60 protein-coding genes, 1 tRNA gene and 2 pseudogenes are annotated in these 57,671 nt (G+C 36.9%); 10 read left to right on the top strand and 53 right to left on the bottom strand.

Annotation, left to right across the window (positions count from 1 at the left end):
- Window positions 1-374: 374 nt before the first annotated feature.
- The 9 genes from K9L86_06770 to K9L86_06730 all read right to left on the bottom strand — a co-directional run bounded on the left by K9L86_06770 (window position 375) and on the right by K9L86_06730 (window position 8,460).
- The gene (locus K9L86_06770; protein MCF7908552.1) at window positions 375-1,076 is read right to left on the bottom strand and encodes a hypothetical protein; all 702 of its coding nucleotides are present in this window, start codon (window positions 1,074-1,076) and stop codon (window positions 375-377) included.
- A gap of 419 nt (window positions 1,077-1,495) precedes the next feature.
- Complete coding sequence (locus tag K9L86_06765) at window positions 1,496-2,065, bottom strand: type II secretion system protein GspG (protein ID MCF7908551.1); 570 nt, start codon at window positions 2,063-2,065, stop codon at window positions 1,496-1,498.
- 19 nt (window positions 2,066-2,084) lie between these two features.
- On the bottom strand, window positions 2,085-2,744 hold the full coding sequence (locus tag K9L86_06760; GenBank protein MCF7908550.1) for a hypothetical protein: 660 nt from the start codon (window positions 2,742-2,744) through the stop codon (window positions 2,085-2,087).
- Window positions 2,741-3,199: a tRNA adenosine(34) deaminase TadA gene (tadA, locus tag K9L86_06755; GenBank protein MCF7908549.1), complete on the bottom strand. Its 459-nt coding sequence runs from the start codon at window positions 3,197-3,199 to the stop codon at window positions 2,741-2,743. Before tadA ends, K9L86_06760 begins: the two co-directional genes overlap by 4 nt.
- Entirely contained in the window at window positions 3,183-4,745 is a 1,563-nt protein-coding gene (locus tag K9L86_06750; protein ID MCF7908548.1) for a diguanylate cyclase, read from the bottom strand. The genes tadA and K9L86_06750 overlap by 17 nt, the downstream gene beginning before the upstream one ends.
- 68 nt (window positions 4,746-4,813) lie before the next feature.
- Window positions 4,814-5,326 carry a hypothetical protein gene (locus K9L86_06745; protein ID MCF7908547.1) on the bottom strand — a complete coding sequence of 171 codons (513 nt, stop codon included), beginning with the start codon at window positions 5,324-5,326 and terminating at the stop codon, window positions 4,814-4,816.
- 156 nt (window positions 5,327-5,482) lie between these two features.
- On the bottom strand, window positions 5,483-6,094 hold the full coding sequence (locus K9L86_06740; protein MCF7908546.1) for a hypothetical protein: 612 nt from the start codon (window positions 6,092-6,094) through the stop codon (window positions 5,483-5,485).
- 264 nt (window positions 6,095-6,358) lie between these two features.
- Window positions 6,359-7,741, bottom strand: a complete 1,383-nt coding sequence (locus K9L86_06735; protein MCF7908545.1) for a trypsin-like peptidase domain-containing protein — start codon at window positions 7,739-7,741, stop codon at window positions 6,359-6,361.
- Between the two features lie 170 nt (window positions 7,742-7,911).
- On the bottom strand, window positions 7,912-8,460 hold the full coding sequence (locus tag K9L86_06730; protein MCF7908544.1) for a type II secretion system protein GspG: 549 nt from the start codon (window positions 8,458-8,460) through the stop codon (window positions 7,912-7,914).
- A gap of 384 nt (window positions 8,461-8,844) precedes the next feature.
- On the opposite strand from K9L86_06730, the gene K9L86_06725 reads away from it, so the two are divergent.
- The 10 genes and pseudogenes from K9L86_06725 (at window position 8,845) to K9L86_06680 (ending at window position 16,528) form a co-directional block, all read left to right on the top strand.
- Window positions 8,845-9,051: a helix-turn-helix domain-containing protein gene (locus tag K9L86_06725; GenBank protein ID MCF7908543.1), complete on the top strand. Its 207-nt coding sequence runs from the start codon at window positions 8,845-8,847 to the stop codon at window positions 9,049-9,051.
- Window positions 9,052-9,098: 47 nt separating this feature from the next.
- Window positions 9,099-9,584, top strand: a complete 486-nt coding sequence (locus K9L86_06720) for a hypothetical protein (protein MCF7908542.1) — start codon at window positions 9,099-9,101, stop codon at window positions 9,582-9,584.
- A gap of 884 nt (window positions 9,585-10,468) precedes the next feature.
- Window positions 10,469-10,969: a restriction endonuclease gene (locus K9L86_06715; GenBank protein MCF7908541.1), complete on the top strand. Its 501-nt coding sequence runs from the start codon at window positions 10,469-10,471 to the stop codon at window positions 10,967-10,969.
- Between the two features lie 173 nt (window positions 10,970-11,142).
- The gene (locus K9L86_06710) at window positions 11,143-11,706 is read left to right on the top strand and encodes a hypothetical protein (protein MCF7908540.1); all 564 of its coding nucleotides are present in this window, start codon (window positions 11,143-11,145) and stop codon (window positions 11,704-11,706) included.
- Window positions 11,707-12,059: 353 nt separating this feature from the next.
- Window positions 12,060-12,248, top strand: a complete 189-nt coding sequence (locus K9L86_06705) for a hypothetical protein (protein MCF7908539.1) — start codon at window positions 12,060-12,062, stop codon at window positions 12,246-12,248.
- A 62-nt stretch (window positions 12,249-12,310) separates the two neighbouring features.
- Window positions 12,311-13,096, top strand: coding sequence for a hypothetical protein (locus K9L86_06700; protein MCF7908538.1), 786 nt, complete (start codon window positions 12,311-12,313; stop codon window positions 13,094-13,096).
- 291 nt (window positions 13,097-13,387) lie between these two features.
- Complete coding sequence (locus K9L86_06695; protein MCF7908537.1) at window positions 13,388-14,569, top strand: ATP-dependent Clp protease proteolytic subunit; 1,182 nt, start codon at window positions 13,388-13,390, stop codon at window positions 14,567-14,569.
- Between the two features lie 50 nt (window positions 14,570-14,619).
- Complete coding sequence (locus tag K9L86_06690) at window positions 14,620-14,805, top strand: hypothetical protein (protein ID MCF7908536.1); 186 nt, start codon at window positions 14,620-14,622, stop codon at window positions 14,803-14,805.
- Window positions 14,806-15,562: 757 nt separating this feature from the next.
- Window positions 15,563-16,015 (top strand): annotated as a pseudogene (locus tag K9L86_06685) (recombinase family protein).
- Between the two features lie 252 nt (window positions 16,016-16,267).
- Window positions 16,268-16,528, top strand: a pseudogene (locus tag K9L86_06680) (recombinase family protein).
- 468 nt (window positions 16,529-16,996) lie between these two features.
- Here K9L86_06680 and K9L86_06675 read toward each other — a convergent pair.
- From K9L86_06675 to K9L86_06460, 44 genes are all read right to left on the bottom strand, one after another.
- Window positions 16,997-17,087: transfer RNA gene (locus tag K9L86_06675), tRNA-Ser, on the bottom strand.
- A gap of 58 nt (window positions 17,088-17,145) precedes the next feature.
- Window positions 17,146-18,333, bottom strand: a complete 1,188-nt coding sequence (locus tag K9L86_06670; GenBank protein MCF7908535.1) for an HD-GYP domain-containing protein — start codon at window positions 18,331-18,333, stop codon at window positions 17,146-17,148.
- An 11-nt stretch (window positions 18,334-18,344) separates the two neighbouring features.
- Window positions 18,345-18,707 (bottom strand): response regulator, encoded by a 363-nt coding sequence (locus K9L86_06665; GenBank protein ID MCF7908534.1) that lies wholly within the window; start codon window positions 18,705-18,707, stop codon window positions 18,345-18,347.
- Between the two features lie 152 nt (window positions 18,708-18,859).
- The gene (locus K9L86_06660; protein MCF7908533.1) at window positions 18,860-21,052 is read right to left on the bottom strand and encodes a GAF domain-containing protein; all 2,193 of its coding nucleotides are present in this window, start codon (window positions 21,050-21,052) and stop codon (window positions 18,860-18,862) included.
- The gene (locus tag K9L86_06655) at window positions 21,049-22,359 is read right to left on the bottom strand and encodes a hypothetical protein (protein ID MCF7908532.1); all 1,311 of its coding nucleotides are present in this window, start codon (window positions 22,357-22,359) and stop codon (window positions 21,049-21,051) included. Before K9L86_06655 ends, K9L86_06660 begins: the two co-directional genes overlap by 4 nt.
- Window positions 22,346-23,827 carry an NAD(P)/FAD-dependent oxidoreductase gene (locus K9L86_06650; GenBank protein ID MCF7908531.1) on the bottom strand — a complete coding sequence of 494 codons (1,482 nt, stop codon included), beginning with the start codon at window positions 23,825-23,827 and terminating at the stop codon, window positions 22,346-22,348. Before K9L86_06650 ends, K9L86_06655 begins: the two co-directional genes overlap by 14 nt.
- Complete coding sequence (locus K9L86_06645) at window positions 23,820-25,040, bottom strand: beta-ketoacyl-[acyl-carrier-protein] synthase family protein (protein MCF7908530.1); 1,221 nt, start codon at window positions 25,038-25,040, stop codon at window positions 23,820-23,822. The genes K9L86_06650 and K9L86_06645 overlap by 8 nt, the downstream gene beginning before the upstream one ends.
- Window positions 25,033-25,476 carry a 3-hydroxyacyl-ACP dehydratase FabZ gene (gene fabZ / locus K9L86_06640; protein MCF7908529.1) on the bottom strand — a complete coding sequence of 148 codons (444 nt, stop codon included), beginning with the start codon at window positions 25,474-25,476 and terminating at the stop codon, window positions 25,033-25,035. Before fabZ ends, K9L86_06645 begins: the two co-directional genes overlap by 8 nt.
- A gap of 8 nt (window positions 25,477-25,484) precedes the next feature.
- Window positions 25,485-25,736: an acyl carrier protein gene (locus K9L86_06635; GenBank protein ID MCF7908528.1), complete on the bottom strand. Its 252-nt coding sequence runs from the start codon at window positions 25,734-25,736 to the stop codon at window positions 25,485-25,487.
- Window positions 25,736-26,968 carry a beta-ketoacyl-[acyl-carrier-protein] synthase family protein gene (locus tag K9L86_06630; GenBank protein ID MCF7908527.1) on the bottom strand — a complete coding sequence of 411 codons (1,233 nt, stop codon included), beginning with the start codon at window positions 26,966-26,968 and terminating at the stop codon, window positions 25,736-25,738. Before K9L86_06630 ends, K9L86_06635 begins: the two co-directional genes overlap by 1 nt.
- A 3-nt stretch (window positions 26,969-26,971) precedes the next feature.
- Window positions 26,972-27,709 (bottom strand): 3-oxoacyl-[acyl-carrier-protein] reductase, encoded by a 738-nt coding sequence (gene fabG, locus K9L86_06625; protein ID MCF7908526.1) that lies wholly within the window; start codon window positions 27,707-27,709, stop codon window positions 26,972-26,974.
- Window positions 27,702-28,079: a response regulator gene (locus K9L86_06620; protein ID MCF7908525.1), complete on the bottom strand. Its 378-nt coding sequence runs from the start codon at window positions 28,077-28,079 to the stop codon at window positions 27,702-27,704. Before K9L86_06620 ends, fabG begins: the two co-directional genes overlap by 8 nt.
- Window position 28,080: 1 nt before the next feature.
- Window positions 28,081-28,527, bottom strand: coding sequence for a 3-hydroxyacyl-[acyl-carrier-protein] dehydratase FabZ (locus tag K9L86_06615; GenBank protein ID MCF7908524.1), 447 nt, complete (start codon window positions 28,525-28,527; stop codon window positions 28,081-28,083).
- Window positions 28,528-28,588: 61 nt separating this feature from the next.
- Complete coding sequence (locus tag K9L86_06610) at window positions 28,589-30,712, bottom strand: GHKL domain-containing protein (protein MCF7908523.1); 2,124 nt, start codon at window positions 30,710-30,712, stop codon at window positions 28,589-28,591.
- 62 nt (window positions 30,713-30,774) lie between these two features.
- Entirely contained in the window at window positions 30,775-31,773 is a 999-nt protein-coding gene (locus K9L86_06605) for an SDR family oxidoreductase (GenBank protein ID MCF7908522.1), read from the bottom strand.
- 10 nt (window positions 31,774-31,783) lie between these two features.
- A complete protein-coding gene (locus tag K9L86_06600; GenBank protein MCF7908521.1) occupies window positions 31,784-33,370 on the bottom strand; it encodes an NAD(P)-binding domain-containing protein in 1,587 nt (528 codons plus the stop codon).
- The gene (locus K9L86_06595) at window positions 33,360-33,956 is read right to left on the bottom strand and encodes a 1-acyl-sn-glycerol-3-phosphate acyltransferase (GenBank protein ID MCF7908520.1); all 597 of its coding nucleotides are present in this window, start codon (window positions 33,954-33,956) and stop codon (window positions 33,360-33,362) included. The genes K9L86_06600 and K9L86_06595 overlap by 11 nt, the downstream gene beginning before the upstream one ends.
- A gap of 1 nt (window position 33,957) precedes the next feature.
- Window positions 33,958-34,146: a helix-turn-helix domain-containing protein gene (locus K9L86_06590; GenBank protein MCF7908519.1), complete on the bottom strand. Its 189-nt coding sequence runs from the start codon at window positions 34,144-34,146 to the stop codon at window positions 33,958-33,960.
- Between the two features lie 138 nt (window positions 34,147-34,284).
- Window positions 34,285-34,584, bottom strand: coding sequence for a hypothetical protein (locus K9L86_06585; protein MCF7908518.1), 300 nt, complete (start codon window positions 34,582-34,584; stop codon window positions 34,285-34,287).
- A gap of 4 nt (window positions 34,585-34,588) precedes the next feature.
- The gene (locus K9L86_06580; protein MCF7908517.1) at window positions 34,589-35,299 is read right to left on the bottom strand and encodes a TIGR00730 family Rossman fold protein; all 711 of its coding nucleotides are present in this window, start codon (window positions 35,297-35,299) and stop codon (window positions 34,589-34,591) included.
- Window positions 35,300-35,626 (bottom strand): hypothetical protein, encoded by a 327-nt coding sequence (locus tag K9L86_06575; protein MCF7908516.1) that lies wholly within the window; start codon window positions 35,624-35,626, stop codon window positions 35,300-35,302.
- A gap of 125 nt (window positions 35,627-35,751) precedes the next feature.
- Window positions 35,752-36,474 (bottom strand): class I SAM-dependent methyltransferase, encoded by a 723-nt coding sequence (locus K9L86_06570; protein ID MCF7908515.1) that lies wholly within the window; start codon window positions 36,472-36,474, stop codon window positions 35,752-35,754.
- Between the two features lie 28 nt (window positions 36,475-36,502).
- Complete coding sequence (locus K9L86_06565) at window positions 36,503-38,374, bottom strand: polysaccharide biosynthesis/export family protein (GenBank protein MCF7908514.1); 1,872 nt, start codon at window positions 38,372-38,374, stop codon at window positions 36,503-36,505.
- A gap of 153 nt (window positions 38,375-38,527) precedes the next feature.
- Window positions 38,528-39,910, bottom strand: a complete 1,383-nt coding sequence (locus tag K9L86_06560) for a hypothetical protein (GenBank protein ID MCF7908513.1) — start codon at window positions 39,908-39,910, stop codon at window positions 38,528-38,530.
- 397 nt (window positions 39,911-40,307) lie between these two features.
- Window positions 40,308-43,514, bottom strand: a complete 3,207-nt coding sequence (locus tag K9L86_06555) for a hypothetical protein (GenBank protein MCF7908512.1) — start codon at window positions 43,512-43,514, stop codon at window positions 40,308-40,310.
- Between the two features lie 13 nt (window positions 43,515-43,527).
- The gene (locus tag K9L86_06550; protein ID MCF7908511.1) at window positions 43,528-44,169 is read right to left on the bottom strand and encodes an HAD family hydrolase; all 642 of its coding nucleotides are present in this window, start codon (window positions 44,167-44,169) and stop codon (window positions 43,528-43,530) included.
- Window positions 44,169-44,762: a DUF502 domain-containing protein gene (locus K9L86_06545; GenBank protein MCF7908510.1), complete on the bottom strand. Its 594-nt coding sequence runs from the start codon at window positions 44,760-44,762 to the stop codon at window positions 44,169-44,171. Before K9L86_06545 ends, K9L86_06550 begins: the two co-directional genes overlap by 1 nt.
- A gap of 8 nt (window positions 44,763-44,770) precedes the next feature.
- Window positions 44,771-44,971: a hypothetical protein gene (locus tag K9L86_06540; GenBank protein MCF7908509.1), complete on the bottom strand. Its 201-nt coding sequence runs from the start codon at window positions 44,969-44,971 to the stop codon at window positions 44,771-44,773.
- A gap of 66 nt (window positions 44,972-45,037) precedes the next feature.
- Complete coding sequence (locus tag K9L86_06535) at window positions 45,038-45,661, bottom strand: YdbH domain-containing protein (GenBank protein ID MCF7908508.1); 624 nt, start codon at window positions 45,659-45,661, stop codon at window positions 45,038-45,040.
- 23 nt (window positions 45,662-45,684) lie between these two features.
- Entirely contained in the window at window positions 45,685-46,092 is a 408-nt protein-coding gene (locus K9L86_06530) for a hypothetical protein (GenBank protein ID MCF7908507.1), read from the bottom strand.
- Complete coding sequence (locus K9L86_06525) at window positions 46,085-46,891, bottom strand: alpha/beta hydrolase (GenBank protein MCF7908506.1); 807 nt, start codon at window positions 46,889-46,891, stop codon at window positions 46,085-46,087. The genes K9L86_06530 and K9L86_06525 overlap by 8 nt, the downstream gene beginning before the upstream one ends.
- 6 nt (window positions 46,892-46,897) lie before the next feature.
- Window positions 46,898-47,296, bottom strand: a complete 399-nt coding sequence (locus K9L86_06520) for a PilZ domain-containing protein (protein MCF7908505.1) — start codon at window positions 47,294-47,296, stop codon at window positions 46,898-46,900.
- A 5-nt stretch (window positions 47,297-47,301) separates the two neighbouring features.
- Complete coding sequence (locus K9L86_06515; GenBank protein ID MCF7908504.1) at window positions 47,302-48,741, bottom strand: glycosyltransferase; 1,440 nt, start codon at window positions 48,739-48,741, stop codon at window positions 47,302-47,304.
- A gap of 120 nt (window positions 48,742-48,861) precedes the next feature.
- A complete protein-coding gene (locus K9L86_06510) occupies window positions 48,862-49,227 on the bottom strand; it encodes a hypothetical protein (protein MCF7908503.1) in 366 nt (121 codons plus the stop codon).
- 119 nt (window positions 49,228-49,346) lie between these two features.
- Complete coding sequence (locus K9L86_06505; GenBank protein MCF7908502.1) at window positions 49,347-49,811, bottom strand: hypothetical protein; 465 nt, start codon at window positions 49,809-49,811, stop codon at window positions 49,347-49,349.
- Between the two features lie 103 nt (window positions 49,812-49,914).
- The gene (gene rlmB, locus K9L86_06500) at window positions 49,915-50,658 is read right to left on the bottom strand and encodes a 23S rRNA (guanosine(2251)-2'-O)-methyltransferase RlmB (GenBank protein ID MCF7908501.1); all 744 of its coding nucleotides are present in this window, start codon (window positions 50,656-50,658) and stop codon (window positions 49,915-49,917) included.
- Window positions 50,659-50,676: 18 nt separating this feature from the next.
- Window positions 50,677-51,072: a response regulator gene (locus K9L86_06495; protein MCF7908500.1), complete on the bottom strand. Its 396-nt coding sequence runs from the start codon at window positions 51,070-51,072 to the stop codon at window positions 50,677-50,679.
- Between the two features lie 49 nt (window positions 51,073-51,121).
- Window positions 51,122-51,502, bottom strand: a complete 381-nt coding sequence (locus tag K9L86_06490) for a PilZ domain-containing protein (protein ID MCF7908499.1) — start codon at window positions 51,500-51,502, stop codon at window positions 51,122-51,124.
- A gap of 35 nt (window positions 51,503-51,537) precedes the next feature.
- A complete protein-coding gene (locus K9L86_06485; protein ID MCF7908498.1) occupies window positions 51,538-51,942 on the bottom strand; it encodes a hypothetical protein in 405 nt (134 codons plus the stop codon).
- A gap of 16 nt (window positions 51,943-51,958) precedes the next feature.
- Window positions 51,959-53,395, bottom strand: a complete 1,437-nt coding sequence (locus tag K9L86_06480) for a citrate synthase/methylcitrate synthase (protein ID MCF7908497.1) — start codon at window positions 53,393-53,395, stop codon at window positions 51,959-51,961.
- Window positions 53,396-53,434: 39 nt separating this feature from the next.
- Entirely contained in the window at window positions 53,435-55,009 is a 1,575-nt protein-coding gene (locus tag K9L86_06475) for a hypothetical protein (protein MCF7908496.1), read from the bottom strand.
- Window positions 55,010-55,037: 28 nt separating this feature from the next.
- Complete coding sequence (locus K9L86_06470; protein ID MCF7908495.1) at window positions 55,038-55,769, bottom strand: dienelactone hydrolase family protein; 732 nt, start codon at window positions 55,767-55,769, stop codon at window positions 55,038-55,040.
- Window positions 55,747-56,007, bottom strand: a complete 261-nt coding sequence (locus tag K9L86_06465) for a translation elongation factor-like protein (protein ID MCF7908494.1) — start codon at window positions 56,005-56,007, stop codon at window positions 55,747-55,749. The genes K9L86_06470 and K9L86_06465 overlap by 23 nt, the downstream gene beginning before the upstream one ends.
- 305 nt (window positions 56,008-56,312) lie before the next feature.
- On the bottom strand, window positions 56,313-57,398 hold the full coding sequence (locus tag K9L86_06460; GenBank protein ID MCF7908493.1) for a nitronate monooxygenase family protein: 1,086 nt from the start codon (window positions 57,396-57,398) through the stop codon (window positions 56,313-56,315).
- Window positions 57,399-57,671 lie beyond the last annotated feature (273 nt).

Here is a 57,671-nt window from a genome sequence, read left to right as displayed (position 1 = left end):
ACTATACCCATAACCAAGTCAGAAAGAGTAAGGGTCGGTGACCAGAAAATGTCCAAAAAATAGCCAAACAGATACAAACATGCAAGATTCCTACAAACAGCGGTAAGTATAAAAAGTTAATACTTTAGAAGATAAATTAAAAAAGGATTGAATTTATTGGGTTATTGAAAAAGGACTATGGAGGTTTAGCAAACCGCCGCCTTAAACCGAGCTCGGCCACCCCTCATCTATTAATGATTTTTAATTATAGCATTTTTGGTAAGTTTTGAAAAGAAAATAGATACTACTTTGATAGGAATTGGTCGAATAAGAAAAATGTGTCAATTGGGATGAGGGTCAGAAAAAAATAAAGTCAGACTTATTTTACATTACCGCTAATCGACAAAAGGAATGCCAAGCCTTTCATACCTTTCCTTATTATGCGTCCCATCCGCAGCTTTCAGGAAATTTATCCGCAGTTGCATTATCTCACGGTCTTTTTTACTGGCTACTTCTAAGTACGCAGAAAGAATATCTATTTCCTTGCCGATAGCTCGTTTTTCCATAGCTACCGCCACTTTCAGTTTTATGCGTCCCTGTTGATCTAAAACCTCACCTTTTTGAGGATTTAATACGTGATCTAACTCATGCCCCAAAGCTGCAGCAAAAAGGTACTTATTATCTTCCGAAGCGGTTCGGGGTGACACAGCTATTAAATTCTCCGCAGTATAGGCCCGCATAGCTTCGCCAGGCTCTAGTTTCTCACGAAGTATGACAACACCCTTCGCATCGAGCAATTCCGGATGCACTTTAGATACTTTATTAAGCCCTTCCTGAACTGTATGCCTAAAACTAGAACCCCCCAAGCCTCCTTTTACCTTAATTGCTGTTTTTGGACTTTGTGCTTTTGTTGAACTCCTTTCAAGTAAACGATTACTTCTGGCAGGTGGATGTGATGCTTGAGTTGACTTATTTTGGCCTGAGTTAACGGATGGTCTTCCACTACTAGTCAATTTCTCAAAAGGACCAGCATAAACCGTTACCGAAGCCAAAGACAAACAAAGGTAAATTATTAAGGAAAAAATATTTTTCTTCATACAATTAAACCTATCATTAAAGTATAACACCTAAAAAGGACCACTATAACAGCAAAAATGCCTCTTTGTAAAAACGGTTTCAGAACGGGCTTCCCAAAATCTAATTCAGGCACCAAAAACAGTCCTTATAACTATATCTGCGACCAAATTGGAAGGGATGGGGGTCGGTGTCCAAAAAATAGTCAAACAGATATAAGCATACAAAATTCCTACAAACAGCAATAAGTATGAAAAGTTAATATTTTAGAGGATAAATTGAAAAAGGATTAAGTTTATTGAAAAAGAGTCGAAAAGGTTTAGCAAACCGCCGCCTTAAACCGAGCTCGGCACCCCCCTCTATTAATGATTTTTAATCATAGCATTTTTGATAAATTTCGCAAAGAGGTTAGAAAGTAGATTAACCGTTAGGTAGTTACAACTTAGTATGCATCCCAAACTAAAAACCAAGAAAAATCACCGGCTGACCCTCCTAGTCCTTCTTGTACATTTCCGTCCGAGGGATCTCCATCGTCAATGGTAGCATCTATTTTATTTTTGGCTTTATCCGGTATAGGGCAATCAAGGCTGACACTACCCTCTAGCGGATAACAAGCATCTTCAAAATCAAGCCAAATTTCTGATTGTAAACCTCTTGCGACATCATTAGATTGAAAAACATACCAACCCTTCCAGGGATTTTTGGCTTTAATCTTTTGAACATAAGGTCCATCCCAACCAAAATAACCATTAAGATTAGTTATTAAATCATTATTAGCAGAATCTGGATAGATAATGTCACCTAGGGGAGGAACAGCGCCTTCTACTACCCAATGTCCGGTATCAGCATATAAGGTACCAATGGCAGTTTTGTAAGTTTTAACATCGGCTATTGCTTCAGAAATCTTCGCCTTCTCAACAGCTTTAAAAGCATTTGGGGCGATGATTGCGGCAAGAATGGCAATGATTGCAATAACTACAATTAGTTCGATTAGGGTAAATGATTTTTTCATAGGGTACCTCATACACTTACTACTTACTATTAGCTCTAGCTGTATCAATGATAGCCTCAACGTCAGCTATTATTAAGTCTGTGTCTTGCTGATTAAGGTTAGAGGCCTCAGCAACAGCCTCAACATCTTTTTTAAGCGCCCAAACTTCTTCTTCAGATATATTTGCACTCTCTAAAACCCCAGAAACACTTTCAGAAATTTTCATAGCCTCCTTTGGGCCTAGCTTACCGTCTTCTGCTGCCCTGGTAAGATCACCAACCAGATTATTAACTGATTCCTCGCTGGGTTTTTGTGCGCCATCCATAATAGCTGAAAAATCAGACTTTATTTTATCCTTCTGATCTTGGGTTATATTTGATTTATCTTTAATCGCTTTTGCATCTTCTTTAAGCTTTAGTATATTTTCCTTCTGCTGAGGATTTGACTTTACCTTTATCGAATCATCTGACTTTCCCCACTTCAAAGATTCACTCCCCTCTTCTTTATTAACACTTTTGCTCTTATCTTTATTGCTATTCTTTTGTGACGACTGAGAACTCACCTTGGTGCGAGTTCTTGGAGTATAACCTGAGCCTGATGAGCTACCGCCACCCTGACGGTTACGAGCTTGAGCATATTCTAAAGAAAAAACAAAAACTACGATAGTAATAAAAATTACCCTAAGGCTCTTCATACTCATTTTGTCTCCCTCTTAATTTTAAAAAAATCCTGTAAAATCATGGCACATTCATTCTCCAAAATACCATTTTTAACTTTTAACTTATGATTAAGACTTAAGGCATTTACATCTAGCTTTGACCCGAAAGCTCCAGTCTTTGGATCTTTTGCGCCAAAAACAACCTTATCGATGCGACTTAAGACTAAGGCTCCGGCACACATCGAACACGGCTCTATCGTAACATACAAAGAACATTTTTTAAGCCACTTTGATTTTAAAAAACTTGCCGCTTGAGTAATAGCAATCATCTCAGCATGAGCGGTAGGATCTTTTAATTTTTCGACCTGGTTGTAGCTTCTAGCGATTATTCTATCGTTACAAACAATAACTGCCCCCACCGGCACCTCATCTTCATCAAATGCATAGTGAGCCTGTTTGAGAGCTTCATACATGTAGGCTTCATCTTTCTTGCGCATCGATCCTCTTGATAATTCGTAAAAACATTCTTACTATTTTAGGATCAAACTGTTTGCCAGCCTCTGATTTAATAATCTCTAAAGCCTTTTTCTTAACATAAGCTTTACGATACGGCCGATCAGAGATAAGCGCCTGATAGACATCAGCAACGGCAACTATCCGAGCATTTAAAGGTATATCATCGCCCTTTAACCCCAAAGGATAGCCCTTTCCATCATAACGCTCATGATGATAAAGAATCGCCGGGATAGCCCCTCTGAGACCATGTATCTCGCGTAAAATCTCTGCAGCAATAGCCGGATGAGTCCTAATCGACTCCCTTTCTTCGGGACTAAGGCTACCTGCTTTAGAAAGAATGCTTTTATCGATAGCAATCTTTCCTAAATCATGCAAAACCGCAGCATGCCTAACATCTTCCACTTCTTTGGTTGATAACCGTAAGGCTTTTGCAACTTCTTCGGCCAAACCAGCAGTATATTCTACATGTTTTCCGGTGTAAGAATCTTTTGCCTCGATTGTCCTAGCAAACCCATAAATAGTATCAAGCAAATCTCGATTCATCACCTTGTTCATCTTGTCTATTTTACCCTGTAATTCAGACGTATTAGCCTTCTTGTGCTTTTCCGGCGCCAAGGTAGTATCTGCCTGAGAATATAAAACAATCGTGTTGCCCCCCTTCCGTTTAGCCGAAGCTAAACAACCATTCAAAGTATTAACAATATCGCGAACACTAAAGATATGATCTTCAGGAGAAGTGGTAACGCCTAAACTAGCCTTTAGACATATCGCAACTTTATGATATTTAAACTTATGTGTGCTAATTTTCTCGCCTATTCTTTTAGCAACCATATAGCTATCTTTGGCTTCTAAGTGAGGCGCAATAATAAAAAACTCATCCTCTCGCCAGCGGGCCAGAATGTCCTCAGTCCGCAATGCTTTGCCTAAAATACCGACAAATTCCTTAATAATCGTATCGGCTACTTTTACGCCATAGAGTTCATTGATCCTGGTAAAATGATCAATATCGACAGCAATAAAAGAAATGCTGTAGAAATGTCGACGAGCTCGATTAATTTCCTGAGTTATCCGGTTTGAAAGATACCGCCAGTTATAACACCCGGTTATCGGATCGATCAAAGTGATGTTTTCGATTTCAGCATCTTTTTTATTAACTTGTTTCTCTAGGCTATACACCTTTCGATTAAGTTTAATTAGCTTCTCGGCCCTTAGAAACTTGAAAGAAACAAAACTCTTTGAATCTTGATCACTAAAGTAATCAAAAAAACCAAGCTGTTTAACTATTTTTAAATTATCCTTATGCTCTTGGGTAAAATGCACAAAACAAACCTTACTTTTAAGGCGCGAATTATCTAACTTTTTACTTTTTTTGATAAATTTTTCGTCAAAAATGACCAAAGGACAGTCAGAAGCATAGACATCTTGTAATTTAGTGGTGGTTTTGTGGGGAAAGAAGAGCGATTTTGATTTATTTGAAGAAATATCTCGACAATAAAGAATGCCTTTCATGATGGTAAATTTTAACACGACAGGGTTTACTTTACAAGTAAAATGCCGCTTCGAATAAAATAAAAAAAAGAAATTTCTTTTTTTTATTATGCCGCCGCTTGGCCCCTAAAATATTCGCAATTTTCTATCTGCCTCTGACAATCTGGACCAAACTTTAAAAATACCTCATAATTTTCCAATTTAACTTGGATAGCCCTCTCTACTGTGCCTCTGCAGATAATCTTTTCTCCGCTTTTCTGCTCAATCGGCACATAAACATCCATCACACTACCTACCGGTAAGAATTTTCTAGCCCGGCAAGTCAAACCAAAAAAACTAATATTAATGCCTTCGGCTAAAAAAGTAATATTATCTTTCACCAATTTAATAAGCTGAGTTAACCTGAACCGGCGATACTTCCTCTGTTCAATAAAAATACGATTATCCTTACTCTCGTCAGCATGAATTTCTTTCCACTGAGCACCATAGTTGTTAATCCAATCTAAGGCAGCTGTGGCAAAGCTGACTTCCTGATTCTGTTTTTGGCTTTCAATCCATTTATGTTTTCTGATTTCTTCCAAAGCTCGCGGATCCCTGAAATATGGATAGCTATCTTTCATCGTGGCCCCCTTTTTTTTAAAAAAATAATTTATAAATTCCGTAAGATCGAATATTTTAACAATATTAATCTAACTTTGCAAACTTTTTTAATTATAAATTTACAAAATTTATAAGATTTTTCTTGACTAATTATAGAAATTATTTACGGGAAAGAGCTATGTTTTTCTTTTTACAAATAAAAGCGGGAAAACGATATCACTAATGCAACACGGAAGCCACACCGCAAGGAATAAAAACAAAAATATCCCAATATACACCACCCAGCTAATACTCCCGCCAGAAGCCATCATAATATGGAACAAAGATGCCCAAGTACTAATCAATACATGGGCCGCATGAGGAAACTTTGTCGAAGGATTAAAACAAGCGATAATAACACCGACTATTGCTACCGCTGACACTAACCACCATTTCTCAACAAAACCTATATGCATTTCTCGATAAGGCATTTTCAGTAAAAATTCCCCAAAATAAGGCATTAATGAATCACTGAAAGTGGCAACGCCAATGGCACCGAAATAACCAACTACAAGCAAAAGTGGTAAATTGCAAGGGCCTTTACCTTTGGGGCAAGTATGTAATTTATACATTGAAGCTGTAGCTAAAGCACTTAATAATACATGTAGGGGGTGAAAAACATAAAAAAGATCATGTGAAGCTTCCTGAGAAATATTACGAAATAAAAACATAAAAACGATTCCCAAGAAAGCTCCTAAAAAAGTAAACGGAGCATGATGCCTTAACTCTTTAACAATACTCTTAAACATTTTTAAATTATATTCTAATTCTATTGCAACGGTTAGATTGTACCACACTTGGAATAATTTTGGAATAGGGTAGATGGTAGATATAAAACAAAAAAGCAGGGATTCTATTAGATGTAATTTAAATACTCTTTATTTATCAATGATTATGCAGTGTTGACGGTGAGTTTTAGGAAAAAAATGATTCTACCTGTTATCTTCTGCTTTCGTCTATTATCCTGTGGTTTCGCTTTAGATGGGCACGATTGGGGCACACATAATAAATACCTATCGACAGCTCTGAATCGCCTGAATAGTTTCTTCTTTAGTAATCTCACACCCGTAATCTTCCATTTGTTTTCGGTATTTTTTTACTAAAACGCAATCATTTTTTTGCCCATAAATTTCTATTAAAATAGTAAGAGCGGTGCAATTGCTTGGTTTAAAACTTATACACTTTTTAGCCTCAACAATTGCCCTATCAATACTCTTTCCCACTATATAATAATACAGACTAAGCTCTGCATATGCATCACTATACCTAGGATCAACTTCTATAGCTTTGTTAACGGCTATCAAAAAATCATCCCACATAAAATTTTTTCTATAAATTTCAGCAATTGTCATATAATGGTGCACTTCATCAGGAAACCTTTGTATAATTTTGTTTATTTCATTAGCTGCTTTATAAAATTCATGCATTTTAATGTAAACTTGAGCAAGAACCAAACTTGCCAATGAACACTCTGGATTTATACTTAAGGCCTGATAAAAATAATCCAAGGCCTTTTGGTATTCCCCTCTCAACATAAAAACTTTTCCTTTAGTTGATAGGACTACAGCTTGATCCGAAAGGTTCTTAAATTCATGCATAGTTAAATTTTTATCCACATTTAAATATTCTTTTATGTCATTTATAGGTATAATACTTGCTAAATTTGATTCCGGATCTCCTCTTGTGTAAATTCCGATAACCTTTCCGCATTCATTAAAAACTGGTGAACCGCTATTTCCTTCTTCGCCAGTTGGAATTTCGGCCATTAAATAACGACTACCTAAGTCAACTAGTTGATAAAGATACTTTCCTGTCATTATTTTATGCTTATCATTACTGTCAATAGTTATGACGGTTAAGGCTTCACCCTTCTTAAGATTATCGCTATCTCCAAGTTCAACACCCTGCAAATCACTGCCTTTAACTTTTAAAATGCAGAAATCACGTATTGGGTCAAAAGTTGCCACAGATATTGCTTTAGAAATTGAACCATTATCAAAGGCGATCGATACATCATTAGAATCACCTAATACATGATAATTTGTAACAACTAAGCCATCCTGACTAATTACTGAACCGACGCCAATACTAAACCCTGTGTCAAAAAAACCTTTAGCGCCGACCATTACTACAGCACTTGCGTTTTCATTATAAATTTCAGAAGGTGTTTTTTTTGAATAATTATTTTTAAATAAACTTTTATCCTTTCCGACGCTGTCTATTTCATCCATATAATACTTAACCCCAACACCTCCAATGTTAACCTTAATATACTCCTCTGCCCTCTCTAAGATAGGAGCATCAATGGTCTTACCATTTTTTAAAGTAATGATTTCAGAATAGGCTAGCTGGGAAAATACTAACAATAAAGCAAGTAGGAATAATACTTTTCGCATGTAAATAGTTTAACAAACTAAAGGTTCAAAGGCAAGTAATTGCAAGGACTTGAATCGAAACAGGCACAATTTGGGCACAAGGGAAAAATGGGTTGGTGGGGATTAGTGGTCAGCTGAATTGATTTATAGATAGAATTAATTAGCGCTATTCAAATAATCTTCAATAAAAACTATGGTTGCTCAAAAGCATCCCAGACTAAAAGCCACAAGGTATCGCCACCGTGGCGAAATTCGCCCCAGGAAGTATTCCCGTCGTCTACTGCTTCATCAATTCTCTTTGCTGCGCTATCTGGAACAGGACAGCCTGTTGCAGATCCAGAAATACAGTAATCTTCAAAATCAATAAGCGATTCATCAATTCCATTAGCAGGCTCTGTGGGACTTTTAGCCCAGTCATCTTCACTTTCAAATATATACCTTCCTCCCCAAGGATGCGGTTCAGGATTTTTCTCTAAATATGGACCATCCCAACTTGCTCCGTTATCAATAAATAAACCGCTATCTTTAATTCGGGTATCACCCCAATTCGTATCAGGCCATTTTCCGGTATCAGCGTAAAGAGATATTGAGGCTGTTTTTATTGTTTTGAAATCCGAAATTGCTCTAGCGACCTTCGCCTTCTCAATAGCCTTAAAAGCATTAGGGGCAATGATTGCTGCTAAGATAGCAATAATAGCAATGACTACGATTAGTTCGATTAAGGTAAATCCTCTTCTCATAGTTAGATTATATCACTATTGAGTTAGTTTTGGAATAGGTAGGTGGTAGATGTAAAAACGGTGTATAGGGGACGCAGTCCGAACCTTTTACACAGCCGAAGGTGCTCGCTAACGCCTATGAATTCGGCTGCTGTCTTCCTTATCGGCCCACGTGGGCCGATAAGGCATCCCTGCGGCCTCTCCCTCGCAAAAATCTATATATTTTTAATGCGGCGGCGGAAAATTTTTTTATTTTTTGTAAACGAATTTTCAATTTTTCCGCGGTGTTGTCTATATAAAGCATTATCATGCAAAAATCTTGCAAAAGATGTCAAAATTGCTAAAATATAAGTAAGTTTTAGGTAGTATTATCCATAGAATATAATTGTAACAATATAATACCAAATGTCAAGTGCAGCAAAAATTGGGAAAAGAATAAAGAAGTTACGAAAAATACAGGGGCTATCTCAAGATAAGTTATCTAAGCTTGCTGATGTCACTCATACTACCCTTGCGAAAATAGAAGTGGGAAAAAATGATAACCCCACAATTAAAACTCTTTTGAAAATTGCTAAGGTTCTTAACGTTAAGGTGAACGAATTGGTTTATTAATGAATTCATTAATGCTAGTTGAAAAAATAAATTTATAAATAAAAAATATGGTGGAAAAAAGTAACATCATTATAAGTATTTCAATCGGTGCTTTCATTATTTTTTTAGGAAGTTTTATTATTGCCATTCGAAACAAAAAACAAAAACGAAAAGGAGTAAACATGAAATTACAAGATTTTATTTCCGAAACCTTATCGCAAATATTTCACGGGATCAAAAACGCACAAGAAAAAACTAAAGAAACGGGCGGAGAGATAAATCCTGTTTATGGCTTTGTCGGAAATACCTTAAAAGAGAGGAAGCAACAAGATTATAAGCTTCGCTATATGGAAGCAATAGAATTTGATGTAGCTTTAACGATTAATGAAAATCAGAATTCTTCTGCAGAAATCAATGCAACTGCCAAAATTTACACAGTCAAAGCTGGTGGCAAAGCTACTGGTTCTTCAGAGCAAAATACAGGATCAATCCATAGAGTGAAATTTTCTATTCCAGTAACTTTCCCACAATCTGAAATATCGAATAATAATTAGATAAAATGGATAATAAGATAGGCGGGTAGCGAATAGCAACGACTTTTTCCCTTGACACAATCAGAAACCAGAGCTATATTGAAAATGACAATCAGGCAAAAGTCCCGTGTTGGAAGGACTAAATCCAGGACGCTAAAAGAAAGAAAACCTTCGTTAGAAATGGCGAAGGTTTTTTGTATTTTTAGGCGGATTGGTTTAAGCTGCTCGATAAACTAGAAATCTTGCAAAAATTCGCTTAAATTGATAGAATGCAGGTGATTTTGAATATTATTTAGGATAAAAATATGGATTCAATTTCTCAAAATATTTTAGCATATATAGGAATTTTTTCCGGAATTATTGCCAGTGCTATCTTTGTACGAATCAAGTTGTGTGATTTGCCAGGTTCAAACTGGAAGGACGTTTTGAATGTTTTGGATGATAATATAGGAAAGGTAACAGCAATTGCAATTTTGGTTGGAATTTTAGTTATAGCTCTGGTCGGAACATTTCCAATACCTTTCTTTCTACTATTATTTGTTTCATTGGTGTCATGGATTGTATGGCGTATAAATAGACAATTTGCATTACAAGAATTTAAGAAAGAGGGAGAAAGGTTGCTTTCCAGTGAAAGTTACAAATATATAAAAAACTTTTCAGCAAAACACAACTATACTTCTTGCAGCCTTAATATACCCGGTGAAGAACTTAATACCTTGAGAGATTTGATGGCTGAAAAAGGTTTTAATTTTGATATTGAAGAATTAAGGGGTTTAATAGATAGTGAATTAGATAAACAGAATTATATGAATTTCAAAGCTAAGATGATGCATAATAATCCTGATGGAATAGAATCTTTTTTAAAGCGTTTTCTGGAGTTATGTGGTGAAAACTACTTGCTTTATATGGATTCTTTTCAACGTCTATTACAGGAGAAACATTATCCTGTTGATAAAGAAGTGTTGAGGCAGCGAATAGATGAATTAAGGCAAAAGCTAAAGCTTGAACATTTTGAAAAACAACTGAACAATAGCCAGCATCAACCTTTAACGATATACGATTTAGATTCAGCTACAGGATATGAATTTGAAAATTTTCTAAATATACTTTTTAAAAAAATGGGATATAAGGTAGAAAATACAAAGTTGTCTGGCGATCAAGGGGCAGATTTAGTTGTTGAAAAATTCGGAGAAAAAATCGTAGTGCAGGCAAAACGATATAATAATAAAGTAACTAATAGAGGAGTGCAGGAAGTTGTTGCGGCAATTAAGCATTACAAAGCAGATAAAGGTATGGTAATTACAACGAATGAGTTTACTCGTTCGGCTATAAAGTTGGCGAGTTCTAATAATATAAAGTTAATAGATAGGGGTGAATTGTCAAAGTTAATTAGCACTTATTTGTGATTTGGCGTAAACTGATTGAATAGATGGTTAGCTAATTATCAAAATTGCGTAATAAAACTTAACAAATAATATGGTTTTTAAATGAAATGGAATTTCTGGGTGGATTCTAGGTTTAATACTACGCTTTAGCGTTATTTTTACTAAATTTGTAATGACCCGTATCGACTAAAATAATGTGGAACTATTGGCACGAATTATTTTTAAATGACGCTAAATATTTTGCAGAAAGAATGAATGAAGAATTTCAAGGGATGCCTGCACTTGGAACGGAAGAAATTAAACCAGAAGATGGCAGGTTAAAATATAGAAGATTTTCGGCTGCTTCTATTCTTTTTGCTTTTACAGCATTGGAAGCTATTATAAATGAATTTGCTCAAGAATACGTATCAAATAATGAAGTTTTGCCAAAACAAAAGCAGGAATTCCTTACAGGAGAAAGAAAAGAAAGATTTGTTTCATTGGGAAAAAAATTGCAAAGGTGGATTCCAAAAATTTGTAATGGTAAAAATATAAGTAGAAATCTAATGAACGACTTCAAAGAAGCTAGAAATATACGAAATGCCCTTGTTCATTTGAACGTATCAGATGACACTAAACCTATTATGGGATGGCCCGAATCACGGGCGGTATATTGTGTTTTAGAAACAGTTCAAGGATTAATTCTTGAAATATATAGGCTCTATGGGAAAATTCCATCTGACTGGATAAAGAATAAAAAGAGCATCCATACTCAATGAGTTTTATTGACCCTAAATTCATTGGCGGGTTTTTTGGTTTCATGGATTCCGAATTTCTTAAATGCCCTTATTGTGAAGAAATGATTGCCCGAGAGAATTTAAAGAAGCTGTTCAATAGCGACAAAAATTGCATAATATGTCCTTTCTGTAAAGCGCAGGTAGGCGTAAACAAACTAAAAAACTGTTTGGAATAACCTGTAAGGCAATATAAAATGTTAGCATGAAAAGATGATAATATGAGAGAGCAAATGGATATTTCGGAAAGATGGTTTAATATATTTGAATAAGGCTGGTTAGATGAAAGGCCTGATTTTGTCAAAAGCGAAACAGAGAATTTATTGCACTCATTCCTTATGAATCTAGGCTACAACAGCGAAAAGATCAAGAATATTATTGAAGAAGTAAACTCAGATATTGATAATATTTTTCAAGAAATCGCCGATTTAGCTGAAAACTCAAAAGCTAAAATGATGATTATTTTTGACCAAAAGCTAAAGCAATACATAAGTGATAAAATGACGGACTGGAATTATAAAAAATAGAAAGTTAGTTATTAGAAAGTTAAATAGATTATAATTAAATGTAGAAATGTAGGAGTGATTTAATGACAATTAATGTAAGCGCTAAACATATCGTTATTTTTATTCTCTTACTAGCTGTTATATTATTAGGGTATTTTAATAGGGAAACAATAAAAATAGGAATTGATAGTCTCTTTAGTAATAATGGAGAAAAGACTGTCAATCTTGCTTTAAAATATTTAAATGAACAAGATTTAGAACAAATTTCAAAATATTTTGATACGAGTTATTCTATAAATCTATTTTTAGTGGGAAAATATTCTTATTTTAAAATTGAGAAATGGAAATTAAAAACATTAAAAAAAGAAAAGGATAAATATTGGATTCAAGTTTATGGCTCGACAATTAACGCCTTTGGAATGAAGCTCGAACGGAAGCCTATTTTTATCGTCAGAAAAAAATTTTCAGAGTGGCAGATTTCTGACAGTTATGGGTTTGTAGCGGACGCCAAACTTAACAATATATCTGATGATTCAAAGTCTGATATGGAAAAACATGAGTTACTTGAAGAAGCGAAACAGAAAGTTATAATTGAAGATTGGTCGTTTGGTTCAAGTTACTCAAATAGCGTAGAAGGCAAGGCTACAATTTATAATGGTTCGCAAATACCAGTAACAAATGTTAAATTTCATATTACCTATAAAAATGAATATGGTAAAGTAGTTAATACTGATTATACATACGCTATCGGAAGTGAGCCATTAAAACCTGGAGAACGAAAAAATATTGAGTGGTACACTTCTAATTGTAATTGTTATAAATGTGATAAAAAATGTGATAAAGCTTCTGTGAGACTTGAATTTGAATAATTACAAATATGAATGCAAAGCATAATTAATACCGTCATTAATGGGCGGGGTATATATAGGAATATTCCGCTGCTGCGGAATATAAGGTTGACGAAGACGCCTGTCTGATGAGTAGAGACTTTTTTATAACAAAGATATATATCTAAGCTTGTGGGAGTTCCCCACCTGTAAGAGTGGGGGCTCATTTTTAGTATAAATCTTATGTTGAAAAAAAGTAAAGTTGCGATAAAATAAGTCTCCAATGGGAATTTGAAAGGTATAAAAACATAATTGTTTTTAAGGAGATATTTCATGAGTTTAATGACCGAATATATAAACAAAAGGTTAAGCGCGCAAGAATTAGAGAAAGAATTGATGGCTTTAATATCTAAATATAATAAAAAGCGAGATTCCTTTTTATTAGTATTTGCAAGCGCTATCGGTAAACCAATTCCTGATATAGCTCTTTCTCAAGAAGATTATTATATGATAGCTGATGTATTACGAAATAAGGAAAATTCGTCTAAGATTGATATTTATTTAGAAACACCTGGTGGGAGTGGTGAGGCTGCTGAGGAAATAGTAAATTACTTACGGTCTCATTTTGACGGGGTGTCTTTTGTTGTTTCAGGTGAAGCAAAGAGCGCTGGTACTATAATGGTTTTGTCCGGAGATGAAATTCTTATGACTAAAACAGGTAGTTTAGGGCCAATAGATGCCCAAATGAAAATCGGCAGAAGTGCTATGTCGGCTTTTGATTATATTGAGTGGGTAAATGAGAAACAGAAGGAAGCCGAAAATAAAGGGAAACTTAATCCTTTTGATGCCATTATGGTAGCTCAAATAAGCCCTGGTGAGTTAAAAGGAGTCTATCACTCACTTAAGTTTGCTGAAGATTTAGTGGTTGAGTGGCTTAAAAAATATAAATTCAGAAATTGGAAAGAAACAGAAACCAACAAGATTCAAGTAACAGAAGAAATGAAGGCGCAGAGAGCAAAAGAAATAGTAGATGAGTTAATAAATCATGGTAAATGGCGTTCACATGGTAGATCAATAAAGATAGACGATCTTGAAAGCATAAAGCTAAAGATAACTAGAGTAGATGATGATCCTGTGTTAAAAGATATTGTCTGCAGAATTCAGACGGTTTGCAGATTGTTGTTTACTACGAGTTCTACATATAAAATTTTTGCTACTCAAGATGATAAGTTGCTTAAACAAGCTGTCGCAATGAGCGCCCCACTAAAAATACCTAGTTTGCCTAAATTACCTGATGTTGTTGAAATAAATACTAAGTGTCCTAAATGTGGTAAAGTGCATAAAATATATGCTAAGTTCACACACAATCCCAAGATTGATGAAGATTATAAGAAGAAAGGTTGTATCCCATTTCCGAAAGATAATAAACTTAAATGTAGTTGTGGTTATGAAATAAATATGAGTGGGATAAGGAATGATTTAGAGGTAAAAATCGGCAAAAAGGTACTTGAGTAAGTTTACTTGAATAAGTCTATAAGATGTGGTATAATTCGGGCGGTGAGATTATGAGAAATAAGGAAAGATATGCTAAAAAAGATGAAAAAGAGAAGGAATTAATTGAGTTTCTTTGCCTTACTAAAGAAGGTAAATATGCCCCAATAGATGAGAATTCCCTTCCTTATGCTAGAATAAAGGAAGAGACGGAAGAGATAGAGCCTTGCCAAGAGATATATTATTACGGATTAGCATAATTCGAATTAAGCCTACCTATTTTTATTTTACTTTTTTAAATCTTTTATTGATTGTGTCGTATATTTTTTATTCCGCTACTGCGGAATAAAAGACTGACGAAAGCGCCTGCCTGAAGAGCAGGCTTTTCTTATTTTTAGGCTGAAAGCCTAAGCCTGCCGGAAGGCAGGCGTTTGAGGAAGACTTTCCAATAACCACCAAGCCACGCCGTATAGGCGGGGCGGAACAGACCGCCAACCACGCCAGGCTTTCACCACGATGAGGCTGCCCCCTTGCCACTGGCTACCAGAATAAGGAAAACCCTGCCAAGATGGAAATGACTTGCCTTAATCAACACCATATCATATAATTAAATACGCAATGTTAACAAAGGTGGCAAGGGGTGCGGCCGAACCCGAGCAAAAACTCCTTATTTACAAAAAATAAAAAAATTTTCCGCCGCCGCATTAAAAATATATAGATTTTTGCGAGGGAGAGGCCGCAGGGATGCCTTATCGGCCCACGTGGGCCGATAAGGGAGACAGCAGCCGAATTCATAGGCATTAAATACCACCTTCGGCTGCATAAAAGGTTCGGACTGCGTCCCCTATACACCGCCATTTTTGAGAGCGGGCAATTTTGGCAACAAAAAATCAACTTTTTTGCTTCCAGGTTTCCTTTGCTCCACCTGCGGTGTCGCTAATCTAATTTCTGAGATTTGCTTAGAATCTCTGAAATCATCTTTGCCAAGCGACAGAACCTTAGAGGGAGGTTTAAGCCATGCCAAAATATCTTTTATATGCCAGGAAATCTACTGATGCCGAAGATAGGCAGGTCCTTAGTATTGAGTCCCAAATAAACGAGTTGCGCGAATATGCCAAGAAAGAATCCCTCTTTGTGGTTGATGAATTTTCGGAAGCCAAATCAGCCAAGTGTCCCGGACGGCCTATCTTCGAGTTTGTTTTGCAGCAGTTAGAAAGTGGTAATGCCGATGGTATTTTGGCATGGCATCCGGACAGGCTTGCCCGAAACTCTCTTGATGGTGGTAAGATTATCTATTTGGTTGATTTAGGGGTTATAAAAGACTTACGTTTTCCTACTTACCGCTTTGATAACACTGCTCAAGGTAAGTTTATGCTCTCTATCGCTTTTGGACAATCTAAGTATTATATAGATAATCTTTCCGAGAATATTAGGCGTGGTATGCGTGAAAAGCTACGCCGTGGCGTATGGCCTATTTATGCTCCTTTAGGTTATGTTAATGACCGTAAAACCAGAGTTATTATTCCTGATGCTGAACGTTCTCCATATATTAAGAAAATTTTTGAAGTTTACGCCACGGGTAACTTTTCACTTTATGAGCTTATGCAGGAGGTTAAAACCTGGGGTTTAATCGGCAGAAAGGGCAAGCCTGTCCATAAGAGTAAACTTGCAAGGCTGTTGCAAAATCCTTTTTACTATGGGGTTATCAGGTTTAAAGGCGAAATGTATGAAGGCAGCCATCCGCCGCTCATCTCGAAGAAACTTTTTGATAGGTGCCAAGAGGTATTATCCCGAAAAACTCGGCCGCAACAGCGTAACCAAGTTAAATTTGCCTTTCGAGGCTTTATTAAATGCAGTGAGTGCGGTGGCTCAATTACCGCTGAAATGCAAAAAGGCCATATTTATTATCGTTGTACCAAGAAAATCAGGCGTTGTTCGCAAAAGTTTCTTCGAGAAGAGGCTTTGCTTGAGCAAGTTAATAAAGCCTTAATGCAGGTGTTTATCCCTGATAATGGTAAAGATGTTATTTTTAACCGCCTTGATGAATTAGCCGAGATTAATCGCAAAGCCTCTTTTTCTCTATCTCGCCAATTACAAGATAAACTTAGCTCAATTGACGGCAAAATAGAAAGGCTTATTGATTTATATGTTGAGCGTGATATATCGCAGGAAGAATATCAGCATAAGAAGGCTAAATTGCTCAATGAAAAGAAAGATTTACAGGAAAGGCTTGGCGAGATAGAGAAACAAAGCGGCGGCTGGCTCGAACTCTCTAAAAACTTCATTACCTCTTGCAATTTAGCCGGTTCTGTCGCTTGGCAAGGAAACCTGTCGCAAAAAAGGGATTTTTTAAAAACAAACGGCTCGAACCATACTTTGAAAGACAAAAACCTTTCATTTTATTGGTCCGAGCCGTTCAGTATAGTTGCCAAAATTGCCCGCTCTCAAAAATGGCGGAGAGGCAGGGATTCGAACCCTGGAGACCCAAAGGGCCTACGTGTACTCCAAACACGCGCACTCGACCGGGCTATGCGACCTCTCCGAAAAAAATATCCCACTTTAATAAGCGGGATGAATAAAAACTAATCTATACAACGAAACTATATCTTTCCCTCTTTGTAAAGTTTTAAAAAAGCATCGACCACCAAAGGAGAAAATTGCTTAGCCTTGTTCTTGCGAATCTCCTGTATAGCCTGCTTCTTAGACATCCCTCTTCTGTAAGGACGATCGGAAGTCATAGCGTCATAAGTATCAGCAACGGCAATTATCTGAGCTATCAAAGGTATTTTGTTTCCCTTTAAACCCTCAGGATAGCCCTTGCCATCGTATCGCTCATGATGATACTTCACCCCCAAAATAGGATCTTGAAATTCATCAACTTGATTCAATATTGACGACCCAACTAAAGGATGCCGTTGCATCTCGCTTCTTTCCTCGTCAGTTAAAATACCTTCCTTATTGAGTACTCCTTCGCGAAGGCCAATTTTACCAATATCGTGAAGTAATGAGGCTATTCTCAAATCCTCTGAAAATCTATCCCAATCTTTTTGGGCATTACTGCGCACTGCTTTTATCTCTTGAGCTATAAGCAAAGAGTAGTGCGATACCCGCTCGGTATGACCGGAAGTATATTTATCCTTAGCTTCAATCGCTGTGGCTAAAGCCATAACAGTCTGTAAAAATAAATTCTTGTTTTTGTGAAGCTGTTTATCTAAATCCTGAAAGTACCAGGCATTCTGAATAGCCATTACTGCATCTGAACTTAAAACTGATAAAAATCCTAACTCGTCTTGATTAAATCGTTTGAGATTAATCTTTCGACCTAAAAAAAGAATAAATATTAACTCTTCTCTAAAAAACCCGGCAATGCAAGCTCTAGCATTATAAAGTGAGAGCTGAAAGATTACGTCCCTTAAAAAAATTCTTAAATTTTTAGTACCTTTAGGCCTTTCAGAATTAAGATAAGCACTTATTTTTTCCAAAATAAGGGGTTGCTCACCAAAAATTCTTAGTTTTTTATCAGTAAAGTATCTGACCAATGCATTACCTTTGCTTATCTTAGTAAGGCCGGCCGGTATCTTTATTCCGCCCTTCCCCCTAGAAACAGTAACTATATAAGCATCTTTTGACTTATCATACAAAAGAAGGCCAGCATGCTCAACTTTTATATTTTTGATAATGCTTCGTAAAATGAGCTTAATCAGAGTATCCACCCGGCGGATTAGAATCATCTGCTTAGCAGCTTGTTCTAAGCCTTTTCCATAGTCAGGTTTCTTTTTTTTCGGCATCTTATTCTAAATTATTTTTTAAGAATATGAGTTTTAATTTTCTGATGTAATTCATCTAAATCCAAAGGCTTAAAAATGTAATCTAGGGCTCCTAACTTTTTAGCGCGATCTTGCGATTCCTTGTCATCTTTTCCAGTAATCATCATTGCCTTTATGTTTGAGTTTATTTTTTTAAACTCTGCCAACAACTCAAACCCATCCATGCCCGGCATCTTTATGTCCAATAAAACCCAGTTAGGCTTTAATTTGTTAAACTTATCTAAAGCAGTTTTGGCATCAGAAGCTCTTTCATTAACTATATCAAAACGATTCAAAAAATTGCATAGAAACTCGGTAATTTCGACTTCATCATCAACTATTAAAACTTTATTCATATTGTACCTCCTCAATGATAATTCGACTATGTAATTTTTCTCATTGATTGAGAAAAATTACAGTCTCATTAGAATTGATCCCGAAGCGCCTTCGAAAAATATCGTAGAAATTTTTCGAATATTTAGGCGCGAGGGATATACCATTTATCTTATCATTTTTTTGGCAATTCTACAAAAAATTTAGTTCCCTCCATGTAAGTGGAACTAAAGTGAACCTTGCCCTTATGATTCTCTTCAATCATACGCTTAACAACATACACCCCGATTCCAGTTCCTGATTTATAAGACGATTTGGTAGTAAAAAAGGGTGCAAACACTTTCGCTTTATCTTCATCTCTCATCCCAATACCATTGTCGGAAATTTCAAGCAAATTTACGCCTGCCTTATGAGTTAACTTAATCTTAATTAGAGGATTAAAACCATCCCTACCTTCTTTGGTCATGAGAGCTCTCTTCTCCTGAGTAGCTTCATAAGCATTATCTAATAAGTTATAAACCGCCTCGGTAATTTGAGATTTTATACCATAAACAGTATCTGAAGAACCTAGCTTAATATCCAAAGGAGCTTCGAAAATCTCATGTTTTATCTTTAATAGTTCGGCAGACAAATCAATTACCTCTTTTAAAGAAAACTGAGAGAAAAAAGTGCTGGTCTCTTCCACTCGGGCAAAGTTAAGGATTCCCTTAACTATCCCATCAGTACGCTTTACATTATTTATGAGAGAGTCGGCTATTTCAGTAAGATATTTAAGGGTTTTCTTCAAATCCTTATTATTTTTAGTAATCGCCGGATGCTTGGCTAAATAATCTTTTATTTCATACTTTAACTCACCACTAGCTACTGAAAATTGATTAAGACGATTTTTAATCTGATGGGCCACTCCGTCAGCCATGCCACCGATTGAAGCTAGCTTCTCGGCAGCAAATATCTTCTCCTGTGCCTGTTTAGTTTCCTCTAGAAATAAACTATTCTCAATAGCCAAGGCTGCTTGATGCGAAAGAATCTTAAAAACATTTACATCGTCATCACTATAGGGTTGTTTATTAAGCTTTGCCCCTAGAATAACAAAACCTAAAAGCTCATCTTGAACAGCTGAAGGTATAACTAAAGCTGCGCTAGAAAATGCCCCCAAAGAAGCCCTAATCTCTTCTGGTAACTCTTCATAAATGCAAGGTTCGCTATGCTTAGCTAGATATCTAATAAAAGAGTGCTCATAAAGAAAGGTCACATTTGCAAATGGCGCTTCCCGTTGTGTATCCCGAAAAGCTTTCATCCGGTAAACCCCATCATTTTTATCATCGATAAAAATAGTCGCAAATTCTACCTTTACCGCCCGCTTAACAATATAAACAATGAGTTTTGAAAGTTTATTCAAATTATGCTCAGTAGCCATACCACTTGCTGCCTGAAGTAGTAATTTTTGGTAACGCTTCTGATCCGCCAGAAGCTTTTCCTCCATCCTAATTTTTAATTGGCTATAGGCTATCGGTGATAAACTGGAAAAAAAGATAATTAAACCAGCCGGCACAAGCCACCAATTAGCACCCATCAAAGAATGAAGCTCTACTTGCGTCCTATAAGCAAAAATAAAAGGAATACTCAAAAAGAAAGGATAACTAATGAGAAAAGCCGCGGCCCGGGAAACAAATATTCTAACATCCATAAGGCGGTATTTAAGGATAGCGTAAGTAGCTACTATACAATACAAAGCTACACCTAATTGCCCAAAAGGATATATTTGAATACCTTTAGAAAAAGCGATTGCGGTAATAAAATGGGTTGATCCCCCGCTAAATCCAACTAGCATTACAATTAAAAAATATAAAGCTTGGTTTTTCTTATGGCCAGAAGCAGTTCTATAGAAACGAAACAAAACAAACAAAGAGTGTGCAATGATATAAAGCCAAAGAGTAGCAAATGCAGTGTATTGCGGACCAATCGGTTTAATATAGTAAAACGCCCCAAAAATTAATTGGGTCGTATAGCTTAATAAATTAAAAGAGTCTAAAACTATATAGGTTAATGCGGCTAAATAGGAAAAAACCAAAAACTTACGTCGCTGAATACCACAAAACACATAAATAACATGTAAAAAAAGCGGGGCTATAAGTAAGCCCGGTACATGAGCTAGCCTCCACCGATCAAAAGCAACTAAACTATTTGTCGCTTGACCAATAAAAAATAAACTAAAATCCCAAAGAGCAACAACAGTGTTGAAAATCATCCATAAACGAGTCAGCTTAACTTCTTTTACCCGACCAAAAATAAGTAAAATAACCGCCAAGAAAGAGCAAGTAATTCCAGTTAGTAAGCCTGAAATTGTAAAAAGATTAAAAACTATCATTTAGTATATTTTTTTAGAATAACTGAACCATTGTAACCGGCAAATCCACAAGCTGTCTTCATCAATGTTCGCATATCATAAGCTTTAGAAGTAGTCACTAAATTAACTCCTAATTTTGGATCAACTTCGGTAAGATTGAGTGTTTTTGGTAAATAATTATTCTCTAAAGCTAATATTGAAATTGCTAATTCCAATAGGGCTGTGCTTCCCAAATTATGGCCGATATAAGGCTTCAAAGCTGCCATTAAAGGTTTTTTACAATTTTTACCAAATATACTCGTAATAGCCTTTGCCTCATAATAATCGGCAGCCGTAGTTCCCACGCCATGAGGTACAAGTAAATCGATTGCCTCTTTTGGAACATCACTTCTTTGCAAAGATTGCATGATAGCTTTTTTGTATGAATCACCGTTTATCTCCGGCATAGCAACTTTCCAACCCTCTAAATGAAATCCTCCTCCTAAATATTCAGCATAAATATGAGCGCCTCTTTCTAACGCGCTATATAAATCTTCTAATACGATGCCAGCTCCACCATCGCCAGTAACAAAACCATTCCTATTTTTAGCAAAGGGCTTTATCTTACCATCTTCAGCATACATATCTAATCCTTTGAACCAAAGATATTTAAAAATACTGGTACAATCTGACCCGGCAACCACAACTGTGTTACATTTACCACTTTTAATAATATCAGCGGCTGCCTCGACGGCAAATAAACCCGAAGCACAAGCATTGCATAAGAATATAGAGTAATTATGGATATTAAAAACTTTAGCTAAATGAAAAAGCGGCATAAAAGTCTGGAGTTCGTAACCGCGTTTGGCGAATTTTCGATAAAATTCTTGAAAATAATCCTTCCGAGAAATTACACTATTATTACCCTTTACTAGAAAATCATAAGACTCGTTTATGACTTCTTCATAGAATTGGTCTAGGCCAGGATTCTCATGCGTTACTATCAACCCTAATCTTTCTGTTTCAGCTCTATTAGTATAGTTTATTTTGGAATCACTCAGAGCTAACTTAACTACAGCCAAAAGATAAAAAAGATCGATGGGATTAGCTTGCTCTTTCCAAGCCTTAATATCTTCCAAAATATTTTTATCAATATTAAAATCGTTAATATCAAAATCTTTGATCCGATGGGCATAATAGTCACCCAATTCCTGACCATTGATACTGTATTTTTCTAAAGTCAATCCCGTCTTTTCTGCTAAAACAGACTTCCATAAAGCCTCCTTGCCCATACCAATGGCTGACAAAGGACCCAATCCAGTAACAACAATTCTTTTATTTTTTGACATTAGCTGCATTAATTAGGATTTTTTTCGATACCATTGCTCCGGATTGCATTGCCCCAGAAACTCCTCCTGCTGGTCTAGTCCAGGCTCCAACAAGAAAAAGATTATCAATTGGTGTATTCTGCCGCATCCTCTTTGAACCATATTGATCCATAGTTTGGCTCCAACCATAAATAGCACCAGCTGAATTCCCGGTATAACGCTCCATAGTAATTGGCGTAGCTATATTAATCAATTTAATCCTTCCCGATAAACCAGGAATAAAGTCTTCAGCTCGCTTAATTAAAATATCGGCCAATTTTTTCTTTTTTACCGCATATTCTTGTTTTGATAGATTTTGCCAAAAATCATAGCCGGCCAAAGAAACTATACTCAAAGTGCTTGATTTAGGAAAGCCAGAATCAAACAGAGAGTTATGAAAACTTATTTCTATAGGAACCACCTCAACATTATTAACCAAAGATTCTTGATATTGTTTAGATAAGTCATAGTCAGGATTAGAAAATATAGTATAGTCGTTTATAGCGAGTTTGCCTGCTTCGATATCTAAACCTAAGTAAACCTGGAAAGCCGAAATTGATGGCTTAAAACGAGAAACTTTATCTAAAAAATCACTAGGCAAATATTTATTTTCAATCAACTCACCGAAAAGAAAATTAGCATCAATGTTTGAAATTATTTCTTTGGCAAAAAACTCATTACCGAATTGGTCCACTAAACCATACGCTGAATTACCTTCGATAAGAATTTTGCTAACCTTTTCTTTGAAAATAACTTCTCCTTGGTTCTCACAAATTACATCAACCAAAGCATCTGAAATTGCTTGGCCGCCGCCTTTCGGATAATATCCACCATTGTAAATAAAATCACTGAAAGATGACAAAAAAACTAAAAAAGGAAGCTGAGACGGCGGGGTACCAATAAAAGGCCAAACTTGTGATATTAAAGCGGCCAGCTGATTACTAATTTTGAATTCATCTAAAACATCTTGATGGGTCTTACCGATATAACCAGTTAACTCAGCCGGTGATATTTTGTCACCTTCGATATCTTGAATTCGACAAAATATACGATACATCAAACTAAATAATTCTTCAAGCTTGGGCTTATCTTTAGGAAAATATTTAGCTAAAATATTAATATAGGCTTTAGGGTCACATTGTGGCACTCTGATATCGTAATCCGGAAAAACTGAACGATAAAGATATTCGGGTTTTAAAAAAGTTACTTTATTATCAATTCCGGCTAATTGCAAAAAGTGATAAGTTGGTTTTCCAGGAAAAAACCCGTTTAGCAAATGTAAAGAAGCATCAAACTCAAACTCACCCCTCTTAAAATTAACCGCATAACCTCCGGCTATAGGATTCTTCTCCAAAACCAACACCTTTTTGCCATTTCTGGCTAGTATGGCAGCAGCAGTTAATCCGCCGATCCCAGCGCCAATAACTATAACGTCATATTTATTAGGCATCTTCTATTTTTTTAATAACCACGCAGGCATTGTTACCGCCAAAAGCAAAACCATTATTAAGGGCTACATTAATCTTTGCCTTTCTGGCTTTATTCGGGACACAATCTATGTCACAATCAGGATCAGGGGTCTCATAGTTTATGGTTGGCGGCGCGATATCATCTTTGACCGCTAGGCAACAAGCAGCTGCTTCAATTGCCGAAGCTGCCCCCATAGCATGACCAAGCATAGATTTTATTGAACTAACCATAATCTCTTTAGAGCGTTCTTTAAAAACCGCCTTAATACCTATGCACTCGGCCTTATCATTTGGACCGGTTCCGGTTCCATGAGCACAAATATAATCTACATCTTTATAGGTTAGGCCGGTCTCAGCTAAGGCCTTCTCCATAACTTTAGCTATTCCTTTTGGATCAGGTGCTGTCGCATGATAAGCATCACAAGATAAGCCATAGCCTAAAACCTCAGCATAGATATCAGCACCTCTTTTCTTAGCTGATTTGTAAGACTCTAGGAGAAGCATTCCCGAACCTTCCCCCTGCATCATCCCTCTTCTATTTTTATCAAAAGGACGCATAAAGTCAGGGCTCATAGCATAAATCCTTTGAAACCCGGTAAAAGCAAATTTAGAAAAAGCATCGGCTCCGCCAACTAAAGCAAAGTTTAAATCCCCACTTCTAATTAAATCAAATCCACAACCGATTGCGTAATTTCCGGCAGCGCAAGCCGTAGGAATAAGATAATTTACCCCTCGAGCCTTAAACTCTATTCCAACATTAGCCGAAATATTATTCACTGTGGCTTGAAATACTTTTGCCCGGTCAACATCTTTAAAGCCACCCTTAGCCCAAGAGGCTAAAAGCTCCTCCAAGGGTCGTTCGCCAGTAGTTGTCCCAACAATAACCCCCATTTCCTTTCTTTCAGTGCTTTTATAGTCAAGCTTAGCATCTTTTAAAGCGAGACTTGATGCAGCTATGGCTAGTTGAGAAGATCTCCCAAGAAATTTTATTCTCCGCTTAGGAATAAACTCTTCAGGATTAAAATCCTTCACCTCACCACCTAAGTGGCACTTATAAACTGAAGTATCCATTGAAGTAATTTCGCTTATTCCGGACTTTCCCTCCTTGATTGCTTTCCAGAAAGTCTCTTTGCCATTACCAACTGCTGAGATTACCCCAATACCAGTTACCACTACTCGTCTATCGTTATTCATCTCTCAACTTCACCCCAAAAGTACTGCTTGCTTGAGCTACTACTTTATCTTTTACTCTGGCAATTGTATCTACTACTCCGCCAAAATCAGTAACTTTAATAATTTCGGCCTCTAAAATTAATGTTTCATTAGGAAAAACTGGCAATTTAAACTTTGCCTTAACGCTACCAAAATAATAATCTGGCCTCTTCTTGGCTATTTCTGGTTTTGCGGTTGAATAAACTAATATTGCCGCCTGAGCCATAGCTTCAATAGTTAAAACCCCAGGCATAACCGGATTACCGGGAAAATGCCCCTTGAAAAAATCAGCTTTAGGATCAAGATACTTCTTAGCAACTATTCTTTTACCTTCATCTACCTCAATTACCTCATCAATAAATAAAAAAGGTTCTCTTTGCGGCAGAATAGACTTTACTTTTTCTTTATCCCAAGTCATTTTCAATCTTATCCTTTTGCTTGGAGCAGCTGCTGAGTTAAACTGATCGCCTGGTTAAGGGTGCGAATATCACGAATCTTTTCTTCCGGCACAACTACCCGAAAGGCTTTCTCAATGGCTCCGGTAATCTCAATTGCCTTCAAAGAATCTACTCCCAAATCATTAATAAAGTCAGCATCGGGAGTAACCTGATCAAGCTCAATTTCAATAACTCTTGCGACTATATCCTTAATTTGTTTTCCTAAATCTTCGGGTACCACTATACACCTCCGTATTTTTTGACGACAACCGTGGCATTATTGCCGCCAGGACCAAAATTATTCACTAATATATTGTTTACTTCTTGCGATCTAGCCTGATTAACTACGTAGTCAAGGTCACATTCAGGATCTTTTTCTCGATAATTTATTGTCGGCGGGATAAACCCTTCTTCAAGGGAACCTAAAGCGGCTGTCAGTTGCATGATTCCTCCGGCACTCACCGACTCACCAACCATTGACTTAATTGCGCTTACCGGAGTCTTCTCAGCATAAATATTAAAAACTTCCTTTATTGCCATAGTCTCTAAAGCATCCTGCTGAGGAACTGAATTAGCCGCTGAAGAAACATAATCAATATCTTCCCCATGCAGCTTAGCTGACTTTAAAGCTTTAAGCATCGTTCTTTTTAAACCACTAGCCTGAGGCTCATATTTAGCAGCCCGAAAAGCATCAAATGAATTCTCAATGGCAGCTAGCTCAGCATAAATCTTAGCTCCTCTGGCCTCAGCGTGCTCAGCATCTTCAACAACTAAAACTACTGCTGCCTCAGCTAAAACGATTCCATTCCTTCTTTTATCAAAAGGACAGGATATTTCCTCCCCCTTTATGCCGGCTAAAAAACCAATCTTATAAAAACCAGTAAACCCGGCAAAAGTTAAACCTTCAACTCCAGCGACTAAAACTGCCTTTGCTCGGCCAAGCTTAATGAAATTTGTAGCATATTTAAGAGCATCTAGGCTCGCAGTATAGCCGGTTGAAATCGTAGTATTAAAACCTTTAATCTTATGACGAATTGATATCTGGCTCGATGCGCTATTTATGGTAGTTCCGGGAAAAATTCCGGCAGTAACAAATTGCGGGCCGTCTTCAACCATTTCCCGACTCAATTCAGCAATATTCCATAATGAAAGTGTGGTCCCGGTAACTACTCCAATATTGTCGGTGTTTCGCTCAGTGATATTTAACTCTGAATCCTCCAGGGCCAACTTTGAGGCTGAACAAACTAATTTAGTAGCTCGATCGGTATTTTGAAGTCCTTTTGTCCCTAAAAACTCCTCAGCCTTAAAATCAGATATCTCTCCGGCTTGTTTACTCTTAAAAAAACCAGGATTAAAAATAGTAATCGGCTTAATTCCCGACTTACCATCTTTTAAGGCCTGCCAAAAAGCAGCTTTGCCAATCCCGTTTGGAGAAAGTACGCCGACTCCAGTTACAACAACAGTTTTATCCATAAATTAAGTCATCCCGCCATCAACAACTATTACCTGGCCGGTAATATAGTCTGCTTTTTCACTAGCCAAAAAACTTACCAAACCAGCGACTTCTTCAGGCTTGCCAAACCGCCGCAAAGGAATTTGTTGAGTGACATCTTCTCGATATTTATCTTTTAGGCCGCTGAGCATATCAGTTTCAATAAAGCCCGGAGCAATCGCATTAACTCTTATATTATAAGAACCAACTTCTCTGGCCAAAGACTTGGTAAAGCCGATGATTCCGGCCTTAGTTGCCGCATAATTCGTCTGACGAGCCATCCCGACCATTCCGGTTACCGAAGTAATGTTAATAATTTGACCGGACCTTTGTTTTATTAAAGTTATAATTGCTGCCCGGGTTAAGTTAAATAAACCGCCTAAATTAGTATCTAAAACACTCTTCCAATCTGAGTGTTCCATCAAGGCCAGAGCTTTATCAATAATAATTCCGGCATTATTAACTATGATGTCTAAACCACCGAAACTTTCCTTAGTATCACTGACCCACTTACTTACTGAGTCAAAATCCTTTATATCTAATTGATAGCCCTTAGCTTTTACACCCAGCGAATTGATCTCATTTTCTAATTTATCAGCAGCAACTTTGCTGTTTAAATAACTAAAAGATATATTTGCACCTTCGGTGGCTAATTTCATTGCAATAGCCCGGCCAATGCCACGGCTGGCTCCGCTAATAATTGCAGTTTTTCCTTTAAGCATTGATATTTCTCCTAACTGCCTCTAGGAAATCTTTAATGTCAAAAGGTTTATAGAGGTAATCGGCAACTTTTAGCTCCAAAGCTTCCTGATATTTAGACTCATCAGCATAACCGGTAATTAATATCTCAGGAATCAAAGGCTTGCCCTGCTCGGTGAGAGACTTTCGAATAGCTTTAATTGTCTCAATGCCATCCATATCTGGCATTCTAATGTCGCTGACTATTAAATTAAACTCTCCAGCCTTTATTTTCTCAAGAGCATCTGCCCCGTTATTAGAAATCTCTACCTGATAACCTTCTTTTTTTAGCAAACGCTGTAAACTTTTAGTTATTATCTGTTCATCTTCAATAATTAAAATTCTTTTAACCATCTTAGCCCCCTTTATTTAGCTTTAAAAAAACAGTTAACTCGGCACACTTATTGTCACTTACTGAAACAACCACTCTGACTGCTGCTGTTTTAGCTGTTAGTTTCTCGGCTTTGGCCTCTAAAATAAGTTGATCTCCGGCTCTAACCTTACTAAAAAAACTGGCCTCTACCTTATCTAAACAGTAATCGATCTTAAACTGGCTATCCTCACCAAGAGCAACACAAAGAATAATACTCGCCTGATAGGCTGCCTCAACCAGAATTGCCCCTGGTATAATTGGTTTACCAGGAAAGTGGTTTGAAAAGAAATGCTCATTAACGGTTATATTTTTTAGGCCTTTTATCCTTTTTTCAACCAAATCAATCTCAACTACCCGATCGATAAAAAGAAAAGGATAGTCTTTAGGTAAAACCTTCTTTATTTTATTTACATCCCAAAAATCATTCATTTTATTACCTTTTTCTATAATCTATACATTATATACTAAAACCGCATAAAGACCAAGCCTATCAGGCCTCAGGCAGATTTATGGTAAAAATAGTGCCCTCACCTTCCTGAGAATGAAAAAAAATCGAACCCTTATACTTCTCAATGATCGACTGTGATATTGAAAGACCCAAACCTAACCCCTTTCCTACGTCTTTAGTAGTAAAAAAGGGGTCAAAAATCTTTAAAGCATGGTCTTTTGAAATGCCAGAGCCTTGATCTTTGATATCCAGCCTTATCCAACCATCATTGCTCATTAACGATATATCTATAATGCCGCTTTTTTTAACCCGCTTCGTAGCATCCTTGGCATTTAAAACTATATTGGTTACCACCTGCTCTAACTCATTCTGATTGCCGACTACCGGATAGTTGCTAGTTTCAGCAACGACAACTATTTGAATATTTTCCTGCTTAAACTGATAATCAAGGAAGGCTTTCACCTTATTGACAACATCAATAAGGTTTATTTTAGAAATTGTTGTTGATTCTACTGGTTTTCGAGCATAGGTCATTAATTTTCTGACGATGGTTCGACAACGCTTGGTCGCCTCTTCGATTAACTCTAATGATTCACGGGCCTCCTCAACATTGAGCTCATCCGGTGACATAAGCAACATCTGAGCATTAGTTAAAATTGCCGCCAAAGGATTATTTATCTCATGAGCTACTCCTCCAGCCAAAGTACCAACAGTAGCTAATTTTCCAGCCTGAATCAATTGCTTCTGCACCTCAACTAACTCCTCAGTCCGCCTTTTAACCTGCTCTTCAATGTTCTCATAAACTAAAGAGTTAGATATAGCAATTGCCGACTGGTTTTTCAGCAGACGTAAAAAATTAAAATCTACGGCAGCGTAGCGTTTTAGGTTTGATTTTCTGGTTAAATTAATTACCCCCAAAAGACGTTCATTTAAAACTAAAGGAACAACTACCGCTGCGGCTACTGAGTCGAAATATTTTCTGGCATCGCTACGAATTGCTGAATAAGCCGGATCGATTTCAATAAAATCACGATAGGCAATTTTGTCATTCTTAACCAACCAAAGCAAAAATGGCTCATCTTGATATCTTTCATCATCCTGGCCATAGATTAAAATATCGATATTCTGCGGATAAAAAGCATTAGTGATTGTTTCTTTGATGCGTTCGATTAGCTGATTAAGACCCTTTAAATGGACAAGATTTTTGGTAAATTCACTAGAAATGTCTTCCAAATTAGCTTTACGTCTTTGGAAAAAATGATCAATTTTTGGTTGAATTAACCGTAAATAAACGGTAACCGCCAAAAAACTAGCTGTCCAAAAAATAAACAACAATAAGTTAGAACTCTCAATCTTCTCAGACAGCCCGTTATAGAGAAAAAATATCGGAGCCGCAATAAGCGAATAAGAAAAAATCCATAAAGCGGTCTTATGGATTACCGTTTCAATATCCATAGTCCGATAGCGAATAACGCTGTAACCGACAATAGTAATACAGATAAACACCGGAATAAAGGCTAAAAAATAAAGAGTAAATCCATAGTCCATCAAAAACTCGGCTGTGCCCAGGTAGCCAATCGAAAAAGCAATAATCATTAATTTAGCTTGTTTTTTTATAACCGGATCACCCCCCTTGCGGTAAACCTGGATGAAATTAAACAACATAAGCATCATCAAAGCATAAACCCAACCGACAAAAATAAAATAAAGACTGCCGGCCTTAGGGTAAAACCCCCAGGAATGATTCCAGAAACCCTGGATAAAAAGATTAGAGTTAAGACAAAAAATATAGAACCCCAAACCGCAAAGAAAGTTAAAAATTACTATTTTTATTTTTTTGTTTTCCTCTTGAGGAAAAAGCGATTTCTGCCAAGCAACTGAAAAAAAGTATATCGAAGGAGTATTAAATATTACTCCTAAAAAGAAATAAGTCCTGGTCCAAATTAAAGCAGTTAGTTCAAGTTTACTGTTTAAAGCCATGCCGGTTCCGGTAAGCCAAAGAGCAACTGATAAACAACTAAGGCCATAGGCTAAATTTACTAAGGATTTACGATTCTGACTAAAAATAAAAATGCCCTCAAGCAAAGTAAGAATTCCTACTAAATGATAGAGAACCGCATGAGGATTCCAATAATAATTAGCTGGATTAAAAATCAGATCTAACATATTGCTTATTTAACTACTTGATCAAGCTAAGCCAATAAATATTTGATAGCTTATAATTGTTATTATTGGACATAGCTATTTTCCTTATACCAGTTAACGGCCTTTTCTAAACTAGTAGTAATCGGAGTGGTCGCATAACTCAACTCCCTGGCTGCCTTACTATTATCAAATACCGTTGCCCGGCGGAAAAATCTTGCCGCCGAGCTCGATAAAAGCGGTCTTTTCTTTAAAAAATAAGAAAAAACCTCATCAAAATAAAGAAAACTCATTAACAAAGGATAAGGTATCTTTAACCGCGGAGCAGAAACTCCGGATATTTGCTCAACTAAATAAAATAACTCCTTCAAAGGATAGGCCCGATTATTACAAAGAATATAACGCTCACCGACTCTACCCCTATCAAGAGCTACCAGGTGAGCCCTAGCTACATCATCAACATCAGCCAACGGTATCATCCCATTAAAAGTCACCGGAAGCTTATGATTTAAAAAATCTATAATCATCTGACCGGTTGGGGTTGGCTTAAAATCACGTTCACCGATTAAAGCTGCTGGATTTAAAATTATTGCCGGTAAGCCTTGTCTGACAAAACTCAAAACTTCATTTTCAGCTAATACTTTTGAACGGGCATAGTGACTAATTCTACTTTTTAGATTAAGCACGGTTGTTTCGTCGCTCGGTTTTTTACCAAGCTGTTTACCTAAAGAAGCAATACTGCTGGTAAAAATAAAACGTTTGATATTGTTTTTTTTGGCGGCTTTTAAAACATTTCTTGTGCCTTGAACATTTACTTTATAGATCTGACCAGCCTTTTTCTGCCACCAAGGATAAAACTTATATAAAGAGGCTAGATGGAATACAGCATCAATCCCAGCCATTGCCTTATCAATCGACTTTGGACTAAGGACGTCGCCTTTTAACTTATCAACCTTAAGCCCGCTTAAAGCATCGTAATCCTTATCACTGTGGATCAAGGCCTTAACCTTATGCCCGGCAACAAGCAAATGCCTAATCAGATTTGAACCTAAAAACCCGTCAGCTCCGGTAACTAGCACTTTCATAAACTTTAGCTTATATTAGTTGTTCTTTTCCAAGATTAACTCTTTCTTTTATTCTGTCGATAGCCGCTTGATCGAGCAGCCTGTCACCCCACCAGAATCGGGAAACTTCAAAGCCGTGTTTTTCTCCTAGCTCTTTTATTTCTTTAATTTTCTCAGGAGTAATATTTCCCCGACCAAAACTGTAGTTTTCATAACGCTTTTCTAAAGACAAAATAATCGCCTCAGCAAAACAACCATAGATAACTTCCGAGTTCGGTAAGCCTAAATCAATCGGAAGCTTAATTGAACTAGGGCTCCGAGCTAGACCTCCAGAAAAAATAAGAATATCATCTCTTTCGGTCTGGGCATAAGAAATATTCTTTGGGTAGCCGACATCGCAAATTATCGCCCCTGGCTTAAACCAATCTATCGAAAGTATTGACTCGGTAGCACTAGCTGCAGCAATAATTACATCAGCATCACTTACTGCCTTTTTATTATTAGTAGTTGCAACTATCCTGGCTTTATGCTTTTTGCTAAGTTCTTGTTTAAGCTGTTTTAAATTAGCTTTGGTCCTACCAGTTATAGACAATTGTTTGACCTGATCAGCTAAAACTCGAGCACAAGCACTTCCAATGTCTCCGGTCCCGCCAACGATAGCTACCTTTAACGAACCAATATCTAAATTTAAAGCTCTAACCGCCCGATAAACTCCTTCTAAGGTCATTGCGGCAGTAAAGGTATTTCCAGTGGTAATCGGAACGTTAACCTGTTCACTAATTGCCTGACCAATCCGCTCGGCAACAATCGAAGTAAAGCCACCTAAGGTAACTATACCAACCCCGTGTTTCTCAGCAATCTTACAGGCCCGGACCACCTTCGAAAATATCGACCAGATATCTTTTTCAATTAAATCAGGAATAAAAGTGGCAACAATGAAACATCCATCAACGCTACCTCCGGATTTAGACTTAAAGTCTACTATATCGTAAAGCTTGAACGAAGGAGTAACGTTAAACAGATTTCCCAAAAATTCTCGTGAAGGCATCTTAAAGTCAGGGTTGAGCATCTTAAGGCACTTTTCCAAATGATAAAAATTATACAAATGGCCAATGATTCCAAATCCGGCTATCTTTTTAATCTCATCTTTTCCCTGGCCTTTATATCTTATTGAAATTAAACGCTTCTCGATACCTTTTAATATCGCCGTAAAATTCTTAACTAGCATCTTTTCTACATAAGTATTAACGAAATCTTTTATCGCTGGTATGTCGATTCTTAAATAAGCAGTCACAGTAACCAAGGTTCCTTCAGGCTTAGCCTGAAACTTCCACTCCCCCTTAAATTCTTGCAAATCCCCTTCGACGGCTTTAAAAGTAATCGTATTTTTTATAAGATTTAAAGTGTCTTCCTCTATCCAACTTATTGGGACATGGTCAACCTGAACAAGCCATTTCGTTTTCATCTTGTTACGGGATTTTTCTATTATTGAGGCCTGTTTAATTGTCGCTATATATTCAGGGAATTCTTCAACTTTGCTTAGGGCCCGAACTATACTAGGAATATCGGCTGGTATGGTCCGAGAAACAATTATTTTTACTAAACCCTTATTCTTCATTAAGTAACTCCTTTATTGTATTTTGAATCTTAAAAGTACCTTCGCGCAGATAGATAGGGTCAATCTCATCATCAAACTCCTTTAAAAGATACACTGGTTTGCCTATCTTTAGTTTAATTGGTGAAAATAATTTAGGAAATTTAGCTTCATAAGGAAGAGCCTCGTAAGCACCAAAAATAGCGCAAGGAACAACCGGCCGACCGGTTTTTGCCGCTAACAAAGCTACCCCTCTTCTAAATTCATTAAGTTGACCATTAAGACTGATTTTTCCTTCTGGAGATAAACCAACATTCTTGCCTTCCATTAACAGTTTAACTGCCAGGCTTGATGATCCTCCGGCTGAAAAAGCATTTATTTTTCTTAAAAACCAGCCAACTAATCCTACCTTATAAAGATGTCTTGCGGCAATCGGATAAACCCTCATTGGGATACCAGCCATAATACAAGGCGGGTCTAAAAAACTAGCATGATTAGCCGCTAAGATAAAATTTGTCTTTTGCGGTAAATTATCTAAACCCTCTACCTTAAGCCTAAAAAGGACAGTGAATAAAATCCAAAATATATGCTTAAAAACCCAATACCACATATTATTGCCGACTAACCTTTTCGCTAGTTTGCCCCTCCAACCAGGCTTCAATCTTTTCCTTTTGAAAACGCCAGTGCCGACCAACCCTAAAAGCCGGGATAATCTTATCTTTAGAAAGCTTATAAAGGGTTGAACGTGGTATCTTCAAATATTCACAGACATCGCCAACAGTTAAAATTTCACCACTCATTTTTCCTCCTGTTAACAGTTATCGCAGTTATCGCAGTTATACTAAACTTATGCTATACAGTATTTTAGCGCAAAAATTAGGGTTTGTGAATGAAAAATATTAAAAAATTAGCAGATTAAGGAGTGACTGTAAATTTTTTCAGATATCAAGAAGTTTGCGAGCATCACGATTGCCGATAGCCCGCTTAAGGTCGTCAAAATCAATCAGAATTAGCCTTGGTTGCTCTTCTTTGATCCGTTTGAGGAAGTTAGGTTGGACCTTCCGACGAAAGCCCATATACTTAAAAAATGCCCCACAATCGGGACAGTTGCGGCTCTTTAACTCAATTCCTAATTTGTGGCAACAAAAACACTCGCTACTAAGATCACCGACCACAATAAGGCTCTTTTCAATGTCTTGAAGGTCAACTTCGTTCCAAATACGAACAAATCCCTTCATTTTTTTATTTCCAGCCTCTTTTACCTTGGTAAAACTCTTTTATCGACGAAAGCACCTCTTTAGGAGTATTCACTACCTTAAATAACTTAGTATCTCTTCGGTCGATTGCGCCGCCTTTTAACAAACGCTCTTTTATCCAGCTAAGCATACCACCCCAATAATCTTCATCAACTAAAATAAGCGGTATGGGCTCAATTCTTCGAGCTTGGATTAAGCTTAAGGTTTCAAAAAGTTCATCTAAAGTTCCGAAACCTCCGGGAAAAACTACTGAGGCATAAGAATATTTAGTGAACATAACTTTACGGACAAAGAAATACTTAAACTCCATCAGATAGTTTATGTAAGGGTTTGGCATCTGCTCCTGAGGAATAAGAATATTAAGACCAACTGAAACTCCTCCGGCCTTAGCTGCACCTTTATTAGCTGCCTCCATTATTCCGGCTCCAGCACCAGTAATGATGCTATAGTTATTTTTTGCTAAAAGATAAGCCGTATCAACTGCGCATTTATAATAAGGATGTTTTTTAGGAGTACACTTGGAACCAAATAGAGTTACCCCACGTTTAATTCGAGACAGACCTTCAAAGCCATCAACAAACTCACTCATAATCCTAAAAATACGCCAAGTATCTGAACTGATAAAATTATCTTCAAAGGTTGTCTTAGCTCCTTTATTCAAATGGGCTGTTTTTTCAGAGACAGCTTTCTTTTTCATTTAAACCACCAACCTTTTGGCTATGTCGCTTATCAGGTAGATTTTATCGGTCTTTCCAGTAAGTGAAAGTACTGCTCCATAGATAGAAGCGACAACTAAAATTAACGATAACAGCCCAAATATCCGACCAAGAATCGGAACTGTCAAAAATGGCAACGAGCCTAAAAGTCCTACTGAGATAACTATTCCCTGACGGGCATGAAATCTGGCAAAAGCATTATCTTTTTTTAGGATAAAAGTTAAAATCCAAAGAATCCCCACATAGGAAAGCGCTGCAAACGGCGCACCATCTTTAATTTCTTCTTGAGAAAATTTTTGATCTTTCATCTAGCCCCCTTGATTATTTAATGACTTAATATTAAAAGTTAATTATAAGGTAATTCCTCTAATTTGTAAATAAAAACCCCGCACTCTAAAGATACGGGGCTGATAGACAAATAACGCTATAAATTCTACTTTCTGCACACACCCAGTAAATCTATAGACTTATCTAGATTGGAAGATGAATACCTAAAATCATCTACGCTGATTTTGTTTTCATAAAATCTTTTAAGAGGATTAAGACTGTCCGGCGCATTTTTAAATATGCCGCTTTTCTTAAAAAGATGATAAACATTGTGACGTAAGCCTCTACGGGAGCCTAAAATTTCAACCCTAGGAAAGCGTCTCAAAAGAAACTCTCTGAGCTCTTCGGACCTAAATTCTTTTACGTGATGAGGGTTTTTATCATAATCTTCGATGCTCCGACCTTTAAGATTTCGCAATAAATTTAAGGTGTTCACAAAAAATATCCCATCCTTCTTTAGCACTCGGTAAATTTCCGAAAGATAAGTATCTAACTTGTCCAGCTCGATATGTTCAACCACCTGTGATGAAATAATAATATCAAAATGCTCATTTGGAAACTGCATCTCTAATACATTACCGGTTAAATATTTCAAATTATCTCTAAAATAATTTTTCTGTGCTTCGCAAATTGCTTCAGGATTAATATCCATACCTACAGATAACTTAGCTACTTGTGATAAATAAAAGGCTCCATAACCGGTTGACGTGCCTGCGTCTAGAACTAACTTATCCACCGAAAACTTTCTCACATAGCTATAAGGAGCAATATGCTGCATAAAGAATACTCTTGTAGTGAATTTCGAAGGAATATTAATTTCTTCTTTCATTTGATAAGGTATTTTAAAAATCGGAAGGCTAGAAGAAAGATTCAGGGACTACGATCGTATCCCCTTTCTTTAAGTAGATATTCTTTGAGCTGTCGCCGGTTTTTAAAATACGGTGTACCGGAACCTTAATAACCTTGTTTCGATCTCCATCCTTCCTAACAACTTTCACACCATTCTTATTGGCTATGTCAGTAAATCCTCCAGCTACAGAGATAGCATCGATTACGGTCGTTGGGCCGCTAATTTCATAACTTCCCGGTCGCCTCACTTCTCCTAAAATATTAAACTTAGCATGCACCTTAATTACAACCGTTACCTGTGGATCTACAAAATATTCTTCGCCTAATAAACCAGCAATCTTTTCCTCAATCTCTCTGGCGTTAAGATCCTTCACCTTAATTGAGCCCAAAAAAGGGTAGGTTATCAACCCTTCCTCAGATACTTTAGTTACCTGTTTCATGTCCGGTTCACCATATAAAGATATCTCTAAGCTATCGCCGGTGCTTACAAGATACTCATATTGGCTACTGTCAACCGATGCATATTTATCAATAGGTATTTCTTCTTCGATCGCACTATTAACTGCAACTGGTTTATTTTCAATAGGCTTTTTTTCTTCTTCTTGAACCTCTTGAACTGAAACCTCGCTATTAGCAATTTGCTCTTGATAAATCTTAGTTTTCTCCTCAACAATCGCTTCCTGTTTAATAAACTGCTCCTGACTAGCCTCATTTTCAATCTCAGTTAAATCTTTTTCATCGCCAATTGGAATGTCTATTGGGATATCCTCTACGCTCTCTTGGACATTAATGGTCTGGACTTTACCTTCAGCAATTTGCTCTTTATAAATTCTAGTCGTTTCCTCAATCCTAGCTTCTTCCTTAACAAATTGTTCTTGGCGAGCTCTTTCTGAAATTTCCTCCTCTTTTTGGAGTTCTAAACGATATTTTGCTTCAAGAGCCGATAATTCAATCTTATCTGGAATCTTCTCTTGGAGATACTTCTTGGCATTTGAATTATCAGGATCAAGCTCAAGGACCTGGCCAAAAAAATACTTGGCCGAACCTAGCTCATCTTTATTGTATGAGGAAACTCCCTGCTTATAAAGGGACTTAATCTTTTCCTTTAAAGCCTTTTCTCTTTCTGTCTCAGCTTCTTGCTCTGACTCTGTGGCTTTGCGCTCCTCAATCTGCTTAGCCAGCTCAATTTTATTAGGGATCTTCTCGCGCAAATAAACCTTTGCCCCTTTATGGTCAGGATCAAGCTCAAATATTTGATAGCACATATCGCTAGCCCTATCTAGTTGACCATTATCATAAAAAACTTTAGCTTTTTTATATAAAGAATCTACTTTTTCTTTATTCGCATTCTTTAGACGATCTTTTTCTTGTTGTTTTTCGGCTTCGATTCTATCGGGAATCTTTTTATCTAGATAAAGTTTCGCCCCCTTATGATTTGGATCAAGCTCAAGAACCTTACCAAAAAACTCCTTAGCTCTATTTAAATCATTCTTCTTATATAAGGTAACTGTCTTTTTATATAACGCATCAATGTTTTCCTTTGTCGGTCTCTTACGGGCAAGTTCTTCTTGTATTTTTAAATCTTTTTCTTGGGCTTTTCGGCTAGCTATACGGTCAGGAATCTTTTCATATAAATACAGGCTTGCCCCCTCATGCAAAGGATCAACCTTAAGAATATTAATCAATAACTCGTCAGCTTCTTTAAGTTTATCTTGATTATAAAAAGAAACTGCTTTTTCATACAAGGCAGAGATTCTTTCTTTAAGCAGTCCTTCAGTGGCAAGTTCTTTAGCAGTTTGGCTATCTTGGGCAAAAACCAAATTACTATAAGTAGCTAAAGCAATAAAAACAATTAATATTAAAAAAAATATCTTCTTCATGAGTCTCCCTAAATATAATAACATATAAATATTGCAATGTAAACAATCTAAAAAAATAGCACCATAAGGCGGCCGCTTGAATACCTGACTAAAAAGAAAAACCCCACACCTAATTAGGTGTGGGGTTTATTATCAAACTTAATTTGTTCTAACTTAGAAGTCTACATTCATGCCAATTCTTAAAGAGTAAGCAGGCTGATTATTTTGCCAGGCAAATGCTCCACCTGGTAACAAAAATGCTGTGTTCATGTTAATCTGTACATCTTCGGTGTAATCAAAAATAGCATAAACATCAATTTCATGAGCTAGGTCTCTATTGTTACGCTCGATATCGTAAACGTTACCAGCTATAGGACCACCTGCTGCACCAGTAATTGTAGCTAAGTTCTGAGAACCAGAAGTAGCGGCCAAAGGTGCAGTTGCATAAGCATAAAGATAAGATCCACCGATGGTTAAATCTTCTCTAGGCATCATTGAACCAGTAGCACAAATATACTGGAAACCAGTGTTAGCAAGAAAGAGATTGGCTAACTCACCGATAGCTTGATCTTCATACATTGGATTCCAACCGTTATGTTCACCATCTTCGCCAGTTGTTGGACCTTCACCAGTTAAATAAGCATAGATTAAACCTACTTTTGAATTGTAGTCATTTAAGAATCTATACTCACTAATAGCTTGAACTGCCCAAGCATCTCTTTTTACGGAATCAGTGGCACTTGATGTCTGTGTAAGTCCAGTTTGATAAGAACCAGACTGATGAGCAACTTCTAGACCTAAAGTCAAATTATCATTTACATCTGCTTGAGATCTAACTCCCAATGTCAATACATCATCTTCATTTTCAATATCTTCAGTATTGTTAGTGCTATCACGATAAAAAGCATAGGCTTCAGTGATACCATTGTAAGAGTTCCAACTGTAAGCTACATTAATACCGTAAAGATTTTCGCCATCTTTTTGGTAAAGCGTATTTTCATCAATGGCAGCATATACTACATCGATAGTGTAGGGAGAAAAATCTAAAATAGCTCTTATGGCATCAAATGACTTCTTCTTTGATAAATCACCAAAAGCAGCCACGCTGTTAGCAGCAACCTGATTAGTATCAGGATCGCCAACTATCAAACCATTACCATAACGTAGGTTTTGACGACCAACAATTAAAGTAAGAGGTTCATACATAAACTCTTTTAGAGTTACATAGGCTAAATCTAAATCGACATCATCAGTAGTCGAAGAATCCTCTGTGCCCCATAATTTCTCATTAATCAAAGCTACTACTGCAGACACGCCTTCGGTTAAGTCAGCATCAAAGCGAAGTCTTACTTGCGAAAACAAGAAATGTTCGCCATCAGCTCTAAGAGTATCAGTAGCACCATCTGGTGATCCCGGAGCGCCGCCTAAACCCAAATCTCTAGCAACAGCCTGGGAATTGATATCTCCGCTTACTTTGATATTCTCTACAGCAGCAAAGCTAGTGCCGACTAAGGCCACTGACATAACTGCAATAGCGATTAATAACTTTCTACTCATTCACGTCCTCCTTTTTTCTTAAAAATCTAATGATCTATACTACAAGGTTTTCAACCCTTGTTATTGGCAAATCTATAGTTATATCATCCACTGTTTTTGACAATCTCCGGCTCTAAGTTTTTTGCATCACCTCCTTTTTCGCCTGGCTTAAGACTGCCGCGGACGGTATAACCTAATTTAGTTATAGCCACATATTAAGGATAAGAAAACTTCAACAATTGATCACCCTGTCAAAGACCATTAACCTACATCAAAGGGTATCTTTTAAAGCCTTCTGATGTAAGATATTGCAAATAAACAACCTATAAAACTTTTATCAAATATTAACCCTATTGTCAAGGCTTTTCTTAAAAATTTGCCCCTAACATAAGATGTTGTTTATCAATGAGTTATGATTTCAAGTCTCAAGGTGAACCTCGATCTGGTCGGCCTTGCCCCGGCGAATGTCTTCACTCAAAGAAAAGGGCACAGCCTCTGAAAGAATAGTGACTTTCCGACCAGCCAAGCTGACCACTATTTTCTTAACTTTGGCTTTTGAGCCAAAGGTATCTCTTCGGTTGGGATTATGATAGGTAACCAAGGTGTTTGAAAACAACTTAAAGCTAAAAGTATCCTTAGGGAAAACCACTAATTTACCGGCAAGGTTAACTGTTTCTTTCTTAGTAGTAAAAAACTCACCCCTTAAAATCGGCCTTGGTGAAAAGCAGAGCTTCTTCTCACGATTAACAAAAAATGGCCTATCACCCAAACAAAGCAGAGCCCAAATATTTAGTATTTCAGCAGTTGCCCCGCTTAGGCGAGCAATGAAACCTCTAGCCCAAAGATCTTTGTCTGGATAACTACTTGAAACTATAAACGAAGAGTTTTCAAGAGTACTTCTTCCGTATTTTTTAGGATCAAAAAAGCAAACTCCGCAACTCTTAAAATCATTAAAAAATTCTTTGTATAACCCATTCTTTAATAACTCTAGCAAATATTTATATTCCATATGTAGCCAAATTGATTCATTCTCAAGCCAACCCGGAGCAAAAGCCCGGCTTCTACCAACCTCTAAAGATTGATCTTTAAGTGATGCATTCAAACGATACATCTTTAAGTTCTTATCAAAAAGTTCAGAACTCTTTACTTTCTGATAAATACTCTTTAAACCTTTATCCCTTAAGAGATGCACTACCCCCTCAAGAAACAAAGGCAAAGGATTCTTATTAAAAGCTAAAGGAAAAACATGATACTTATTGCACGGTTTATACTTGGTAACCTCATAAGTAAAATAAGTGCTAATTAATCCAGTTTTTTTATCTTTAGCCTTCTCAATTGACCTATCTAGCTTCTTAGTCAATTTATTTAAAAATGCCTCTAGGACCACTAAGGAAAGTTTAACTTCCCGGCCGCTAACAGTAAAAAAGGTCTTTTGCCGGAAGTCTTCTTTGATTGAGTTGCTCTTATCCCAAAACTTATAGTCAAAGTTTGCTTTGCCTTGCGGTAGATCAAGCAAACCCTTAATCTTTTTTAAAAAAGAACTTAGTTCGTAAGCACAGGCTACCTGACTTGTACCTTCAGTTCTTAGGCTTTTGGATATTTTTAATAGAATTTCAACAGCCCGCTTCAGAGCTAAAGTTTCACAGATTGAAGAACCAAAAAGAGCCGGAAGGCCGTTGAGTGAATCACACCAACCCGGCTTATCAGCCTCCATCTCAATACCAATACCATGAGAATCAAGCGTAGCCGACTTATTTAAAATAATACTAAGCAACTTAGTTACTAGATTAGTCTTGTAAACCTTCCCTTTGCTTGTTCTTAAAAAGTATTTATAATCTTTTCTCTTTCTGACTAAGGTTCTTTTTTCCTTAATCGCTTCAATACTCTCTCCCTGGTAGACTTTACCAGAGCGAACAACATAGCGCCGATTACGCGGCCTGATCCGATATTCATCATCCCAAAAGGAAAACTCTTTTTTCAACGACAAACTTTTAATCCGATCAGGATAAAAATACAAAAAGCTCTCGATCAAATCTAAATTATAATGCCAGTGATCAATCCAATAACCTTCAGTGTGAGCGCCTTGGGGTTTACGCTCGGCCTTAATGAGTAGACTTTCTAAAAACTTATCTCTATTTTTTAAATTTATCTTTTCTTCAGCCAATAAGGAAAATAACTCGCCCAAATAAAATCCGCGAAGTAAAAGATGTGATACCCGTATACTTTTGATTGAAAATTTATCTGTCAGATCTTTAGCGCCTAGTTTACTAAGACGCAATTTCTCACCCCTTACCAGCAAAGGGTTGTAACCGTCAATCTTAATAAAATTAAGAAAATAAATCAAATTCTTATCTAATAGGGCCGGCTCAAAGAATAAGTCGCTGCGACGATTTTGATTTATATCCCGATAGTTAGCTTCGCCCTCAGAAAAATTAGTCGGCAAGACCTGAAAATTATTATAATCACGCTCTAGGTCTCCATGTTTTCGTGAATAAATATAATAAATACTCTTAGCCTTATCTTGGCTGTTTTTAGTTGCACAATATGGATAGCCGCCACGCAAAACATTATCCAAGTAGCTATTTTGAATGTAATGGTCAAAACTCTTTAGATTTGATACAGTTAAGGCTTTCTGTTTTATCGATTCAACTATTTGCTCATTTTCCTTTTCCTTAGCTTTTAGAAAAGCTGCACTCAAGGAAAGGCTGAACTTCCTAATCGGATCTAGCTGAGGGCTTGAACCAAAAATACTATAAAGAACTCTCTCCTGGCCCGGAGCCAGCTTCCATTTAAAATGACTAAAAGCACAGGGAGTTTTACCGCGGATTACTTTCCCAGATACAGCCTTAAAATTATTGCTTAAAAAGTTTACCGGTAAATTAAGTGAAGTCTCATGATTAAATACTTCAACCGGATCGACAACTATTCTAGGATGGATTTTTTTGCCGGCGGTCTCATAAAAAGAGTAGTTAAAATTTGCTCCTTCAATGTATTTAGTGTGACTTACGTCGCGGGGATCAACGATCAGGCGGAAAATAGCTAGCTTGCGCTGATAGCTTGACTGCATCCAGGCCTCAAGGGTTCGAGACATCTCTTTCAAAAAACCTTGAGTTGTCCCAAAAGGAATAATTCGAGCTAGCCCATCAAGGACATCCAAGCTGATATTTTTTTTCGAACTATTTTTTATCGTAAACACCCGCACCAATCCGCCAACCGGGGTATTACTAAGGGTAAAATAACGAACCGATGTTTTTAAGCCTAATTTAGGATTAGACTCTTCAATTCTAAAGGAGTCACTCTTAATTACCATATCCTGGGCCTTGCCTTGGGCTGAATGAACTCCAAACGGCTCATAGAAAGAAGAACCAGATTTAATAAAAGTACGAAACCCCAAGGAAGAGACAAAAGAATAAGCTTTGTTGGCCGGAAAAAATTCGGCGATAGAATGATCTTTATTCTTAATCCCAAAACTAACTACTCCCTGACCCCGATTTACATAAAAAACCCATAACGGAATACCCCAGGCTCCAGAGATGCCCGGCAGAAAGTTAGAAAAAGGATAAGCCTGATTATAGTCTTTTATGTGAAAACTTCCGTCAGGATCAAGTAAGTACTGTTTAGACATAGAATTACTTAAATTAATTATAAAGCTCTAAGATTTTCTTTAGTCCCGAGATAACCTTCTTTTTCCGATAGCCCTTTACTTGACTTAAAGTACTTGAACCGCCACGAACAAAAACAGCATCAATTTTAGCTCTCTTGGCTGTTTCTAGATCAATATCCATATCACCGATATAAACTGCTTCTTTTGCTTTACGAGAAAATTTTTCCAAAACCGTATTTAATATTTTCGGGTTCGGTTTAAGCGCCTTTACTTGATCAGCGCACCAGACCCCGTCAAAATATTTAGCAATTTTAAGTTGATCAAGCAAAATCCGAGTAAAACGATAAGGACGATTTGAAGCTACCGCAAGCTGCTTTTTATTTTTTCTTAACTGAGAAAGTACTCTTTTGGTGTCAGGCATCAATTGGGCAAATTTAACTAAATCTGTTTTATGATGTTTTCGAAAAATCCTTAACGCTTTTTGGGCTTTATTTTTTGAAAAAAACTTATTGATGAAAATCTCATCTCCCCCACCAACACTTCTTTTAATTTTAGTTATACTGACTGAAGACAGCCCGAACTCTCCCCGGGTAAGATTCAAACTTCTGGCAATAGCGCAATAAGAATCAACCAAAGTTCCGTCAACATCGAAGATAAAAAGACTCTTTTTGATCATTAGGGATTAAGCAACCCCCCTGAGACAACTAGACGCAAAGCTTCCTCTACGCTGATATTCAAGAAGTTTACTTCTTTCTCTTCTAAAATGATAGTAAATCCGGTAAGCGGTGATGGCGAAGAAGGGATAAAAACATTATAAAGCTTCCTTTTCCCTCGATCTTTAAAGTCTACCGTATTTTCATTAGTTAAAAATCCTAAAGAATAAATCCCTTTGCGGGGATATTCAACTAAAACCGCACTTTTAAAATCCTTCCTCGGAGGAAAGAATAAAAAATCAACTATCCGCTTAACCGGTAGGTAAATCTTACTCACTAAAGGTATCTTAAAAAATAAATCAACCAGCCACTTATAAAGCCAACGAAAAAATTTCATTCGGAAAAGATGAATCGCTAATCCCAAAAAAAAGATAATTAAAACACCTAAAACAATCCCTAAACCAGGAATCGTAAAACCAATCGCATCATGAACAAAAGCATTGATCGGCTTACCTAAGAATCCATCAAGAAAATAAAACAAACCGACGACAACATAAACCGTAATAACTAAAGCAATAGTTGCGGTTAAACCGGTAATAAATATTTTTTTTAACATAATAAAATTTAAGTTTTTGCGATAATGATCAGGATTGCCCCGACAGTAATCAATAATAAGCCACTGCCGGCCTTAACTAAACTAATCAACTCTGGCCACCAGTAAAAAATAGCTAACAAACCTAAAACTATAAAAATTATCCCGACCACAAGATTAGTTGCGGTTCTTTTGATTGTCTGGGTTTTTTTCTCACAAGGTTTGTCTGACACTTAACACCTCTTAAATTAGAAAACTCTATATTTTATACAACAATATATAGGGTTTTACACCTCCTGTCAACGAAAAATATCATGTAAGTCAACGACAAGGTTCCTTTCACCAGCCTCAGTTGAGCTAAACTGAAAATCGATTAAAAGTGAATCGGCTTTTTTAGTCATCGTTATCTGACCACGACTATAGTGATAGTTCTTAAATCCATCAATTAAGGTCTGATAAGAGGCTTGGTCTAGGTGGCCGCGAAGAGCTTTAAGTGAGTCTTCCTTTTCAATCCTGATCGTTCCGCCGGTTTCATTAATTAGTTCGCCGTTAAATTTTTTGATTGATCCTCGATCTAGCCTTAAAATAAAATTGCCACTAAAAATACCTTCAAAAAATAAACTCTCATTATTAGCGTTAAATGAAACCTCTCGGGTTGCAATTTTTAATTTTTTAACTTTAAATATTTCTAACAAGTTAAATGAAAGCTTAAAGTACGGTAATTGAATAAAGAAATCCTTATTGGAAAGTTTAGCATCCTCGATAATCAAACTATCAAAAGAAAGCTTCAGCTGACCAATCGAAGATTCTACCTCTAGCTTTTTATTAAAATAATGACCAATGGCCATCTTTAAAAAATGATCCTTAGCGAGCAATAAAACCGTGATGATGACAATTAAACTAATGATTATTTTCTTTCGCATAAAGCTAAAGTGGGATAAATTAATTAGTTGGTTTTCTGGAAAGGTTTATATTCCCAAAAAATTAGTTCTTTCTTTTCATTAAAATGAAGGTAGACCTTGTCAGAATTAAAATAACGCTTCGGATAACGATAAAGTAATCGCTGGCCAACCGGATCAGAAAAATTTTTCTTAGAGACTATTGGTTCCCCATAAGTTTCAATAATTTCCGCTAGCGAGCTCCCGAGACTTAGTTTCTTATCTTTAAAATCACTGACTAGCTTCTCAAAAAGATTTTCTTGTTCGGTAAGATAAGCTCTAATCTCCCTTTGACTACTAGCTACTGTTTTTAAAGTTTTCAACTTGGTAACATTTTCTCTAAATAAACAGCCGCTTAGGCTCCCCAAAAAACCGAACAAACATATATAAATTAACAAGTCTCTACTTTTATTCATCCAACCCCCTAATAAAATCACTTAAAGCTCTAAGGTATTCTTTTTCCGAATCAATAAAAACACTATTATGGGTGCCAGACACAGTAATGAATTTTTTAGGTCCAGAAGCTGCCTGATAAAGCTTCCTTCCTAATTCCAAGGGAACTATTAGATCATCCTTAGAGTGAATAAAAAGTTTCTCAGCTTTAACTTTCGATATTTTGCTCAAAGAGTTAAAAATATTAGGCAATATTGTCTTAGGTAAAAAAGGATAAATTATCTGACCGATATCCCGGCCGCTAGAAAATGTTCCCTCGAGAATGATTCCGGCCACTTTCTTGGTGGAAGCTAAATCAACCGCTACTACCCCGCCTAGAGACTCACCGTAAAGCACAATATCTTCAGGATTAATTTTACGCTGGTTAACTAAATAACCATAAGCAGCCTGGGCGTCAAGATAGATTCCTTTCTCTTTAGGAATACCTTGACTATTTCCGTAACCACGATAATCAACCATAAAAATATTTATCTTTAGCTTGCGCAGAAGCGCAATCTTCTCTAAGCGATTAGAGTTATTGCCGGCATTACCGTGGAAAAGTATTATTGTTTTTGCAGCTTCTGGATGCGGTATAAACCAAGCGTTTAGTCTTACCTTATCGCTGGTTAAAAAATAGAGATCTTCAAAACTGAGCCCGAACCGCTCGGGAGTTAAATCAATATTTTTATCGGGGAAAAAGATACTTTTTTTCTCAATGTATTTAATATAGAGAAAAAGCACCCCTAAACCGACAAAGATATAGAAAAAAAACTTAACAATCACTTCTTTTTAAAGATGTAGATATCGACCAAGACGACTGGTCATATGGCGACAAACATAACCCATAAACCTAGTTGAATCGCTCTCGCCAACAGTAAAGAGTTCAACCCCTACTTCAAAAACTTTATTAGTTTTATTTTTATCTTTGACCAAGCGGCTCCAGCAAACTTTGCCTCTCAAGCGCAAAGGTTTTGGATCTCCAGGAAGGCTCATATCAATACGCAAGCGTTTACCCTTTTCGAAAAACTTATCGGACAAAAAACACACGCCTTCAACGCTGATATTTTTAGTAAAGGCTGAAACAAATTCCGAAGGTTTCTTGATTAGCTTACGATCAAGAGTAACTTTAACGATATTAACCGTATCCAACCGTAGATATTTACGTTTTTCATTAATATCGTTTCCCATAGATTTTAATCCATATCCCGCGGTTCAAGGCCTTCCCAAATTGCTTCAATTCGCTGCTTTAAATCATTAGTTGAAAAAGGCCAAACCGTTCGGCCGTAGAGCGCCTGGCTTATCTCTTTGTAAGTTAATTTGTTAAGCCTAAAAGGAGGGATTTTATTATCAATTTCTAAGTGATAGCGCATTAAAGTCAATTCTTTCTTAAGCATATGCGGAAGAAGAAAATTCTGAGCTACATGGTTGCGAGCGCTTTGACCAAAGGCATCACGCATTTTTTTATTTTCTAGAAAAACCTGCATTGCCCGAGCTACTTGAGCATATTCATGGGGTCCGGTTAGAAATCCGTTTACACCGTTTACAACCTGTTTGGGAATTCCGCCTATTTTGCTACCAATTACCGGAACGCCCTGCCACATTGCTTCAGTCACCACTAAACCAAAACCTTCCTTGGTTGAAATATGAACAAAGCAATTAGCAATCGACATAAGCGAACCAACAACCTCATCATTATTCTCAACATTCAAAAGAAGATAAATATCCTTATCGCTTCCAACCGCTTCTTTTATATCTTCATAAACTTGGCTACCCTCAGGATCATCGGTTGCACTATTACCCATAATGATTAAAATCGGATTAATTCCTTTAGCTATTTTCTGCTTCATTAACCTAAAGGACTCGATAATCCCTTTTTGGTTCTTATGAATATCGTAACGTGAAACAGCAGCAACAATCGGACGCTTAGGATCAATATTATGCTTATTAAAAAGATCAGCTAGAACCTTCAAAGCTTCCTTTTCGGTACGTTGTTTATTCTTAATGCGCAAAGGATCAATGGAAGGACTAATCTCATAAGTAGGAATATGAAGATTTTCACGAACAAACTCCATAGCCGTAAAGATTGCTCCCTCGAACTGATTAAGATAAGGAAGTAAAAAGCGCCAAATTCGACGGCTGGCGTTAGAGGTATCTATATGACAACGCCATAAGATATGCCCATAAACATTACCGTTCATAACTAAGGCTGCCGGCTGAGGATCATGCACGGTAACCATATGTCCGACAACCCTAACATTACGGGTATTTTCATCAATCGTATCAAGATAAGCGTGAAAAATCTCCTCAAGACTAATTGGCTGATCAATACCTTGTAAGAGATTGTGAAACTTCTTAGTTACCGTAAAAAACTCATCGCTCCCCTCAATAACAAACCAACGAGCATCAATACCTAAGCCCCGGGCAAAAGGAAGCACGCTTTGAAGCATTTCAGCTACGCCGCCACCAACAAAAGTAGAGTTAATATTGGCCCAAACTTTATTTTGTAACGGTTGAGCTAAATACTTAATCTCATCTAAAGCTTTTTCACCAATAAATGGCTTGTAAAGATTAATATCGACTGGATCTAAAGGCACATACTGATTCTTATACTTTCTACTTCTGTCGTCAAACATTGCTCATCCTCCTTGATGAAACTTAGATTTTTTAATAAAACTATGATTTTGTAAAATGCTTTCATTAGACTGAATCCACTTCCCTATTGTAATATGTAATTATATAAGAAACAAGTACTTTTATCCCCGGGTTACAGTTATTCTTTCACCTAACTGTATAGACTTTAGCTCTAAAGGTAAAACCTTGGTCTTACCAACCAAGACAACCGGAGAAGCCGGAACCGGAGCCAAACCGCTGCTAGCCGGGGTCGGTCCAAAAAATACACAAAGGCATTTACCTTGTGGCCAATAAGCCACATCCCCAACCTTAAGCTCCATAGTCGCATCTTCAGCTGAAGCTTTAAAACCAATATCGAAATAAATTTCATCTCCCCAGGTTGAAACAACAGATTCTATCGGCAGCTTTTGGATAATCTCCTGAGCAGTGCGAGAATTATTGAAATCAACAATAAAACTAATCTCTTCGGTTTTGAAATTAACTTGCATTACTTCACCTCCCTCAATAAACCATTATCTCTAGTGAGTTTTAACTAACTCAAAAAATAATAGCTAATTGAATAATTATATCAGATATTTTAAGGAAGGTAAAATAAAAGGGACCGGATCTATTTATAACCCCAGTGACAGCGAGGAATCGAACCATCTTCAGTAAACTCATAGGGAACAAATTGATAGCTTTCAGATAGAATCGGACGACTCTGGTTATCGTCAAGCCAACTAATAGGTATCCAACCGGAAAATTTATGCTGCAAGCCTTCAAGAACAGTAACCTTAGCCATGCCCTCAAAAAGATTAAGGTCAAGAAGAATAGCCGAAGCGTAGTTATCAATTCTTAATATATCATATGAATTTAAAGCCTGCTCAAACTCAAGGCCATCCTCTAAATCTAAAATAGCAATTAACCGTTCACAAGCAGTTTCACTCAAGGCAACGCCGATTTCCTTAAACTCAACAGGTCCTTTAATCTGTACATATTTAGCGTCCAAATATACATATTGGCAGAAACCTACAGAGGATAAAAAACCCCCAAAAACAAAAATAACTAATAAAAGTATTATTTTTTTGACCATCTGGACCCTCTCTTAATTCAACTAACCTTTCCCAGGTTACAATTTAATTCTCTATTCCAATGATACCATAAACTCCAAACAAAAACCATGATAAAGACTATATTTACCCCTTATCCGTAAGCGCTTTCTGTCGTTGAACCTCATAGCAAAGAATTGCACAAGCAGCAGTTACGTTAAAAGATAAAGCCACTCCCTGCATTGGGATATTTATAACCTTATCAAGGTGCTTGGTAAGACCATAGCGTATGCCACTGCCTTCAGAACCAAGAACCAAACAAATCGGATCAGGTAAGCTGGCTTTAGTAATATTTTCACCACCTTCAGCAGCAGCACCAACAGCCCAATAGCCCTCATCCTTCAACTGCAAAAGACCATTTCTAAGGTTAGAAACCATAACAATTGGAACGTAGTTTTCTCCACCGCAAGCAACATGCAAAACAGTTTCAGTAACTTCACAGGCCTTATGTTTTGGTATAACCACAGAAAAATTACCGAAACAGGCTGCGGTACGAATAATTGCCCCTAAGTTTTGAGGATCAAAAATTCGATCAAGAAAAATAAATGATGGCCGCTGATCTTTTGGTTTTTTTATTAAATCCTCAAGATAGGCATATTCAAAATCGGCAATTTCCGCAATGATTCCCCCTAAAAGAGCCTGCGGCTTAATCTTATCTAATCTGTGTTGGACTATACGCTCGGAAGGAATCTTACGAAGCTTAATCAGCTTCTCAATCGCCGGTTCAGTAAAATTACTTTTTAGGAATATTTTCTTAATACTTTGGGGATTGGCTTTGAGTCGCTCAGCTACTGAATTTTTACCGTACAGAAAAAATGGTCTTCTAGACATTAAAAACTAGGCCTTCTTTTAATCCTCTTGCCCCCTGCGTTGGTCTAACACCTTCTCTATCCGCAGACGCAGTTCTTCAACATTTGCAGGCTTAACAATATAATCCTCATTATATAAGCTAGCTGCTAGTTGTTTAGCCTCTTGATCATCTCTTCCAGTAAGCATAATCACTGGGATGGATAAAGTTTCCTTGCCAGTTTTTAGGCTTTTTAAAACTTCAAAGCCATCGATTCCCGGCATCATTACATCAAGCAAAATTAGGTCTGGCTTATGACGCCTGGCTAACTGCAAGCCTTTTCTTCCATTCGAAGCCACTAAAACTTTATAATCAAGACGAGCTAAGTTCTTTTTTAGAAAAAAACTAAAATCCTCTTCGTCATCAATTACAAGAATTTTAACGGTTTTCTTAAGCATGGCTTACCTCTCTTGATATTACTTATAAATAAAACAATTAAAATTAATTCTATTCAGTTGCCTGGTTATCTTCCTTCTTAGCCTTAGCCAAATCATCAACCTGTTTCTTAATCGACCTTTTATCTCCAGTTTTAACTTCAGAAAACTCGATCCCTAAATCATGGATGATCGTATCTTCAAGAAACTTACTCTTACGTTCTCTCGCCCAAGAAACCACCCCTTTACAAAGAACCGGATCACTCTTCAAGTAAATTTCCAAATCAACCAAAGTTGATTTAGCAATTACCTGTTTGATGGTAACCTTTATCCCGCCGGTACTGATATCTTCGGTGTAGCTAGAAATCGGTGGTTCGCCAGGCACATAGATATGCACAGTAAAAGGATACTGCACCCTAACAAACCGTCTGCGATTAATTCCGTCCCATTGCATACTTAACTCCTAGCTATGGATTGGTTACTTACTTATTATTCCAAACTCTTAAACAACTCCTCAGCCACAAAATCTGAAAGCGAGTAATTAAGCGACGAGACTTGGATTTGAGTATTATTTGGTCCCGACTCGCTTAAAAAAACAGCCACTTCAGTAGATGCATTGGCTTGAGGAAAACTAACGTTAAAATTAGTAAATATAATAAATCCGTCTTTGCGGCTTCCCCGATAAAAATTAGCCTGCATTTGGCCAAAAGAATCGACTACTAAGTCATAGCTTTCAAAAAAACTCTTATTAATAGTCTTAGTGTAAATTTTACCTTTTTCTTTAAACGGCTTTGTTCCGACCCCAAAAAGCCTAACTACCTCAAACGGCGAACAAGCTAAGCATAAAAAAGAAAAAAGAAGCATCACCGCACCGGTTATTTTTCTTTTATTCATAACTAAGGCTCAAAAATTACTTTTTCTTAACCTTGGACTTACCGGCTTTACCACTACGTTGATCAAGTGATCGATACTTTTTGTTAAACGGACCAGTATACATCGCCCGAGGCCTAAAAATTCTGTTATTTTCTAAATACTCCATTGCTCGAGCCGTCCAACCAACCACACGACTAACAGCAAAAATAGAAGTAAAAAGATCTACCGGTATCCCTAAGCAAGAATAAACAATTCCCGAATAAAAATCAACGTTGGGGAATATCTTTTTTTCAACGCCCAAGGTAGTTATCACTTCCTTTTCTAAACTTTGCGCGGTAGCGAGCAGTTTTTTCATATCGCTGTCGCCTTTAGTATTAACTAAATACTCGGCCAAAGGACCTAAAATCCGTGCTCGCGGATCATAAGCTTTATAGACTCTGTGCCCAAAGCCCATAATTTTTTTCTTTTTAGACCGAGCCTTAGCATACCAACTACTTACATTTTTGGGGCCCCCTATTTCTTTAAGCATATGCAACACTTGCTCATTAGCCCCACCATGCAAAGGACCATTCAAAGCAGCAATCCCGGAACCAACAGCAAAGTACATATCAGAAAGAGTTGAGCAAACAACCAGAGTAGCAAAGGTACTGGCATTAATACCGTGGTCAGCATGCAAAATAAGCACTGTATCCATGATCCGCTCCTCAATTTTATTAGGGCGGTTTCCAGTTATCATATAAATAAGATTTGCCGCGTGACTCAAATTAAGATCGGGATCTATCGGCAGATTACCTTGTCTTAGACGAGCAATGGCTCCGGCCACCGAAACTACTCCCGAAATTAAATGCCAACTTGACTCATAGCCAGCTGCCGGATGCAATCCGTCACTAACATCTTTAGCCTTTTTACGAACAATTCTCTCAAATTCATAGATAGCATGTTTTTCGCCTTTTGGACGAGTCTCCATGGCAATAGAGTCTTCATCAGCGCTAATTATCGTAGCGTCGGTCTTGTAACTATCTCTATCGACCGAGGTACACTCTTGGCGCATTAAGTTAACACCAAAACGAAGTGCAGCCATAGCATTCATCTCCTCAACCGGAAAATTAACTATTAGACGAATTGTCGAAGGAATATTACGATATTTAATTAGCTTATCTTTAAAGCCATTAAATTGAGTTACTGAAGGAAGATGTCCATAAAGGAGCAGGTAAGATACTTCTTCAAAATTAGAATGAGCGCAAAGATCAAAAATATCATAACCTCTATAGATTAACCAACCCTTTGAGCCATTAACGTAGCCGATCTTACTCTCGCAAGCTATAGCCCCCTCTAAGCCCGGGCCGACTAAACAGTTAACCGGCCACTCAATTGGTTTGGTCAGACCTGGCTCTGGCTCGTGACTACTTTCTTGACGAGCTAATCTAGCGGCTTTACTTATTAAACTAGTAATTTCTTTAGTCTCTTCATGCATAGCCCCCCCCTTTTTAGGTATTAATTATACCAGAAATTTCTATTTTTGGGATGATAAAATAATCTCTCGCCAGAATTGCTGGGAAGCTGCCGACCGCAGCTTCGGATGTCCAAAGACAATAGGTATCTTTATAACTTTAAGGGATTTCGGCGATTTTTTAGGATCAAAATTCTGATATCTTACAAAATCAAAACTTTCGATAGTAACCTTGTTATTTGGCCCCCTTAAAAACATTGTATCTTCATCTATTCTTAACTCATATCCGGCCATCTGTAAAAAGAATACCAAGGCATAAGTATTAATTGCCAGCAAATAGTTCTCAGGAATCATTTTCCTTGTACCAACAATAAGATAATCTGACTCTGAACCGGAAATTACCTTAGCTATACCCTGAGACAAAGTTAAAGCATTCCTATAATAGGCTGTTTTGCTAGCCTTAGCTGTTTGAAGATACCCTTTTAAATAAGCCCCAAAAACTCTTGGCCCATCATGAGTAACTGCATAAGTTGGAGCACTGGCAATTTTAAAGTAAGGAAATTTAGTTTTAATTTCAAATGATAAAAATTGCATTAAAAGACTAAAAATAACCACTATCGGAATGACTTTCGAAAAATCTAATTTAAATCTCTGGGCCAAACGACTGGCACTAAAACCACTGACCGCCTTAAGCAAAACAAACGGCCCAAAGCATATAGCAACAAGCAAATGATGTGCTGCAGTAAGGCGGCTAAAAAGCGGAAAAATTAGAATAAGACCAGGCATTAAGATAAAAAAAGACTTCCAGCTTTTCTTGACAAAAGAACTCTTCAGGTAAATAAGACTATAGGCCAACAGAGCAACCCAAACTAATATATTGGTTATGCTAAAAAATACCCCCCAAGAATCAAAACTACCCCAATTCAACGATTGACTTAATGCTAAATGAAAGCTATAGCCCCTTAATATTGCTAAAGGGTTAAAAATATTTAAAAAATAAGCTAAACAAAATACCGAAACACTACCGATAAAATAATAAAGCAAAGGTTGTCTTTTCCCACTCGCTAGAAAAATGAGGTAGGCTAAAATAGGAAGCCCAAGTATAAAATCAAAACGAAAAAGACACGCTAAGCTTGAAATCATACCAATTAAAAAATAAATCTTACTCTTTGGACCTTCCTGAAACAAAAGCAAAAGACAAAATGAAAAAAGAACCATTGCAAATACGCTAGAATTCGGGTAAAGCAGTCGAAAAAAAATTTCCGGAAAAAATAACAAAAAACAAAAACTAAAAAATATATTTATTCGCCGCTTAGAAAACAGAAAAATCGCTCCGGCTAAACAACAGACGCCAACTGCCCCAAACAATGCCGGCAAGAGATATAACAAGTAGGGGTTACCAAAGATTCGAAAAATAGAATGATTTAATTCATAGCTTAACGGCTGATAGTAATAATTATAAAGATAAAACCCTCCCTGCTTAGCTTCTAAAAGGTTAAGCGAACCAGCCAAAGTCGCTACTCCGTCCGGCTCATACCAGCCTCGATCACCAAAAGAAACACCGAGAACCACCAGAACAAAGTAAATCAGGGTTAAACCAACCAAAGGATTCTTTAAAGCTTTGACTATTGATTCCATTCTTAGCCTCGTAAGCTAACTCTTCCCTTTACTTTAACTTCTCAAACCAATTTATGATAATCCAATTTATATAGGCAGGATACTCATGGCCTAAGCCACTAAGCTCACGCAGCTTAACATCATAGCCAAAACTAGCAAGCCTCTCTTTTGCGTATACGGCTTCGCTTATATTAAGAATATTGTCGGTTTTGCCATGAAGAATAAAAACCGGAAGCTGCTGTTTTTTATCTCTACTTAAACGAATAAATCCTTCTTGCTCCATATTCCTTAAACGACCGGAAAAAGGCGCAATCGCCCTAAATTTTTCGGGGAATTTTAGACCTAAATAATAAGTCATGATCGCACCGGCTGAAAATCCAGTAAGATATATCCGGCTATTATCAATCGAATAGTCTCGTTTAATCTCATCAATCATCCTGAATACATCTTTACTTTCTGAAAAATACCAATAAGCACTATTGGCTGAATTCGGTCCAGCAACAATATAACCTTTTTTCTCTGCTGATTCAGTAAAACGATCAAGCATTGAGCTTCCGCGTCCGGTTGAAGGATGGAAAGCAATGATTAACGGCCAAGATTTAGAAGAATTATAATCAGGAGGAACTAAAAGGTAATATTCAAACCCTTTAGTCTTTTTTGAAACTATTTCGGCTTGGACAAAATTTAGGCTAATCAACAAAAAAATAAAACTAAAAACTAAACTAAAACTTAATTTTAAAATTCGGACAAATAAATACTTATAATTTATAAACTTTATCATTCTCATGAACCGGTCGAGAAACTTTAATCCCAATTTCTAAGCCTTTTTTGGCTAAAGAAATATCCTTGTGGTCATGCTGCATTGATTTAATACCTTGAGTGAAATCATCATGGGCGCCTTTTATATGAATCTTATCGCCAACCTTAAGCGGCTTCTTCAATTTAATTATCCCCACTGAAAGCTTATTAAAATAATGAGTGACAACGCCAACTTCTTCACCCTTACTCTTAGGTAGTATTTTTTTTAAAGCTTTAGTGAGAGATTTCTTCTTAAATGTATGAGAAGACTTTTTTGATTTAGGCTCAGAGGCCTTTTTTACCTTTTTCTTTGAACCTTTTTTTGTTAGCTTTTTCTTTAACTTTCGAGCTGGTTTGCTTTTAGCTTTAGTTATTTTTTTAACTTTCCGAGACGATTTTTTAGTAGTTTTTTTAGCTGGCTTTTTAGCGGTTACCTTCTTGGCTTTTTTGCTAGGACTTTTCTTTTTAGATTTTTTTGACTTAAGTAATTTTTTAAAAAAATTAAATACAACCACTCTTTTTACCCCTAACCCGATGCTAACTCTTTAGCTGCCTCATCAACGAGCTCATCAATTAATTGTTTTACCGGCACAATTGCTTTAACTTTTGAAACATTGCTGCCAGTAAACACGACAGCATTATCTAAATCGCCGATTGAAGCATTACATAAAGCCTTAGCGATACAATAAGGTACTGTGGCTGGATCACAAGTTATTAAACATTTATAAGGGCAACTAACCGGATGTTTTTCTCCCCGGACCATTTTTTCGATAAACGAAGTTTTAATCGCTCTTCCCGGCAAGCCAACCGGGCTTTTAATAATGACTATATCTTCGGCTTCAGCCTTAAGATACAGTTCCTTAAACTCATCGGCAACAGAGCATTCTTCAGTAGCAACAAACCGGGTCGCCATTTGTACTCCCTTTGCGCCCAATTTAATAAACTTAGCAATATCTTTACCGTCAAATATGCCTCCGCCGGCAATAACCGGTATAGTTACATTGGATTCCTTCGCATATTCCTCGGTTACCCTTATAACATCACTAACTAAACTCTCTAGACTATCTGCTGAATTTTCGTTTAACTCCTCAAACCTAAATCCTAAATGACCACCAGCCAACGGGCCTTCAACCACAATCGCATCGGGAAGACGTTGATAACGACGGACCCAAGTTTTTATTATTAATTTAGTCGCTTTAGCTGAAGAAACAATCGGAATCAATTTTATTGAAGAACCTTTGGTAAACTCCGGTAACCTCAAAGGCAAGCCAGCTCCGGAAACTATAAAGTCAGCTTTTTCTTCTACGGCAACTTGAACTAAATCCTGATAATTAGTCAAAGCTACCATTATATTTACCCCAATAACACCAGAGGTCAACTCTCGGCTTTTGCGGATTTCTTTTCTTAAGGCTTCCTTCGAAGCATTTAAATAATCGGATTCATTTTCAGGAGTGCCGTATGCAAGTCCGACGCTGGCGATTGTTCCAGCTGCCTGACAATTAGCGACTGCGCTAACTAGGGGTGCTGTAGATACTTTAACCCCCATGCCGCCCTGGATAATTGGCACCTTGATGGTTAAATCTCCGATTACTAGTGGGTTTAGCTTAGACATAATTAATTATTTTCTATTATATACCTAATAAGCTTTTTTGGGAAAATATATTTTGATTGTAGAAATTTTACCTAAAGGTTTTTACTCCCTTGTAAAATTAACTTTAATTTTATTCGGAATAGGCATAAAAAAACTGGGGTCCCTATATCAAAAAGTCAGAACCCATTTTAAAGAAAAATACAAATAACGTCTATTCTTATTTTGATCAGCATTACTAAGTTATCGAATCGCAACTGACCATATCGATATAACCACTCCAGCGACATCTAATAG

It is taken from the genome of Candidatus Omnitrophota bacterium (assembly GCA_021735655.1).
Classification (GTDB): domain Bacteria; phylum Omnitrophota; class Gorgyraeia; order Duberdicusellales; family 4484-171; genus JAHKAJ01.
Note: the sequence above shows the minus strand (reverse complement) of the source record. Positions and strands in the feature narration are given on the sequence as shown.

What these genes read in the sequence shown, in the direction of transcription:
- K9L86_06745 (MCF7908547.1), bottom strand. Translation starts at nt 5,326, where the DNA reads ATGAAAGATAGCTATCCATATTTCAGGGATCCGCGAGCTTTGGAAGAA.
- K9L86_06740 (MCF7908546.1), bottom strand. Translation starts at nt 6,094, where the DNA reads ATGTTTAAGAGTATTGTTAAAGAGTTAAGGCATCATGCTCCGTTTACT.
- K9L86_06565 (MCF7908514.1), bottom strand. Translation starts at nt 38,374, where the DNA reads ATGAAGAAGATATTTTTTTTAATATTAATTGTTTTTATTGCTTTAGCT.
- K9L86_06600 (MCF7908521.1), bottom strand. Translation starts at nt 33,370, where the DNA reads ATGAAGAATAAGGGTTTAGTAAAAATAATTGTTTCTCGGACCATACCA.
- K9L86_06770 (MCF7908552.1), bottom strand. Translation starts at nt 1,076, where the DNA reads ATGAAGAAAAATATTTTTTCCTTAATAATTTACCTTTGTTTGTCTTTG.
- fabZ (MCF7908529.1), bottom strand. Translation starts at nt 25,476, where the DNA reads ATGACTTGGGATAAAGAAAAAGTAAAGTCTATTCTGCCGCAAAGAGAA.
- K9L86_06700 (MCF7908538.1), top strand. Translation starts at nt 12,311, where the DNA reads ATGACAATTAATGTAAGCGCTAAACATATCGTTATTTTTATTCTCTTA.
- K9L86_06505 (MCF7908502.1), bottom strand. Translation starts at nt 49,811, where the DNA reads ATGGTCAAAAAAATAATACTTTTATTAGTTATTTTTGTTTTTGGGGGT.
- K9L86_06630 (MCF7908527.1), bottom strand. Translation starts at nt 26,968, where the DNA reads ATGGATAAAACTGTTGTTGTAACTGGAGTCGGCGTACTTTCTCCAAAC.
- K9L86_06605 (MCF7908522.1), bottom strand. Translation starts at nt 31,773, where the DNA reads ATGAAAGTGCTAGTTACCGGAGCTGACGGGTTTTTAGGTTCAAATCTG.
- K9L86_06490 (MCF7908499.1), bottom strand. Translation starts at nt 51,502, where the DNA reads ATGCAATGGGACGGAATTAATCGCAGACGGTTTGTTAGGGTGCAGTAT.
- K9L86_06485 (MCF7908498.1), bottom strand. Translation starts at nt 51,942, where the DNA reads ATGAATAAAAGAAAAATAACCGGTGCGGTGATGCTTCTTTTTTCTTTT.
- fabG (MCF7908526.1), bottom strand. Translation starts at nt 27,709, where the DNA reads ATGCTTAAAGGAAAAACTGCAATTATTAGCGGAGCCAGCCGTGGCATT.
- K9L86_06660 (MCF7908533.1), bottom strand. Translation starts at nt 21,052, where the DNA reads ATGATAGTTTTTAATCTTTTTACAATTTCAGGCTTACTAACTGGAATT.
- K9L86_06550 (MCF7908511.1), bottom strand. Translation starts at nt 44,169, where the DNA reads ATGATCAAAAAGAGTCTTTTTATCTTCGATGTTGACGGAACTTTGGTT.
- K9L86_06555 (MCF7908512.1), bottom strand. Translation starts at nt 43,514, where the DNA reads ATGTCTAAACAGTACTTACTTGATCCTGACGGAAGTTTTCACATAAAA.
- K9L86_06595 (MCF7908520.1), bottom strand. Translation starts at nt 33,956, where the DNA reads ATGTGGTATTGGGTTTTTAAGCATATATTTTGGATTTTATTCACTGTC.
- K9L86_06670 (MCF7908535.1), bottom strand. Translation starts at nt 18,333, where the DNA reads ATGCCGAAAAAAAAGAAACCTGACTATGGAAAAGGCTTAGAACAAGCT.
- K9L86_06560 (MCF7908513.1), bottom strand. Translation starts at nt 39,910, where the DNA reads ATGAGTAGAAAGTTATTAATCGCTATTGCAGTTATGTCAGTGGCCTTA.
- K9L86_06690 (MCF7908536.1), top strand. Translation starts at nt 14,620, where the DNA reads ATGAGAAATAAGGAAAGATATGCTAAAAAAGATGAAAAAGAGAAGGAA.
- K9L86_06495 (MCF7908500.1), bottom strand. Translation starts at nt 51,072, where the DNA reads ATGCTTAAGAAAACCGTTAAAATTCTTGTAATTGATGACGAAGAGGAT.
- K9L86_06620 (MCF7908525.1), bottom strand. Translation starts at nt 28,079, where the DNA reads ATGGTTAAAAGAATTTTAATTATTGAAGATGAACAGATAATAACTAAA.
- K9L86_06610 (MCF7908523.1), bottom strand. Translation starts at nt 30,712, where the DNA reads ATGTTAGATCTGATTTTTAATCCAGCTAATTATTATTGGAATCCTCAT.
- rlmB (MCF7908501.1), bottom strand. Translation starts at nt 50,658, where the DNA reads ATGTCTAGAAGACCATTTTTTCTGTACGGTAAAAATTCAGTAGCTGAG.
- K9L86_06735 (MCF7908545.1), bottom strand. Translation starts at nt 7,741, where the DNA reads ATGCGAAAAGTATTATTCCTACTTGCTTTATTGTTAGTATTTTCCCAG.
- K9L86_06705 (MCF7908539.1), top strand. Translation starts at nt 12,060, where the DNA reads ATGAATCTAGGCTACAACAGCGAAAAGATCAAGAATATTATTGAAGAA.
- K9L86_06650 (MCF7908531.1), bottom strand. Translation starts at nt 23,827, where the DNA reads ATGCCTAATAAATATGACGTTATAGTTATTGGCGCTGGGATCGGCGGA.
- K9L86_06580 (MCF7908517.1), bottom strand. Translation starts at nt 35,299, where the DNA reads ATGAAAAAGAAAGCTGTCTCTGAAAAAACAGCCCATTTGAATAAAGGA.
- K9L86_06695 (MCF7908537.1), top strand. Translation starts at nt 13,388, where the DNA reads ATGAGTTTAATGACCGAATATATAAACAAAAGGTTAAGCGCGCAAGAA.
- K9L86_06520 (MCF7908505.1), bottom strand. Translation starts at nt 47,296, where the DNA reads ATGGGAAACGATATTAATGAAAAACGTAAATATCTACGGTTGGATACG.
- K9L86_06470 (MCF7908495.1), bottom strand. Translation starts at nt 55,769, where the DNA reads ATGATAAAGTTTATAAATTATAAGTATTTATTTGTCCGAATTTTAAAA.
- K9L86_06715 (MCF7908541.1), top strand. Translation starts at nt 10,469, where the DNA reads ATGGATTCTTTTCAACGTCTATTACAGGAGAAACATTATCCTGTTGAT.
- K9L86_06585 (MCF7908518.1), bottom strand. Translation starts at nt 34,584, where the DNA reads ATGAAGGGATTTGTTCGTATTTGGAACGAAGTTGACCTTCAAGACATT.
- K9L86_06535 (MCF7908508.1), bottom strand. Translation starts at nt 45,661, where the DNA reads ATGCGAAAGAAAATAATCATTAGTTTAATTGTCATCATCACGGTTTTA.
- K9L86_06710 (MCF7908540.1), top strand. Translation starts at nt 11,143, where the DNA reads ATGTGGAACTATTGGCACGAATTATTTTTAAATGACGCTAAATATTTT.
- K9L86_06725 (MCF7908543.1), top strand. Translation starts at nt 8,845, where the DNA reads ATGTCAAGTGCAGCAAAAATTGGGAAAAGAATAAAGAAGTTACGAAAA.
- K9L86_06765 (MCF7908551.1), bottom strand. Translation starts at nt 2,065, where the DNA reads ATGAAAAAATCATTTACCCTAATCGAACTAATTGTAGTTATTGCAATC.
- K9L86_06720 (MCF7908542.1), top strand. Translation starts at nt 9,099, where the DNA reads ATGGTGGAAAAAAGTAACATCATTATAAGTATTTCAATCGGTGCTTTC.
- K9L86_06515 (MCF7908504.1), bottom strand. Translation starts at nt 48,741, where the DNA reads ATGTTTGACGACAGAAGTAGAAAGTATAAGAATCAGTATGTGCCTTTA.
- K9L86_06545 (MCF7908510.1), bottom strand. Translation starts at nt 44,762, where the DNA reads ATGTTAAAAAAAATATTTATTACCGGTTTAACCGCAACTATTGCTTTA.
- K9L86_06570 (MCF7908515.1), bottom strand. Translation starts at nt 36,474, where the DNA reads ATGAAAGAAGAAATTAATATTCCTTCGAAATTCACTACAAGAGTATTC.
- K9L86_06575 (MCF7908516.1), bottom strand. Translation starts at nt 35,626, where the DNA reads ATGAAAGATCAAAAATTTTCTCAAGAAGAAATTAAAGATGGTGCGCCG.
- K9L86_06665 (MCF7908534.1), bottom strand. Translation starts at nt 18,707, where the DNA reads ATGAATAAAGTTTTAATAGTTGATGATGAAGTCGAAATTACCGAGTTT.
- K9L86_06480 (MCF7908497.1), bottom strand. Translation starts at nt 53,395, where the DNA reads ATGCATGAAGAGACTAAAGAAATTACTAGTTTAATAAGTAAAGCCGCT.
- K9L86_06530 (MCF7908507.1), bottom strand. Translation starts at nt 46,092, where the DNA reads ATGAATAAAAGTAGAGACTTGTTAATTTATATATGTTTGTTCGGTTTT.
- K9L86_06760 (MCF7908550.1), bottom strand. Translation starts at nt 2,744, where the DNA reads ATGAGTATGAAGAGCCTTAGGGTAATTTTTATTACTATCGTAGTTTTT.
- tadA (MCF7908549.1), bottom strand. Translation starts at nt 3,199, where the DNA reads ATGCGCAAGAAAGATGAAGCCTACATGTATGAAGCTCTCAAACAGGCT.
- K9L86_06730 (MCF7908544.1), bottom strand. Translation starts at nt 8,460, where the DNA reads ATGAGAAGAGGATTTACCTTAATCGAACTAATCGTAGTCATTGCTATT.
- K9L86_06460 (MCF7908493.1), bottom strand. Translation starts at nt 57,398, where the DNA reads ATGTCTAAGCTAAACCCACTAGTAATCGGAGATTTAACCATCAAGGTG.
- K9L86_06510 (MCF7908503.1), bottom strand. Translation starts at nt 49,227, where the DNA reads ATGCAAGTTAATTTCAAAACCGAAGAGATTAGTTTTATTGTTGATTTC.
- K9L86_06655 (MCF7908532.1), bottom strand. Translation starts at nt 22,359, where the DNA reads ATGTCAAAAAATAAAAGAATTGTTGTTACTGGATTGGGTCCTTTGTCA.
- K9L86_06475 (MCF7908496.1), bottom strand. Translation starts at nt 55,009, where the DNA reads ATGGAATCAATAGTCAAAGCTTTAAAGAATCCTTTGGTTGGTTTAACC.
- K9L86_06645 (MCF7908530.1), bottom strand. Translation starts at nt 25,040, where the DNA reads ATGAATAACGATAGACGAGTAGTGGTAACTGGTATTGGGGTAATCTCA.
- K9L86_06615 (MCF7908524.1), bottom strand. Translation starts at nt 28,527, where the DNA reads ATGAATGATTTTTGGGATGTAAATAAAATAAAGAAGGTTTTACCTAAA.
- K9L86_06590 (MCF7908519.1), bottom strand. Translation starts at nt 34,146, where the DNA reads ATGAGTGGTGAAATTTTAACTGTTGGCGATGTCTGTGAATATTTGAAG.